Genomic DNA, 52903 nt, shown 5'->3' with positions numbered 1-52903 from the left:
GTGATCCCCCGTCCTGCCCACCCCGGCCCCGTGTCCACCGGCGATGGCGTCGCGATCGTGAAGAACCCGGATGGGTCCGTCTCGATCCGGCATATCCCGGGCGCTTCCGGGCCGACGTACCCGACGAGCCCGCGTGGCTGACCGAAGCTGACGTGACGGGGTGCGACGGGGTCACCGCCGTCGCACCCCGCCGCCATTCCGACGGAAAGGGCGAGCGTGTCGGCTCAGTACGAAAAAAACGGCTCGGCCGCATCGATTCTGGCGCCGGTGCTGTCCGCGAAAGCGGTGTTCCGCCGTTTTTGGCCCATCGCGCGCCTGGAGCGCCGTTGGCTCATCGTCGGCGGGTTGTTGCTGGTGGCGTCCGCGGCCTGCGACACGGCCGCGATCTGGATGTTCTCGGTCATCACCGACCGTGTGCTGACCGCCGGGAACCTGGCGGCATTCTGGACGCCCGCGGTGGAATGGGTGGCCCTCACGCTCATCTCCGGCGTATTGGTCTTCGGTGGCCAGTACTTGACGGCGCGGGCCGGTGAGCGCTTTCTGCTCCGGCTGCGCGGCCGGGTGTTCGCGCACGTGCAGCGGCTTTCACCGGATTTCTTCGAAAGCCGTAAGCACGGCGATCTGGTCGCCCGGTTGTCCGCCGATGTCGAGTCGGTGGAGGCACTGGTCAATTCTGGTGTGGTGCAGGCGGCGATATCCCTGCTCACCGTGGTCTTCTATGCGGCGGGAGCATTGTTGCTGCGCTGGGAACTCGCGCTGGTCTCCTTCGCGGCCGTGCCCGCATTCGTGCTCGTGGCGAAAAAGTCCTCCCGCCGGGTCAACGCGATCGCCCGGGAGGAACGTGCCAGTCACGGAGAACTCGTCGCGGTCCTCGAGGAGGGCCTCGCCAACATCACTCTTACGCAGACGTGCAACCGGCAGGGCACCGAGGAACAGCGTGTCCACGAACACGGTGCACGCTGGATGCGCGCGAAACTGACGTTGGTCCGCCTTTCCGCTTTGTACTCGCCGGTGGTCCATCTCCTGGAAACCATCTGCGTCCTTTGCGTCATCGGATTCGGCGCATGGGAGATCACCCAGCATCGGCTGACCTTGGGCGGGTTGTTCGCCTTCGCGGCCTTCCTCGGTTATCTGTATCCACCCGTGCAGGCTCTCGGTTCGCTGACGATGACCGTTGCCGCCGCGTCGACGGGTGCGGCCCGCCTCATCGAACTGCTCGACACCGAGCCGACGGTGGCCGACACCCCGCGGTCCTGGGCCTTGCGCGCCGCTCGTGGCGAACTGCGGCTGGAATCGGTGTCCTTCGGTTACCCGGGAGCGGCGCGCGCGGTGTTGCGCGACTTCTCGTTGACCGTCCACCCCGGAGAGTTGGTCGCCCTGACCGGAGCCAGTGGTGCCGGAAAGACCACGATCGCGAAACTGCTGCTGCGCTTCACCGAGCCGACGGCCGGAGTGATCCGCCTGGACGGAGTCGACATCCGGGACCTGACCTTGAGTTCGCTGCGCGCCGCGGTAACGCTGTTGCCGCAGGAAACCCTGATCTTCCACGGCACGATCGGGGAGAACATCGCCTATGGCAGGCAGAACGCCACCAGGGAACAGATCGTCGCCGCGGCCGAGGCCGCCGACGCCCACGAGTTCATCATGGGTCTTCCCGACGGCTACGACACCGTGATCGGCCAGCGTGGGCATGGCGTCTCCGGCGGACAGCGCCAGCGCATCGGGATAGCCCGCGCGATGATCGCCGACGCCCCGATCCTGGTGCTCGACGAACCGACGGCGAACCTGGACGCATCCTCGGCCCGGAGGATCGCGGAGCCGCTGCGCCGGCTGGCCGGCGGGCGTACCACGATCCTGATCACGCACGACCTCGACCTGGCGGCCCTCGCCGACCGCATCATCGTCCTCGGTGACGTGCAGGGGGCCAGGGGGCCGAAACAGGCCGTCGCCGCGCCTCGGATCGGTACCAAACGGCACAGCAGGCTCGCGTCATGAGCTCAATCGCGGTTCTGGGTGCGGGCAAGATCGGCGAGGCACTGTTGTCGGGTCTCCTGCACGGTGGGCGCAGCGTCGACGATCTGAATCCTGACGTGGCCCGTGGCGCGCTGCCCTCGCACGCGCCGGACGAACCTGAGCCGCACGAGGTCGCGGCCAGCATGCGGGCCGCGGTGGGGCGTTTGCGCGCACGGGCCGCCCACGCCTTCGGCCTGGACTGGACTGGGCAGCAAGGGGGGATCGGGTGGACGGGACCCGGGCGGGGAGCCTGGACGACTGACCTACATCTGGGGCCATGGCGCGAACCTCAACGGGAAGCGCAGGGACAATAGTGGAGGTCCGGGGCGAGTGATCCGGGTCAGTACCCGCGGCGCTGAACTCACCTACCCGTTCACCGTGCACGGATGTGCCTGACCAGCGAGTTCAGCGGGCCATTGCCGCTCCGCAATGCCACCACGATCATGAGCACGCAGATCGGCCCGGGCCTGCGGGACTATCTGTCCACTTTGGAGAACGAACTGCGCGAGTACCGGCTCGCCGGGCCGCTGCTGGTGCTGGGTCACCGCAACATCATTTCCACCGACGTCGGCGGGACGACCTTCCTCGTCGTGGACGGGGAACCGGTGCGTGACACCATCACCGTGATCAACCACCATCCGATCAACGTGCCGACCCTCCGGGTGGACGCCATCGGGTCCGGCGGCGGTGCCATCGCCTGGCTCGACCCCGGCCGCAACCTCCACATTGGACCCCGCAGCGCGCAGGCCGTGCCTGGGCCGGCGTGTTATGGCAACGGCGGGACCGAACCGACCAACACCGACGCCAACCTCGTCCTGGGCATCCTGCCCGAACGGGGTCTGCTGGGGGGGCCGCAAGCCACTGTCGCTCGAGCTGGCCCGCCAGGCGATCGAAACCCAGATCGCCAAGCCACTGGGCATGTCGGTGGAGGAGGCCGCCGCGGCGATCTACACCGTCCAAAATGCACAGACCGGTGACCTGCTCCGCAAGACCATCGTCGAGGCGGGCCACGATCCACGGAACTTCGTACTGTACGCGTTCGGCGGCGCCGGACCTGCGCACTGCGCGGGCTATGCTGCCGAGGTCGGTGTCGCCGAGGTCGTCGTGCCACTCGGCCCGGTCGCGTCGGCGTTCTCCGCTTATGGGCTGGCATCCTCGAACATCGCGCTGGCCGCGGAGCTGTCCGATCCGGTCATGATGCCGTTCGACCCGGCCCGTGCCGAGCAGAACTTCGCCGACCTGGAGAAGCAGGTCCGCGAAGGGCTCGATCGCCAGGGCGTGCGGTTCGACACGGTCGAGGTCCACCGTGAGATCGATATGCGCTACACGATGCAGCTCGCGGAAATGACCACCTCGGTGGCGAGCGGGCCACTGGACAGCACTGCCGTCGACGCCGCGGTGGAGGCGTTCGAAGACCGATACGCCGCGCTCTACGGCAAGGACACCGGCTTCCGCGAAGCCGGCATCCAGGCCATCACCTTCCGCGTCCGGGGCATCGGTGTCCTGCCGTTTTCCCCGGAGCTGCCCAAGATTCCGGCCGCCGAGTCGGCCGATCCCACGCCGGCGCGGTCCGGCAGCCGCCCGGTCTGCCTCGACGGCGCCAAGGGATATCGGGACACGCCGATCTACGACTACCGGACGCTGCGAGCCCGGCACGTGCTCACCGGTCCCGCCATCGTCGAGGTGCCCACCACGACCGTCGTCGTCCCCGACGGCACCACCGGCACGGTGGACTCGCTCGGCAACCTGATCATCCGTCGCACCTCCGTCGCCAGGAGCACCTCATGACCATGCTCATCCTCGGTTCGGAGGTCTTTTCCAGCAGGCCGGCCGACCCGGAAGAGTTGCGCCGCTCACTACTGTCCATATTGGACGTCCACAGTGTCACGCAGGAACAGGTCGACATGCTCGACCCGCTGACCTACGAAGTGATCCGGCACAGGTTGTGGTCGGTCACCGACGAAATGGGCGAGGCGCTCAAGCGGATGTCGGGCTCGCCGATCGTCACCGACGCCAACGACTTCGACTTCGCCATCTCCGACGAGCTGGGGGAGGAGGTCCAGGTCGGCCTCTACAACACGATGCTCGTCGGCGCCGTCGATCTCGCGATCTACTGGACGCTGCGCAACCGCGCGGCCAATCCCGGTATCGCCGAGGGCGACATGTTCCTCACCAACGACCCGTGGGTCGGTGGCGGGCTGCACCAGAACGACGTCATGGTGTACCAACCGGTCTTCCACGACGGGAAACTGTTCGCCTGGACCAGTGCGATCTGCCATGAACCGGACCTCGGCGGGGTCGGTCTCGGCTCGTTCTCCCCGGCCGCGCAGGACGTGTTCTCCGAGTCGCTGCCCACCCCGCCTGTCAAGGTGGTGCGCGATTTCCAGCTGCAGCGCGATGTCAGCGATCTGTGGATCCGGCGGTCACCCCGGCAACACCGGTCTCGACGTGATCGCCCGGCAAAGCCGGGTCGCCGATCTTCTGGCGTCCGGCCGGATGCCCAGCACGTTGGCTGACGTCAGCGGCAATCTGGAACCGGGAAGCAATTACGCCTCCAGTTACCTTGCGCCCGGGGAGGTGCTGCAGATGACCTGGCAGGGCGGTGGTGGCTACGGTGACCCGCTCACTCGCGACCCGGAGGCGGTCGCCCGGGATGTCCGCGAGGAGCGCGTCACCGTCGGCGGCGCCCATGCTGTTTACGGGGTCGTGCTGGAAAATGGTGTGGTCAACGAGGTCGCGACCGGCGCCGAGCGTGCCCGCTTACGCGAAGTCCGCCGGGACCGCTCGAGAGTCCTGCGCGTACCGAGCGGCCGCAAAGCCGATGTGTCCACCGCCAGGCGACTGGACGACAACGTGATCGAAGCGATGGACGGCCCGACAGCGGTGGTGGCGTGCGGCCACTGTGCGGAAATCCTCGGTGAGGCCGGAGCGCCGGACGACGATTTGGCGCTCGCGGTCTACGAGGGCCAGAGCACCGATGCGGGGCCGCAGATCATCGCCGATCCGGCGGACTACATCGATGCCGAGGTGGTCTTCCGGCAGTACTGCTGCCCGTCCTGCTGGACGCCGTTCTCGTCGGCGGTCGTTCCGGCCGATCACGTGACGGCACCGCTCGGCGGCGTGTCGAGGGCCTGACGTCCGGCGGCCTGGGCGGTCGGGTCGGCGGTGACCGGCTTGACCGCCCGGACGATCGCCGAGTGCATGCCGTCGGCCACCTCGTGGGTGGGAGTGATCTCGACGTTGGTGAAGCCGGCGGTTTCCAGGCCGGCGCGATACTCGGCGACGGAGAGGGCACCGGCGATACAGCCGACATAGCTGCCGCGTTCGGCCCGCTCCGCAGTGGTCAAGGTGTCCTCGGCGACGACGTCGGAAACGCCGATGCGGCCGCCGGGCTTGAGCACGCGGAACGTTTCGGCGAACACGGCGGGCTTGTCGACCGACAGGTTGATCACGCAGTTGGAGATCACCACGTCGATCGTGTTCGCCGGCAGCGGGATCGCTTCGATGGTGCCCTTGAGGAACTCGACGTTGCTCGCGCTCGCCTTCTCGGCATTGGCCAAGGCCAGAGCGAGCATCTCCTCGGTCATGTCCAGCCCGTACACCTTGCCGGCCGGACCCACCCGGCGAGCGGAGAGCAGCACATCGATCCCACCGCCCGAGCCGAGATCGAGCACTCGCTCACCTTCACGCAGCTCGGCGACCGCGGTCGGGTTCCCGCACCCGAGCGACGCGGCGGCCGCTTCGGCCGGCAGCGCATCGCGTTCGCCGGCGGCATAGAGGGTGGCCCCGAAGTTCTCGCCGACCTCGATCGGCTCCGGTCCGCAACACGCCGCGCCGCCTTCGCCGGCCTTGACCGCGGCGGCGGCGTAGCGCTGCCGCACGGTTTCCCGCAGTTCGGTGGACTGGTCCGTCATGGCTCACTCCTCAGCTGTCCAGCCTGCATCGATGACTGTCGATACAACCTTGCGCCTTGTATTGAAGAACGTCAAGATAGAAGCATGTCGAAACAGCTTGAGGTGCTCGACGCCGCGTGCTGCGAGGGGCTGACCTCCGCGCCGTTGGATGCGGGATCGGCCGCCGAGCTGGCCACGGTGTTCAAAGCACTGGGCGATCCGGTGCGGCTGCGGCTGCTGTCGATGATCGCGTCCCGGCAGGGCGGTGAGGTCTGCGTCTGCGAGATGACCCCCGCCTTCGAGCTGTCCCAGCCGACCATCTCCCACCATCTCAAGCTGCTACGCCAAGCGGGGCTCATCGACTGCGAACGTCGCGGGACCTGGGTCTACTACTGGGTGCTGCCGGCCGCCCTTGACCGGCTCGCCGGGTTCCTGCGCACTCCGCAGGCGACCGCGTGAGCGCCTCACTGGCCCGAAGGGCGGCCGCCGAGGCGATCGGGACCGCAGCACTGGTCGCCGTCGTCGTCGGGTCCGGCATCCAGGCCACCGAGCTGTCGCGCGACATCGGTGTGCAACTGCTGGCCAACGCGCTGGCCACCGTGCTCGGGCTCGGTGTGCTGATCGCGCTGCTCGGCCCGATCTCGGGGGCGCACTTCAACCCGGTCGTCTCGCTGGCCGCGTGGCTCACCGGCCGCCGCAGCCCCGACGGCATGCCGCTGCGCGAGGTGGCCGCCTACGTCGCCGCGCAGACCGCCGGAGCGGTCGCCGGTTCGGTCCTGGCCAACGCGATGTTCTCCCGGCCACTGGTGTCCTGGTCCACCCACGACCGCTTCGCCGGCCACCTCTGGCTGGGTGAGGTCACCGCGACGGCCGGGCTCATCCTGCTGATCTTCGGCCTGCTCCGATCCGGCCGCGGTCACCTCGCGCCGATCACGGTCGCGTCGTTCATCGGCGCGGCGTACTGGTTCACGTCGTCCACATCGTTCGCCAACCCGGCCGTGACCATCGGCCGCGCGTTCACCGACACCTTCGCCGGTATCGCCCCGAGTTCCGTCGTACCGTTTCTCGCCGCCCAGCTCGTCGGCGCCGCCCTGGGCCTGGCGTTGGTCGTCGTGGTCTTCGGTCGCCCGGCACCCGCTGAAGCCGCCGTCGTCGTTCCACACAACGACACCGCCCCCGCAGAACGCTGATCGTGAGGAAGCAACCATGTCCGAGTCGAAACCGCGTGCCTCGGTGCTGTTCGTCTGTGTGCACAACGCCGGCCGTTCGCAGATGGCTGCTGCCTTCCTCACCCACCTCGCCGGGGACCGCATCGAAGTTCGTTCCGCCGGCTCTGCCCCCGCCGACACCGTGAATCCGGCTGTCGTCGAAGCCATGAACGAGAGCGGCATCGACATCTCCGGCGAAATCCCGAAAGTGCTCACCACGGATGCGGTGCAAGCCTCCGATGTCGTGATCACGATGGGCTGCGGCGACACCTGCCCCGTCTTCCCTGGCAAGCGCTACCTCGACTGGTCTCTCGACGACCCAGCGGGCCAAGGCGTCGACGCCGTGCGCCCGATCCGCGACGAGATCGAACGGCGAGTCCGCAAACTCATCGACGAAATCGGGTGACGAGTGTGACGGCTCCGGCCTGGATCGCGACCATCGTGATGATCAGAGCGGGGATGGAGTGGTCGTAGAGGGCGCCGGTCAGTGCACCGCCGGCAAGGGTGGCGCCGCCGAGGACACCGGCGAAGATGCCGTAGGCGGTGGCTCGGCGGGGGGTGGGAACGAGGTCGGCGACGACGGCGCGCAGCGTCGATTCCTGCACTCCGACCGCGCAGCCCCACAGCAGCGCGCCGAGGATGGCGAGGCCGAGGGAGTTGGTGAACGCCAGGAGCGGGACGGCTGCCGCCAGCAGCGGCAGCGCGATGAGGATGCGCGCGCCGACCCTGTCGTAGAGCCAGCCGGTGACGAGGGCGGCGAGTGCATCGGTGGCCATCGCGGCGGCGTAGACGAGCGGCACCGCCGCTGTGGGGAGCAGGTGGCGTTCGACCAGGTGGAAGGACAACACGCCGAAGGTGGCGAAGCCGATCATCGTGGTGGCGGTGAAGCCGCTGTAGACCCAGAACGCCCGGGGAAGCCGCCGTGGCGGCTGCCCGGCTTCGGCAGGCGGGTGCGTTGCGGTGGCGATTTCGTAGGCGATCGGGTCGGGCACTCGGGCGCGCAGCCAGACGAGCAGGGCGAGCGCGGCAACACCGGGAATGGCGAGCACCGCGAGGGTCGGGGTGTAGTCGTCGTGCGTAACGGCCAGCATTCCGGCGACGGTCAGCGGACCGAGCAGTGCGCCGATCTGGTCGAGGGCTTCGTGCACGGCGAAGCCGCGGCCACGGCCGACAGCGGCGGTGGCGTGGGAGAGCAGCGTGTCCTTCGCCGGTGACCGGACGGCCTTGCCGACACGCTCGCCGATCACGAGGGCGCACGCGAGCCAGAGCAGACCGGTCGTGCCGAGAAGCGGGACGGTGACGGCGGTCAGTGCATAGCCGGTGATCGTCCACGCCCAGAACCGGTGGGTGCGGTCGGCCAGCGGGCCGGAGACCAGGCGAAGCCCGAGCGCGGCGGCCTCACCGGCGCCGGTGACGACCCCGACGACCAGCGCGGATGCGCCGAGCGAAGCCAGCAGCGGACCGGTGATCGAACGGGCGCCCTCGTATACGAAGTCCATCAGCAGGCTGACCAGGCCGAACGCCGTCACGAACCGCCACGGCGACATCCGAGAACTCATGTCACCTTCCTGATGAGCGCGACGTGACCGGAAGGACTTCATCGGCCGTTGGCCTGGTGTCCCGGGCAGCCGCGCTGTTAATCTTGACGCGCCCGTCAAACCAATATTGTGCCGTCGGCTGGCGGCACCCCGGCGGTGGGGCTCGCCGGGTGAGTGCCGTGCTCCTCTCCGTTCCGGCGCACCGTCTCCGCCCGGAAGGAGCGCGCGACATGTTCACCAACGCCGACGAGGTGCTGCGGTTCATCGCCGATGAGGACGTGCGGTTCGTGGATGTCCGGTTCTGCGACCTGCCAGGGATCATGCAGCATTTCACCGTTCCCGCCGCCGTTTTCGACGCCGACGCATTCGCTGAGGGGGTCGCGTTCGACGGGTCGTCGGTGCGTGGTTTTCAATCGATCCACGAGTCGGACATGTTGCTGCTGCCCGATCCGTACACGGCACGGCTGGACCCTTTCCGGACGCAGAAGACGTTGCTGATGAACTTCTTCGTGCACGACCCGTTCACCCGCGAAGCGTATTCCCGCGATCCGCGCAATATCGCGCATAAAGCCGAGGCCTATATCAGTGAGTCGACGATCGCCGACCGCGCCTTTTTCGGTCCGGAGGCGGAGTTCTACATCTTCGACTCGGTGCGCTTCGCCAACACCGAGAACACCGCTTTCCACGAAGTGGACTCGATCGAAGGCTGGTGGAACACCGGCGCGGCGGAGGACGGTGGCAACCGCGGCTACAAGACCCCGTACAAGGCGGGCTATTTCCCGGTTTCGCCCCGGGACCATTTCGCGGACCTGCGTGACGCGATGGTACTGAATCTGGCCGGGGTGGGGATCGAGGTCGAAAAGGCACATCACGAAGTCGGCAGCGGCGGCCAGGCCGAGATCAACTACAAGTTCAACACCCTGCTGCACGCGGCCGACGACCTCCAGCTGTTCAAGTACATCGTGAAGAACACCGCCTGGGAGACGGGCCGGACGGTGACGTTCATGCCGAAGCCGCTGTTCAACGACAACGGTTCCGGGATGCACTGTCACCAGTCGCTGTGGGACGAGAACGGCCCGCTGTTCTACGACGAGTCCGGATACGGAGGGTTGTCGGATCTGGGGCGCCACTATGTGGGCGGGATATTGCATCACGCGCCGAGCCTGCTGGCGTTCACCAATCCGACGGTCAACTCCTACCACCGGCTCGTGCCCGGCTTCGAGGCGCCGATCAACCTGGTGTACTCGCAGCGCAACCGCTCGGCGTGCGTGCGGATCCCGGTCACCGGCGCCTCGCCGAAGGCCAAGCGCATCGAGTTCCGTTGCCCCGACTCCTCCGGCAACCCGTACCTGGCGTTCTCCGCGATGTTGATGGCCGGGCTGGACGGTATCAAGAACAAGCTGGAACCCCCGTCACCGATCGACAAGGACCTGTACGAACTGCCGCCCGAAGAGGCCCGGGATGTGGCGCAGGTGCCCGCTTCGCTGGACGCGGTGATCGACCGGCTCGAGGCCGACCACGAGTTCCTGCTCGCCGGCGGCGTGTTCACCCCCGACGTCATCGAAACCTGGATCGACTTCAAGCGCGAAAACGAAATCGACCCGCTGCGACTGCGGCCGCACCCGTACGAGTTCGCCCTCTACTACGACGTGTGAGGCCGGAAAGGACGGCGTCGGATGCAGCTGGCAGGCCTCGCGACGCGGCTATCGGTGTTCGTCGGTGAGGACGATCTGTGGCACCACAAGCCGGTCCACCACGAGATCGTCGAACGGGCCCGTGACGCCGGGCTGGCCGGGGCGACCGTGCTGAGCGGTTGCGAGGGTTACGGCGCGACCTCCCGCATCCACACCACGCGGATCCTCGACCTGACCGAGGATCTGCCGGTAGTGGTGATCATCATCGATACCGAGGACAAGATCCGGGCGTTCCTGCCCGAGTTGGACGAGCTGGTCGGCGAGGGAATGGTGACCCTCGAGGACGTCGAGGTCGTCCACTACGCCGGGAGGCACCGGTGAAACTGTCAGAACGCGAGCTGCGGTTGTCGGTTTTCATCGGCGAAGGCGATCACTGGCACCACAAGCCGCTCTACACCGAGATCGTGCACCGCGCCCACAAAGCCGGGCTGGCCGGTGCGACGGTGATCCGCGGCATCGAGGGTTACGGCGCGACTTCCCGCATCCACACCACCCACCTCTTCCACGTCAGCGACAACCTGCCCCTGCTCGTCGTCATCGTGGACACCGAAACCAAGATCCGCGATTTTCTGCCCGAACTTGACGACCTTGGCATCGAAGGACTCGTCGCGCTCGACGACGTAGAGGTCGTCCGCTACACCCCGAGCACACGCAAAAGGCACCGCATCTGGCGTTAGCGCCGGCGCGGGACCGGCCGAATTGGTGGGGCACGTGTCGTTGTTCGCCCTGATCGCCGGGTGACACCATTGTCGGCGGTCAGCCCGGAACATGAAGGAGCCCTTGAATGCACGTCGCGATCGTTCTCTATCCCGGGTTCACCTCGCTGGACGTGATCGGACCGTACGAAGTCTTGGGCCGCCTTCCCGATACCGAGGTCGTTTTCGTTGCCGAGCAGCCGGGTCTCGTCCGCAACGACTTGCGGAGTCTGTCGATCAATGTCGTCGCCGGTCTTGCCGATGTGCCGGAGCCGGATGTGGTGCTCATCGGCGGTGGCCCGGGCCAGGCGGACCAGATGGCTGACGGGAACCTGCACGAATGGTTGCGCACAGTGGACCGGACCGCCGCGTGGACGGCTTCCGCCTGTACGGGGTCCTTGATCCTGGCCGCTGCTGGAGTCCTCAATGGACGCCGGGCGACGACCCACTGGGCTGCGCTCGGCAACCTCGCCGAATTCGGTGTGACGCCGGCGAACGAGCGGGTCGTCATCGACGGTCACTACGCGACCGCGGCAGGCGTCTCCGCCGGCATCGACATGGCGTTGACCCTGGCTGGTTTCCTCGCGGGCGACGATATGGCGCAGGCCGTTCAGCTCATTATCGAGTACGCACCCGAACCGCCTTATCACGCGGGATCCCTCGACGTTGCTCCGGCTAAGGCCGTTGAGATCGCGAAGGCGAAATTGTCCGGGCGATTGAGCTAGCGGTATCTCTCTCATCGTCCCGCCACAAAGGAGCGTCATGAACGTCGAAGTCCAGACCAGGCAAGGAATCGTGCGGGGTGCTCGCGGCGACAGAGTAGTCAGTTTCAAGGGGATCCCCTTTGCCGCCGCACCCATCGGCGATCTGCGCTTCGCACCACCGGCCGAGCCACCGTCCTGGCACGGAGTGCGTGACGCCACGCGATACGGGGCGATTTCCTTGCAGCATCTCGACGGGCTGGCGGCGACGATCCCCGGTTGCGAGTGGGCTTTCTATCACCCCGGCGCCGTGCAGGACGAGGATTGCCTGAACCTCAACATCTGGGTGCCGGATATGGCCAGTGATACGCCACGCGCGATTTTCGTCTGGATCCACGGTGGTTCCTTCCTGGCGGGATCCGGAACCGCACTGTGGTACGACGGAGCCAATCTCGCTGCCCGCGAAGACATCATCGTCGTCACGGTGAACTACCGCCTGGGGGCGCTGGGCGCATTATCGGTCGATCCGGAAGGGACCGCAGGGAACAACTTCCTGCGTGACCAGATCGCCGCCCTCACGTGGATCCGGGACAACATCGGCGTTTTCGGCGGTGATCCGGCCAAGGTCACCATCGGAGGCGAGTCCGCCGGTGCGATGAGTGTCGTGGCGCTGATGTGCATTCCCGAGGCACGGGGATTGTTCCGCGCCGGGATCGTGCAGAGCGGGCACGGATCACTCAACACGACAAAGGAACAGGCGCTCGACGTCGCCGTGCAGTACATCGCCGACCTCGGTGCGCCGGAAACGAATTCGCTCACCGCGCTGCGTGCACTGGACACGCAGACGCTCTTGGATGCACAGGAGCGCCTCACCGGCAAAGTCATGCTGCCCTGCCGTCCCGTGGTGGACGGCGAATTCCTGCCGGCAACACCACTCGAGATATTCCGTGCCGGCAAACAGGCTCAGATTCCCCTGCTGACCGGCACGAACGCTGATGAGAACAGCTTGTTCACGCTGGTGATGGGGGACGTGGACGCCCGGGGCGGGCTGCCGGGGGTCTTATCGGAGCTGTTCGAAGGTGCCGACCCGGTCGTCATCGAGGAGCTGGCGCGGATGTACGGCGCTCTCGCAACGAACGACGCCGATGCCTTGACCACCCTGACGACCGACCGCGACTGGCGTGGCCCGCTCGACGCACTGTGCGACGCGCATGCCGACAGCGGTTCACCGGTGTTCGTCTATGAGTTCACGTACCGGACACCGGTGCTGGACGGCGCCTTGGGGGCATGCCACGCACTCGATATCCCGTTCCCTTTCGGCAATCTCGCGACGCGAGGCGTCTCCGAGTTCGCCGGCGACGACAAGGAGTTGCGGCCGGTACGCGAAGCAACCCAGGACGCGTTCATGCGGTCATGGGGTTCGTTCATCCGGACGGGAGAACCGTCGGGCCCCGATCTGCCGTCGTGGCCGGCGTACCGTTCGGACCAGCGCACCATGATGCGGATCGGAACCGACGGCGGTCTCGTCGTCGACCCGTACCGGGAGCGGCTCGACCGCTTGAGCGAGTTGATGTCGACTGCGGAAGTCTTCAAGTTCTGACCTCACACCAGGTGGCAGGCGACGGCTCCCGGTCCGATTGCTTTCAGGATCGGCTCTTGCTCGCGGCAGATCTGCTCGGCGAGGGGGCACCGGGTGGTGAACCGGCATCCCGTTGGCAGCGTGAGAATGCTCGGGGGTTCGTCACCTTCGAGCGGAGGTGGAACCAACGGCTCGCCGATCCGCGGAATGGATGCCAGCAGAGCCCGGAGATACGGATGCCGTGGGCGGGTGAAGACTTCCTCCACCGAACCGGTCTCGACCACCCGGCCCAGGTACATCACGGCGACACGATCACACAGGCTTCGTACGACGGATAGGTCGTGCGAAATGAAGACCACCGTGAGCCCGAGCGAGGTGCGAAGGTCGGTGAGGAGGTTCAGGACGGAGCCCGTCGCGGACGCGTCCAAAGCGGACACCGCCTCGTCGGCGATCAGGATATCGGGCTCCACCGCGAGGGCGCGGGCGATGGCGACCCGCTGCCGCTGCCCGCCGGAGAGCCTTCCGGGTTTCGCATCGAGGAGCCGCTCGGACAGCTCGACCAGGTTCAGCAGTTCGCGGACCCTTTTCTCCTCGCCGGCGCGGTCGGTCAACTTGTGCACCCGCAACGGTGCCTGGAGCGCCTCGCGGACCGTCTGCCTCGGATCGAGCGAGGAGCCGGGGTCCTGAAAGACCAGCTGGATCCGCTTGCGCAACGCGGCCGGGCGCCGGGCCGGGACATCTTTACCGCCAAGGCGGATCAGGCCTGCCGACGGTGCCTGAAGTCCGACGAGCGTGCGTGCCAGTGTCGACTTGCCGCAGCCGCTTTCCCCGACCAGGCCAAGGATTTCACCCTGTTTGACGGTCAGATCGACCCCGTCGACCGCGGGCAGCCGTCGGCGGCGGCCCACCGGGAACTCGACTCGGAGATCGGCGACTTCCAGCAGTGCCGTCACGATGTGCTCTCCATGAGGTGTTCGTGAAGGCAATCGGATCGGTGCCGATGGTCTCGACCGTCCAATCCGGACAGAGGCTGTTCGCAGCCGGTGCCGGGATGGCCGCACCGGGCCTGGAACCGGCAGCCCGCCGGGAACTCACCCGGGTCGGGCGGCGTGCCGGCGATGGACCGGAAACGGCGGCTCGGCCGGCCGACATCCGGTAGTGCCGCGATCAGGGCCTGGGTGTAGGGGTGCCGTGGCGAGCCGATGAGGGCAGCGGTGGGGCCGATCTCGACGATCCGGCCGGCGTACATGACCGCGACCACATCGGCGATCTGGGACACCACGGCGATGTCGTGACTGACGAAGACAAGACCGAGCCCATCCGCTGCCTGCCGGGCCTTGAGCAGCGCGAGGATGCGGGCCTGCAAGGTGACGTCGAGAGCGGTCGTCGGCTCGTCACAGAGCAGATATCGGGGATCGGTGGCCAGCGCCAGTGCGATCGCCGCGCGCTGGCGCTGGCCACCGCTCAGCTGGTGGGGAAACGCCCGCATCCGCAGCCGTGGTTCGGGCAGGTGCATATCGGTCAGCAATTCCAGCGCCCGTTCCCGTGCTGCCGCAACGGAAATACGCCGGTGGCGGCCGACCGTTTCGGCCAGATAGGTGCCGAGCCGCATCGTCGGGTCCAGGGCCGGGTCCTGAAAGACCATGGCGACGCCGGGAGGCGTGCTTTGCCCGGCCGATACGCGTTGGTCGCCCACGGTGACCGTGCCCGAGGTCGCCGTGGTGCCGTGCGGTGGCAACCCCATCGTCGCCCGCAGTGCCATCGACTTGCCCGAGCCCGACTCGCCGACGATACCGAGCGCCTGTCCCTCGCCGACCCGGAACGACAAACCGTCGAGAATCCTTACCCCGCCCGCGGTGACGACCTCGACACTCTCGACCTCCAATCGGCTAGCGGCCATCAGGGTCTCCTTGCATCCTGGCCTTCAGGTGGTCGCCGACGGCGGTGATGCAGACGCCCAGGATCACGATCGCGGCACCGGGAAACGCGACCATCCAGGCGCCGGTGCGCAGGAAGATCTGGGCCTCCGCGATCATCGTGCCCAGCTCCGGGGTGCCCGCCTTCACGCCCAGGTTGAAGAACGAGAGCACCGCCACGCCCTGCAGCGCCATGCCGAGGTCGAAGACGAAGTACGTCGCGGTCTGCTTCAGCGCGTGCGGCAACACGTGCTGCACCAGCACTTTGGGCGCCGACTTACCGATCAAATGGTTCGCCTCCACGAAACCACTCGCCTTCACCCGCCGGACCTCGGTGCGCACCAGGCGCGCATACACGATCCAGCCGAGCGCGGTGAAGGCGACAAGGAGCGATGCCGGACCACGGCCCATCGCGGCGACGAGCGCCACCAGGAAGATGTAGACCGGCAGGCCCTGGAAGACGTCCGCGATCCACCGCACAGCCCCGTCCACCAGCCCGCCGACGTAACCGGCAAGCGTTCCGATCAGCGTGCCGACGATCATCGGCAGACCGGCGGCCGGAACGATCAGCGACAAATCGGTACGCAGCGCATACATCATCCGTGACAGGATGTCCCGCCCCAGCGCGTCCGTGCCGAGCCAATGCGACGCGCTCGGCAGCTGAATCTGATCGAGTGACTGCGCCGACGGCGAATAAGGCGCGATCCAGGGCGCGGAAATGGCGACCATTACGGCGAGGATCAGCACCGCGGCGGCTGCCTGATGGAAGCGCGCCCGTGCCACCCGGCGGCCTGGAATAAGGCCAGCGGCCTCGTCGATCATGCCCATCGGGTTCGTGGATCGAGCATCGCGACGGCCAGGTCGGAAAGCAGGTTGAACAGGATGATGCCCAGTCCGAAAAGGAGAGTGAGCCCCTGCACCACCGGGAAGTCCCGTTGGGCAGCCGCGGTGATCATCGCGGCACCGAGTCCCGGGAGCGCGAAGGTCTGTTCGACCACAACGGTCCCGAAAAGCAGCGCACCGGCCTGAAAACCCAGCAGGGTCACCGTCGGCGGCAATGCGTTGCGCAGCATGTGACGGCGGAAGAGGAACGATCCGGAGGCGCCCACCGACCGCGCCGTGACCACATGGTCGGCGGCGAGCACATCACGCAGGCTGGTGGCGGCGCTGCGGGCCATGAACGGCGCCAGCGAGATTCCGATGGTCACCGACGGCAGCACGTACGAGCGAAGGTGCCCGGCGAACCCGGGTGCCAAGCCACCGACCGGGAGCGCGCCGAGCCGCAGGCCGATCACGGTGGCCAACGTCAAGCCGACCCAAAAGGACGGAAGGTTGATCGCCACCGAAAGAATCCGGTCGAGCATCCACGCGAGCCGGCTCCGCGGTCGCCGGGCCAGCACCAGCGCGGCCGGGCCGGCGATCAGCACACCCGCGATGAGGCCACCGGACAAAAGTGAGAGGGTCACCCCCGCGCGCTCGCCGATGAGCTGGGTGACCGGGATGTCGGAGCGGTTGGACTCGCCGAGATCACCCCTCGCCAGGTGGCCGATGTAGGTCGAGAATCTCGTCGTCACCGGCTGGTCCAGACCAAGTTCGGCCCGCACCTGTGCCACCCTGGCTTCGGTCGCCCGCGGTCCGGCGAAGGCTCGTGCCGTATCTCCGGGTAGCAATCCTTCCAGTGCGAAGACAACGACCAGGAGCAACCCGAGCACAGGCAGGACTTGCAGCAGGCGCCGGCCGAGCAGCCGCCATCCGTTCATGTCAGCGGGCCCAGAGGCGGTCGGCCGGATAGGACAGATACGGCGTCACCGCAAGGCCGCCGACGGTCGAGCTGACCGCGTAAACGCGATCCGGGTTGGCGATCGGCACCCACGGCAGGTTGGCGCCGATCCAGTTCTCCGCTGTTTTCGTGGCCGCTGCCTGGTCGGCACCGGTCGCCGCCACATCGAGCTTGTCGAACGCCCGCGGCACTTCGCCGTTCTTGTCGGACTGCGCCAGATAGGCGGACAACAGTCCGAAAAGGTCGCCCACACTCGGCGAAACGCTGCTCACCTCGGAGAGGATCAAGGCGTAAGCGCCTTTCGTATAACGGTCGGCCACCACCTGCGCATCCTCAGGTTGAAGGTCAGCCGTGATGCCCGCCGCTTTGAGCATCTCCACCAGAACCTCGCCGCCGCGTGTGGTGATCTCGGACGACGAGTCGACCAGTACGGCCACGGGCGCACCGCGATACGACGACTGTCCTAGCTCCTGTTTGGCTTTGGCCAGGTCGAAGGCGTACTTGCAGTCGCAGGTCGCCGAGCCTTGTACGCCGGGCGAAAGCCCGCCCGCCGCAGGTGCCGCCAGCCCGCCGAATACCGACTTCACATAAGTGTCGCGGTCGATCGCATCCGAGATCGCTTGGCGCAAATGGAGATCGGTGCCGGGGCCCGATGTCGTGTTCACGAATACCCCGTGCACGGTGGCGCTCGGCCTCACGACATGCAGTTCTTCCGGCGGGAATTGTCTTGCGAGGTCCAGGGGCACCGACTCGATCAGGTCAGCCTGTTTGCTCTGGTACTGCAGCAGCCGCTGGTTGGGGTCGGTCACGATCTTGTAGGTCAGCTTGTCCAGGTAGGGCCGTTGCGGGTCGTAGTAGTGCGGGTTCCGGGCCAAGGTGAGGGACTGGCCGGCGGCGTAGTCCTGGATCTCGAACGGACCGGCGCCGATCGGATTCTTGAAGAACGCCTCCCGGCTCTTGCCGCCGAAGTCCTTGGGCACCACCACCGCGGTTCCGTTGGCCAGCCAGGAAAGGGTGAAGGTGCTCGGCCGGTTGAGCGTGATCACCACGGTGTGCCCGTCCGGGGTGGTGGCGCCGCTGATGGCGGAATAGAGAGAGGCGTAGCCGGCATTCCGTTGCCACAGCCCCACCGAGAAAGCCACATCCGCCGAGGTCACCGGATGGCCGTCGCTGAACTGTGCGCCGTCACGCAGGTGGAACGTGATCGTCGTGCCGGCGGCGTCCGTTTCCCAGTGATCGGCCAGACCTGGCAGCACGCCCGTGGAATCCGGGTTCGGCCGGACCAGACCTTCCATCACTTGGGGCAGCGTCTCGAACGTCTCGATCATCAGGGCCTTGTCGGGGTCCCAGGCGTCGATGTCGGTGGAGCGGAGCACGGTGATTTCCCCGCCACGGTGGGGCGTCTGCGCGGATCCCGAAGACCCGGTGCCGGAACCGCAGCCGGCCAGCGAAGCGGCTGTGAAGACCGCCAGCGCGGCGACGAGTCGGCGTGACATCCGGGTCATGAGTGCCTCGTTCCTGATCAACCATCTGATCACCGAACGTAAAAGCGCCCCACCATGACGTCTAGGTCATACAGACCACCAAATCTGCCATCAGGCGAACGTCCGGCGATACTCGGTGGGCGAGATGTCGAGTTCACGCATGAACGCGCGGCGCATCGCTTCCGGTGTCCCGTATCCGCACTGGCGCGCGATCCGGGTGACGCCGTCGCGAGTGTCGGTCAGCATGCGCTGCGCGGCCTCCAACCGGATGAGGTCCACGTAACGGCCCGGGGTCACCCCGACCTGCTCGGCGAAGGCACGAGCGAATTGGCGGGTGGACAGGCCGGCACGCTGCGCCAGTGCGGGAACCGACAGATCGGATGCCAGGTTGGCGACCGCCCAGTACTGGACTTCCCGAAGCGGATCCGAGCGGGCGATCTGCGCCGAAAGCTGCACGCTGAACTGTGCCTGGTTGCCGGGCCGGCGCAGGAAAACCACGAGGAGCCGGGCGATTTCGTGGGCCACCGCGCGACCGAAGTCCTCCTCGACCAGTGCGAGGGCGAGGTCCACGCCGGTGGTCACACCGGCCGAGGTGGAGATCGAGCCGTCCCGGACGAAGATCGAGTTCGGATCGACCGTGATCTGGGGATACATTTTGGCGAGGTAGTCGCAGGATTCCCAGTGCGTCGTCGCGCGGCGGCCATCGAGCAGTCCGGCCGCGGCCAGGACAAAGGCCCCGGTGCACACCGACACCACCCGTTTCACGTCCGGGGCACGCTCGCGTAGCCAGGTCACCATCCGGTCGTCGATGTCCGCGACACCCGGCCCGCCCGGCACGAGAAGAATGTCGGGGTCCTGGACGTCATTCAGGTCAAGATCGGGAACCAGCCGCAGCCCACCGGCGGATCGCACGGCCGCACCGCCGAGCGAAGCGGTGCGAACCACGTAGGGAGGCTTGCTCGCGCTTCCGGTGAAACGCCATGCGGTCGAGAACACGTCCAGTGGCCCTGCAACATCAAGGGGTTGTACCCCGTCGAAGAGTGTGACGAGTACCTGTTGAGTTCTCACCTCGGCGATACTAAAACCGCCCCTGCGCCCCTCTGGAAGGAACCATGTCAGGTCGTGCGCCCGCATCCTCTGGCGGACGGCGACAAAAGTGGTACTGGTTCGCTCCGAACGAGGTATCCAAACCACGGTCACCGGTAGGTAGTTTCGCGGGAATGAGATACGGGGCCAGGTATCTGTCCATGAGGGCGGTGGCCACGGCGTGACTGACCTTGCGACCGTGACCCAGTCGTATTTTCAGCCGCACATCACCGGAATGGCCATTCCCAGCCGCCGGCCGAGACGGGATGGGGCGCTGGACCTGTCGCGCAACGAAATGATCCACCCCGCGCTGGACCCATTGGTGAAGGCGGTACTGGCTGAACTCGCGCCGGCCACGGTGGTCGAGTATCCCATCTATCCGGAGCTCATCGGCGAACTGGCCGACGTGGTCGGCTGTCGTCCGGCGGAACTTGAGATTTTCCCCGGCTCCGACGACGCGATCGGAGTGATCGTCGACGCGTTCGCCACCAGAACCGGGTCCATGGTGTTGCAGGATCCCACGTATCCCACTTACCGATATCACGCCCAGCTGCGCGATATCGAAGTACTGTCCTGGCTTCCACGTCCGGGAACATTGCTGTTCGCGGCGGAAGACGCCAGGTGGGCGATGAAACGCACGCCGTCGACTGTCGTCGTCGTGACCGATCCACACGGCATGCTCGGCAGTGTGCTCGACGAAGAAGCGACCCAGGAGCTGGCCGCGACGGCGCACCGATACGGGCATCTTCTCGTTGTCGATCAATGCTATGAGGCGTTTCGCGGAAATGCCGGGGCCTGGCGCGGCTGGGACAACGTCCTCCGAATCGGGTCGTTTTCCAAAGGCGCCGGTCTCGCGGGAATGCGCCTCGGTTATGTCACGGGCGCGCCGCCGCTCGTCGACTACCTGCGCCGATGGCGGCGAGCCGCCGCGGTATCCGGTGTCACCCTTGCGGTGGCCCTCGCCCTGTGCCGGGACCACCGCGGCGAGCTCGACGCGATCCGCGACGACATCATCGATGGCCGGGAGTGGCTTGCCGGTCAGGTGGTCGACCTCGAAAAGCGGCTGGCTCCGTTGCCCAGCAACACCAACTTCCTGACGGTGGACGCAGGTGGCGCCGAAGACGCCCGGCGGCTCAAGGAACACCTGGCGGCGAGCGGGGTGCTCGTGCAGTCCCATGCCGGGTTCGCCTCGCTGCTCCGGTTCACCGCCGCACCGATATCGCTGCTGCACCGGGTCGTCGCGTCCTTGCGCGATGCGCCCGCTTGAACCCTGAGTAAAACTCGGCCCCGCTCAAGATCGGGCGTCTCACCGGCGTCATGCTGGTTTACTATTCGCTGACAGCAGGAAAACTTCGCTCGTGATGGGCCCATTTCGTCGATTACCGGACGTGCAAACCTGTCATTTCTGTTCTGTCTGACACCGAAAGCGCGGGCTTCGTGACCACCGTTCTGCTTGTGAACAGCCGGCCGATCCTCAGCGCCGGCCTCCGGTTTCTGATCGAGGCACAACATGACTTGCAGGTCGTCGGCGTCGAGGCGAGCGTCTCGTCGGCGTGTGCCGCCGTGGCGTCGATGCTGCGCCCGCCGGACGTCGTTGTGTACGAGGACCGCGACGCGGACCGGTCGACTTTCGAGAAGCTACGGCAGTTGTCGCAACGCGCGGGCTCTCCCGCCGTCCTCCTGGTCACCGATGAGTACAGCGAGGACACGGCGCTGGGCGCGCTCATTGCGGGTGCGCGCGGTTACCAGCCGGCGACGGTCCCCACCCGGCAGCTCGTCGACAGTGTCCGATCGGTCGCTTCCGGAGGTCTTGTCCTTCCGGCTCGCGCACACCAGGATCTGGTCACCCGGCTCAGACCGCAGTTCGACTCGCGTCACCGGAAGGCGCTGGCCAGGCTCACCGAGCGAGAGCGTCGTGTGCTCGCGCTGCTGGAAACGGGACTGTCGAACCATGACATCGCGCGCGAGCTTCACATCGCCGAGGCGACCGTGAAGAAGCACCTGACTCACCTCCTTCGTAAGCTCGGCGTGCAAAGCCGGTTGGAGGCGGCCCTGTACGCCACGGGCTCGCCCGGCCGCGATCGCTTTCGTGGCGCGGAAAGCCGTGCCTCCGCGTCATGATTCGGCGGCCACACGGATGTTCCGCGACGCATCGGATCCGTGATCGCCACCGGCCGCTACGCGCTCTTCGTGGCGCTGAGGGTGGCTCAGGGTTGCAGGTTTTCCAGGTCCTCCAGGAGACTCGCGTGGACCGGCTGCCACCCGAGGGTTTCGCGGGTGTGGGCGCTCGATGCGGGCTGGTCCATCACGAAGATCGGGCCGAACGGGCCGAAGTTTTCCGCCGGCACGGGCTGCACCGGCAGGTTCAGCCGGCGACCGACGACGGTGGCGATGTCGCGGACCGCGTCGCCCTCGTCGGCGACGGCGTGCCAAGCCGTTCCAGCCGGCGCCGATTCGAGGACCAGCCGGAAGAGGGCGGCCGCGTCGCGGGCGTGCACGGCAGGCCAGCGCTGGGTGCCGTCGCCCGGGTAGCCGGCCACTCCGCTGCGGCGCGCCTGCTCGGCGAGCAGGCCGGCGAATCCGCCCTTGCCTTCGTTGTGGACGGTGCGCGGCATCCGGACCGCGGTGGCACGGACGCCGCGTGACGCCAGTTCCAGCAGTGCATTGACGGACCGCGCTCGACCGCCGACGGGTCCGTCGGTCGGCAGCGGGTCGGCCTCGGTGGAGGCGCGGCCCGCGATCCACGGTGTTCCGGAGACGGTGACGATCGGCCGGTCGCTGCCGATGAGCGCCTCGCCCAAGGTGGCCATAGCGGCGCTCTCCTCGGTGATGGCTGCCGCGAGCGCATCCGGCCTGCTGAAGTCGTGTCCGAAAGCGAGGCTGATCACCCCGTCGGACTGCGTGGCCGCGGATCGCAGGACGTCGAGGTCCGAGATCGCTCCGCGCACCACCTCGGCGCCGGTGTCCTTGAGGGTCTGCTCGGAGCTGTCCGAACGGGCCAGCGCGAGAACGGTGTGGCCGTTGGCAAGCAGTTCGGCGACGACGGCGGAGCCGATGGTGCCGGTACCACCGGTGACAAAGACGTGCATGGACTCTCCTGGAAGTGATGGGACTACTGTCGCATCACCACGATAGCAGGGTGACGAGACACGTGTCGCATCACCTAGAATCGACCTATGCCGCGATGGGAACCGGGAGCGCGTGAACGACTGGTCATCGCTGCCGTCGACCTGTTCACTGAGCAGGGCTATGACGCCACGACGGTGGCGGAGATCGCCGAGCGCGCCGGGGTCACCAGAAGCACCTTCTTCCGGCACTTCTCCGACAAGCGCGAGGTCCTGGTCGCCGGGCAGGAGACGCTGAGCGGGCTGCTGGCCGAGGGGATCGCCGAGGCGCCCGAAAACGCCAGCCCGCTCGAAGCGGTCGCCGCCGGCCTCGAACGCGCGTCGAGTGCGATGGGGCCGATGAACCGCGAGCTGGGCCCCCGCCTCAAAGCAGCCGTGGCGGCCAGCGCGGAACTTCAGGAGCGGGACGCCCTCAAGAGCGTCGGCCTCGCCGCCGCCATGACAGCCGCGCTCATCGCCCGCGGTGTCCCCGACCCCACCGCGCACCTTGCTGCCGAACTGGGGGTCCTCGCCTTCAAGCGGGGCTATGCGCAATGGAGCGAAGCCGACCGTGAGGACACAAGTGGTCTGGCGCCCCATGCGCTCGCCGCCCTGGAAGACCTCCGCACGGCAACTACGACGCTGGGCTGAACATCGCCGGCACGATGTGAAGAACTTCTTCAAGCGTATTTTCGGGCTCTGACCGGCCACGATGAAGGCCCCTGACCGGCGGATACAGCCGGCCAGGGGCCTTCATCGATCAGCCGGGGGTCACCCGTCGGATTCGTTGGCCGGGATGTATGCGCCCGGCACCTGGTCGGGGGCGTAGACCTTGTCCTCACCCGGGTAGGGCTGAGTCCAGTCGTGCGCCTCGTACCAGTCGAAGTGGTTCATCTGCGCGGGGTTGGTCGAGTCGGCGCGCGCGTCAGGACCGGTCAACTGCTGCTGCGATTTCCAGTTGTCCCACTTGCCGGCGACGTCCTGCTTGTCGGCGGGCACCGTCGTCGACGGCGCGGGTGCGGCGGCCGGGTTCTGCGGCGCCGGGGTGTCCGGACCACACGCAGGCAGCGTCTTGAGGCCCGCGGTCAGCGAGGTCCGGTTGGGCAGTGCGGTGAACGGCGTGAAGTCGGGGTTCTGGGTGAACGCCCCACGCATCGGGGTGGCCGCGCTGTCCTTCTGGTTCATCGGCTGGATCCCGAGGATCTGCTCAATGGTCCGGACCATGGTGATCTGCGAGTAGTAACGGCTGTCGACGACGCCGTGCTGGGCGTACGGGCTGATGATCTGGATCGGCGCCCGGTGTCCGTCGATGTGGTCCGAACCAGCCTGCGAGTCGTCCTCGACGACGAAGATCGCCGAGTCCTTCCAGTACGGGCTGTGCGAAATCGTGTCGACGATCTGGCCGGTGGCGAGGTCGTTGTCCGCGACCTGTGCGGCCCCGTTCGGCGGGCCACCGGTGTGGTCACTGGAGAGCCAGAACATGTTCAGGTTCGCCGGACCGTTCTTCTCGAAGTCCTGCTTCCAGATCTGCGCCCGGTAGATGTCCGGGACAGACGTGTCGAACTTCGGGAACCCGTGCACCGACACGTTGTTCAGCGACGGGATCGGCGACGACGAAACCAGCGGGTACGCGGTGTTCTTCCCGGTCGCCTGCATGTCCTTGGTGTCGCAGTACAGGTTCTGCCAGCTGGCACCTGTGGGCTTGGTCAGGAACTGCTGGAACTCTCCGAAGTCACGGACGGTCTTGCCGGCCGCTTGCGCCCCGCTCCAGAGGAACCCGGACTTCTGGTGGCCGAGCGCGTCGTCCTCGGTGTCGTAGCTGCGCAGGTACTCGCCGGCCGAAGATTCGGTGTACTCCGGGTCGTCGGCCTGCATCAGCCAGTTGTGTCCCTCGGCGGAGTTCGTGCCGATGTCGTAAGTGTTGTCGTACAGCCCGAACTGCTTCGCCAGCGCGTGCTGGTTCGGCGTGACGTTCTCGCCGTACTGCGTCAGTGACGGGTCGCCGTTGCCCTGCGGAATGTCGCCGTAGACCTGGTCGTAGGTCCGGTTTTCCTTGACGATCAGGAAAACGTGCTTGATCGCGGAGGGATCGCCGAGCTTCAGCGGGACCGGCACCGGGTGCTTGTCGCCGGTGCCGTCGGTCAGCGAGACTGAGCCGCCGTGCCAGCCGTTCTGGGTGAACACCTTGCCGGTCTCGCCCTTGATCACGTCATCGCCGGGCAGCGTGAAATGCGTGAGGCTCGAAGTGGTGTCGTGGGTGCCGTGCGCGTTGCCGGTGGAGCGGCGCGCGTCGACACCGCGGGTGTTCGACACGACGACCTGGTTGCCGACGGTGGTGATCTCCGCCGGGAAGTAGTCCGTCGGGAGCAGGCCGACGTAGCTGACCGGCTCGAGTGGGTTGGTATAGCGGTAAACGGCGACCGCGTTGGCGCGGCCGAGCGTCACCAGCAGGTGCCCGTCGTCGGTGAGCGTCACCGCGTCGGGCTCGTAGCCCACGGAGGCCTCCGGCCACGGCTGGGTGGCAATGGTCTGCACCACTTTGTCGTTCGCGGTGTTGATGACCGAAACGTCGTTGCTGGCGGTGTTGGTGACGAACACGGCACCGTTCTTGGCGTACACCGCGCTCGGGTGCAGGCCGACGTCGATGCTCGCCGGGGCCGCGGCCGGGTTCGCCAGGTCGATGACGCTGACCGTGCCGGTGGTGGTGGCACCGGTGTTGGGATCCGCCGGAACCTGGGTGTTGTAGGAGTTCATCGTGGTGTCGCCGGGGCCGGCGGGGCGCCCGCCCTCGTTGCTGACGTAGAGCTTGCTGCCCACGTCGACCAGACCACGCGGGGCGTTGCCCACGGCCCAGCTCTGCTTGATCACGCCGGTCGCGGCATCGATGGCGACGACACGGTTCTGGCCGTTGACCGCGGAGTACACAGTGGACCCATCGGGCGAGAACACCGCCGCCGCCACCAATGCGTGCTTGGCGCCGTCCGCGGGGATCGACACGAACGTCGGGTTGGCGAGCGTGCCGTCGGGGTTCACGGTGAACCTGCGGTAGCCGTCGGTTTGCCCGAGCCACAGCTGTTTGCCGTCCGGCGAGTACGTCGGGCCTTCCTGTCCCACGTCGTTGCCGGGGATGCGCAGGTTCGCCGCCGCGTTGTTGCCGACGAGCTGCTGCACCTTCCAGCTCTTGAGGTCCACAATGGACAGAGCCTCGCCGCCGTCGGTGATGGCGGCCGCGAGGTGGGTGCCGTCCGGGCTGACCGTGGACGACATGATCTTGCCGTTGTTGATGACCGTGCGGTCGCCGTACGGCGCGATGTACTGGTCGTCCGAGACGACCTGGCCGTTGTCGGTGACCTGGCCGACCTGGTCGTTGCCGAACTGCTGGGTCTGGGCGAGACCGACGCCGCCGCCGACCGCGACGAGTGCGACGGCTGTGCCGCCGGCCGTCACGAGGCGTCTGCGGCGACCGCGGGGCTGGCCGAGTAGGCGGGAACCGCCCTTCTCGACACGCCTGCGCGTTACCTGCATTTGGTTCATCCCTTCGGTGTGGTGGGGAGCAACTCGACGTCGCCGTCGAACTGCCAGAGCGGGTTCGGGACGTCCCCGTCCGGGGTGCGCACTGGGAAGTAGCCGTTCACTTCCTTCGGTCCGTCGCCGTCGGCGACGTACCGCCCGTCCGGGGTGACGTCGAGCTGGTAGATGGCCGTCCCCGTGGCCGCGACGTCGGGGAGATGCCAGGACACGACGCAACGCCAGTCGTTACCCGGTCCCTGCTGGGAGATCCGCCCGTCGCCCTTGGTGCACGCGGCGGTGGCCGCCAGCTGTGCCTCGGTGACGTCGGGGCGGTTGAGTTGCGCGGTCTGCAGGCGGTAGAGGTGGGCGAACGCCGTGGCGACCGAACGTTGCACCTTGTGCTGCTCGATTCCCGAGCCCGTCGCGGGTGCCGCCGACGCGATGATCGCGACCGTGACGGCCAGGAGCGCGGCCAGCGGCAGGACCCCGATGGTAATGGCGCGGCGGATCGAGCCGTCACTGGCGAGGTTGGTGAAATCGCGCCGCAGGAAAAGCCGGTATGCCGCGGCGGCCGCCACGACGGCCCACGCCAGGCTGACGCCGACGCCGATCACCAGCGGGCCCAGCTGGACCGGACCGGTGAACAAACCGTTCCAGGCGATGAAGGCGTAGCTGGGCAACGCGAGGCGGACGGCGACGGGAAGCGGCAGCAGTTGCGCCAGCCCCAGCACGAGCGCGACGACCACCGGCAGCAGCAGCCCCATCGGTGACCGTCCAAACGCGACAGAACCGAGCAGCCCGATCGCCGCCAGCGTCAGCGTCGGTGCAAGCGTGCACAGCCAGGCGAGCAAAACCTTGCCGGCCGCGTCGCCCGGCGGCAACAGACTGCCGTCGAGTCCGACCAGCGAGTGGTTCCCGACCGCCACCAGTCCGCCGACGATGCCGGAAACCGCCAGCCCGGCCACCAGCAGGAAGATGACCGTGAGGCTGGCCAACGTCTTCGCCACGAAGATCCGGCGATACGACCGCACCGCGACCAGCAGGTGGCGCCACGTACCGAGGCGGTCCTCGGCGGCGAACACGTCACCGGCGATCAGGGAAGTCAGCAGCGGAAGCGCGTAGCTACCCGCAAAACCCAGCAACACCAGGGATCCGGCCCATCCCGTCGTGTTCATCCAGCGGCCGAACAGGGTGTCGACGGGCAGGTCGCTCTGCTGGCTCACCGCCGCGACGAAGACCGCGGGCGCCAGCCAGCAGGCGATGATCAGCAAGCGATTTCGCCACTGGGAAAGGAGTTTGACCAACTCGAAGCGATAGCCGCGCGCCACCGTGACCGGGCGGACGGCGACGGGCGGGGCATCGGTGACGGTCATCGGGTGGACTCCTGCTGCTCGGTGAGGGCGAGGAACGCGGCCTCCAGCGGTGACACCGTGGGTGCGAGTTCACGCACCGCGACTTCCGCGCGGACGAGCCGCGTCACCAGTTCGTCGAGTGCGGGCACGTGCGCCCGTACGACGAGAACATCTTGCGTGCCAACGTCATCGACGATGTGGATGCCGGGCGCGTCGAGTGCCAGCCGGCGGGCTTCTCCGGGGGCGGAGGTGCGCAGCCGGTAGTCGAGTTCCCGGTTTTCGGCCGACAATTTGCTGAGCGGGCCGGAAAAGACGACGCGTCCGGTCGCGAGGATGGTGGCCTCCGCACACAATGCCTCGATATCGTCCATCCGGTGGCTGGAAAGCACGACGGTGGTCCCGTCCGCCGCGAGCTTGGTGAGGACACCGTGTACGTGTTTTTTGCCCGCCGGGTCCAGGCCGTTGGACGGTTCGTCGAGTACCAGCAGGCGAGGGTTGGTGAGCAGCGCCGCGGCGAGCCCGAGCCGCTGCCGCATGCCGAGCGAGAACCCCCGGACCCGGTCGTCGGCGACGTCGGTGAGCCCGACCTCGGCGAGCACCTCATCGATCCCCGCGGTCCGCGCGTCACGACCGTGAAGAGTGGCCAGTGCGGCAAGGTTCTTGCGGGCGGTCAGCGACGGGTAGAGCCCGGGCCCGTCCACGAATCCGGCGACACCACCGGGTGTTCCGTCGAGTGGCGCACCCAGCACCTCCAGCCGGCCTTCGTCGGCGACGGCCAGGCCGAGTAACAGGCCGAGCAAAGTGGTCTTTCCCGCGCCGTTGGGGCCCACCAGGCCGTGGATCTGGCCCTGCGCGACATCCAGGTCAATCCCGTCGAGCGCGATGACCTCGCCGAAACACTTGGTGACGCCACGAGCCCGTATCGCCGGGGGTGTCTCCATCAACGCTCCTTACGTTCTCGCGGCTCAGCCACAGGAACGTAAGGAGAGGACATGAAGGGGCCCGCCTGGGTCGGTGAACTTTTCCCGAACGGGAGCAAACCGGTGTGGCATTAACGGTGTTCGCGGACATTTCGGACGGATGCGGATTCAGTGGCCCAGTAGATCGAGGGAGACTTGCCACAGCTTCCGGGCGGTGTCGGGGTCGAGCGCCCATTGCTTGACCGCGTGGCTGTTGCCGGCCAGTTCGGCATCGTCGGGCACGGTGTCCGCTTCGTTGCCGTCGTCGAGGTAGTGGCCACCGGTGTGGGCGAACTCCGGCGCGGTCGCGGCGACCAGGGTGGTGGCGGCGCCCTGCTGGACGCTCTTGTAACTGAAGACGCCCGCGGCTTCGAGGCGGTCGAGGTGGTCTTTCATGTCCTGGGTGAAGTCCCGTTGCAGACCGGTGGACACCCCGCCGGGGTTGACCGCGTTCGCGACGATCCCGTCGGCCGCCCAGCGCCGGGTGGCTTCCACGGCCAGCAAGCAGTTCGCGGTTTTGGACTGCCCGTAGGCGAGTTGGGGATCGTAGGCGCGCCGGGTGAAGTGGATGTCGTCGAAAACGACCGGTGAGTACATGTGCGCCCCGGAGGTCAAGGCGACGATCCGGGCTCCGTCCCGCTCGGCCGCGCCGGCGGCGAGCGCTTGATATAGACCAATAGTCAGGGCGAAGTGGCCGAGGTGATTGGTCGCGAACTGCAATTCCCACCCCTGCACGGTCCGGGCTGGCGCGGAGGCCATGATGCCGGCGTTGTTGATCAACAGATGGAGTGGCCCGTCCCAGTCGTCGACGAATCGGGTAATCGTGGCGAGGTCGGCGAGTTCGAGGTGGGCGACGTGGACGGCGCTGTTCCCCGTGGTCGCGGCGATGTCCTTGGCGACATCGGTGCCGGCGCCGATGTCGCGTACGGCGAGGGTGATCTCGGCGCCGGTACTGGCGAGAGCGCGGGCGGTCTCACGGCCGAGCCCCGAGGTGGCGCCGGTGACGACGGCACGGACGCCGGTGAGGTCGAGTCCGGTGACGACATCATCGGCGGTGCTGCCGGCGTCGAAGGCGGTGGTGATCAGCGGCATTTCCCTACACTATACAAAATAAGCATAGGTTGTATAGTGTGCTGGTGAGCGACAATGATCGGCGTACCCATGTGCTGGACGCGGCCCTGCTGGTGTTCGCTCGCTACGGCTACCGCAAGGCGTCGATGGACGATGTGGCGAAGGCCGCCGACATCTCACGGCCCGGTCTGTACTTCCACTTCCCGTCCAAGGCCGAGCTTTTCCGGGCCGCCGTGGAGCATGCGCTCGACGACAGCATCAAGGCGGCGAAAAATGCCCTCGCCGATCCCGATCGGCCGCTGCGCGAGCGGCTGATCGACGCGTTCGACCACTGGGCCGGCCGTTATGTCGGACCGATGTCCGAGGAGATCGGCATTCTGATCGACTCGAATCCCGAGCTGCTCGACGCGATGCCGGTCGAATATCCCAAGCGTTTCCTCAGGATCGTCGTCGCGGCTCTCGCCGCCGACGCGTCCGGCCACACCGGGATCCGCCCGATCGACGTGGCCAGGACGTTGCTCAGCACGGCGAACGGGATCAAGCACGATGTGCGCACTCGCAAGGAGTTCCGAGCGCGGATGACCATCGCGATCGACCTCTACTGCGCTCGATGACTCCGCCACGTGACCGGCACCGACTTGACTCCGCGGATGACGCCGTAGCTGCGTTGCGGCACGAATCCTTGGGGGGCACGGAAATCGGGGATCGCCGCGAGGAGTTCTTCGCAGATCACGCGCAGTTCCACTCGTGCTATGTGGAGTCCGAGGCAGCGGTGGGCGCCTGCTCCCCAGCCGAGGTGGGGTTTGCGGGGCCGGCCGAGCTTGAACTCGTCCCCATCGGGGAAATACTTTTCGTCGCGGTTGCCCGAGCCCCAGGTGAGCAGCATGCGATCCCCCTTGTGCAACGGCACCCCCGCCAGCTCGGTGTCGGTGACGACGGTCCGGCCGGTCGCCGCCACCGCCGATTCGTGCCGCACGCTTTCCTCGATCACCTGCGGAAGTAATCCGGGGTCCGCCACCACCCGGCGCCGCAGTGCATCGTCACAGGCCAGCTCCAGCAGAATGCTCGCCAGCTGATCGGTCGTGGTCAGGTTTCCGGCCGCCACCAACAGAAACGCGAACTTCAGCAATTCATAATCGTCGGCGAGGCGTCCGCCGATATCGCTGTTGACCACCGAGGTGAGCACATCGTTCCCGGACGCGCCGCGACGTGCCCGGATCTGGGCGAGCAGGAAATCGGTGTACTCCTGCCCTGCCTCCGAGGCCTCCTGCTCACTGCCCGCACCGGCCAGGCGATGCACCAATGACGCGAGTATCGGCCGCTCCGGCTCGGGGATGCCCAGCAGCGAAGCCACCACCAGCGGCGGGATCCGTGCACACAGATCCGGCACGAAATCCGCCTCACCACGCGGAACCAGCTCAGCGACCAGCTCGCGCGCCACCCGCCGCACATACCCGGCATGACCTGCCGCGGCACGGGGCGTGAAAAACGGCTGCAAATGCCGCCGCCACACCGCATGCTCGGTGAGATCCTGCTCGAACAACGGCGCGATCACCCGCCCCGTTTCCGGGGCCACCACCACCGCTCCGACCTCGGCAGCCGAGGAAAAGATCTCCCCGTGTTCGGCGACCGTCCGCAGTTCATCGGCCCGGGTCACCACATACATCCCGCCGTGCGCCTCGCTGTGCGCCACCGGACACTCCCGGCGGAACTCCCGCAACGTCTCGTGCACGGTGTCACCGATATGCGGATCCAAATGGTCGAAACCACGGGCGAGCTCGTGCACCGTCACTCGTACTCCTTGGCTGGCGGCGACTAAGGGCGCACAACCATTGAGTCCAGATTTCTCCGCGCGAAAGCAAGGAAATGCCCCCGTCTGGCCTATTTCGCGGCACTCTGGTGCAATTCACGCTGTCCGATCGGGCGTAACGAACGGTCAGTATTCGACCGTCGTGCGGCGTGACGGGGTTGTTGCGGCCGGGGCCAGGACCAGTAACACCGCCACGGCGGTCAGTGCCCAGAAGGCCGGATTGTGGGCAGCGCCGGAGCTGGTGGACAGTGCGGCGAGGCCATTGATCCCGGCGGCGGCGCCGAGGTTGCGCAGCAGCGTGGCTGACGACGTGGCGACACCGAGTTGCCGTGGCGGAGCCTGGTCCTGCATCAACGCCAGCGCGGCGGCGGTGACCGCACCGGTGCCGAGGCCCACCGCGGCGCCCACCGCCCACGGGAGGATGCCAAGGGCGGCACCCGAAGCGCCGATCACGAGCAGTATCGCGCCCACTGTCATCGGAATGCGGTAGCCGCGGGCGTTGAGCATGCCGCCCGTCACCGCGCTGGCCACCACCCAGCCCAGCGCGGCCACCCCGATGATCACGGCGATTCCCGTGGTGGTGGTGCCCCGCGCGGCCAGCTGCACCGGCAACACCGTCACCGTCGCGTACATCACCATGCACGCCCCCAGGGTGGCCACCGCGCCCGCACCGGACGGGGTCGCCCGCAGCGCGCTGGAAACCAGCAGCGCACCGCGGGATCGGCGAACTCCGGCGAGCAACACCACACCGAGGACGGCGGCGACGATCCCGCCGGCGACACCCAGACCGAGCCCGGAAGCCTGCAGCGCCAGCAAAATCAGGGCCGCGCCGCCGATGAGCATGCTGTACTCACCGGCAGGAAACAGCGCCCGGCCGGTGGAATTCACCGACGCCCGGCCGGGAAGTCCGAATAGGACAGTCGCAGCGACGAGGAGGCACAGCGGCACGTTGAGCAGGAACACCCACCGCCAGCCCCACGCACCGGTGATCGTGGCACCCAGCACCGGGCCGACAACCGCGGCCACTCCCCACACCGTGCTGAGCAGACCCTGTGCGGCGGCGCGGCGCTCCGGCCCGTATAACCGGCCGACGATCACGTAGCTGGACACCACCAGGGCACCCGCCGCGGCCCCGTGCAAAACCCGCGCCACCACCAGCAGCACAAAGGAGTGGGCGACACCGGCGAGCAGCGACGCGGCAAGGAATGCCCCGGCCGCGGCCACCATCAGCACCCGGCTCCCGATGCGGTCGGCGATCCAGCCGGTGACCGGGGTGGCCGCAACCTGCGCCAGCAGGAATCCCGAGACGAGCCAGGCGTAGCCGCCACGGGTGGCACCACCGACGTCATGAATCACCGTGGGCAACATGGTTCCCACCACGGTGGCGTCCATGGCCGCCATCAGCAGCCCCAGCACCGCCGCGGCCACCACCGCCTTCCGTGCGACACCACCGGATCCCGCCGTCGCCGTGGCGGCGTCCGGAGAGGTCATGCCGCACCTCCGGCCGCGCCGAGAGCCAGTACGGCACGGGGGCCGCGATGAACCCATGTCTGTCCGGAGAAATCGGCGAGCAACCGGTGCAGTTCGTCGTCGACCATCTCGTCCACGTCGCGCAACGAGCCGTCCGGAGCGAAGAGCTGCGCGCCGAACCGGCGGGTCATCTCCAACTGCACGACGGCAGCCGGGTTACCCGTCACGAAATCCACGCCGAGCGTTTCAGCCGTCGCTTGCTGGAACGCACCGGCAAGCCGGCGGTTGAGCTCCTCGATCGCGGACACCAGAGTCCGCACCCGGTCTCGTTGCCGCGAATCCAGAGCCGGGTAGAGCAGTTTCATCGCCACGTGGTCGATCTTCACGTGGCGGGCCTCGTCGAGACCGTGGGTGTGCAGCAGCCGGGTGAGGAACCGGTTACGCATCGGGTCCAACGCGTCGGTGCGGTGTTCGAACACCGTGATCACCGACTCGCCCACATACGCCGAGCAGCACAGGGCGATCAGCTTGACGTAGGGATGGTCGTCGGTCTGGAAAACCGCGAGCCGTTCGCCGAACAGTCCGGCGTCGACCCGGGGCTCCACATTGGACAGTGAACGCACGTACCGGTAGAACGTGTTGGCGTGCTGGATCTCCTCCGCGGCGAAGCAGGACAGCGCGTGGTGCAGTTCATGGCCGGTGTTGATCTCGTCGGGCCGGTCCTGCAACTCGCCGAGCACGAGCGTCATCACGGCGCTGACATGCCGTTCGATTTCCGCCAGCTGCGCCAGTTCCTTGGTGATATATGCCATCGCCTGCCGTTCGTGGCCACGCTCGCCGAAGGCCATTTCGGACAGGAACGGCAGCTCTGCGGGCGCGGTGGCCTCCGCCCAGTCGAAGGCGTTGGGATGGAAGGTGTTGACATGGGCCAATCGGGTGATCGAGGCCAGCTCGCCGCGGATCTGTGCGGCCACGTCCGATCGTTCAGCCAAGGTCACGTTCGTACTCCTTGTAGCCGTCCTCGATGCCGATGGTGATGTCGTGAATGCGTGCCCAGCCATTGGCGATGAAACTGCTGTCCCGAAGCTTTTCGATGAAGTAGTAATAGGCCCGCAGATCCTCGGTGGTGACCAGGAAGAAATCCGAGAATCCCGTGGCGAACGCTTCGGCGTCGAAATGCCTGATCGACAGCTTGTCGGAAAACGGCGCAACGATCTCGCGCTGGAAAACCTCTTCATGAGCGTTGCGTTCGGCGCGGTCCAGTTGCAGCCACGAGGGGGAGAACTCGTAGCGGATGATGATGCCGTACCTCATGCCGCGACCTTTTCCTTGGCGTAGCTCTGGGAGTTGAGGATCGTGCGGTCCGGATCGGTGATCGCGCGCCGGCCGTGCATGACCCGCGAGTTGTCGATCAACACGATGTCACCGTCCTGCCAAGCGATCTCCTCGGTGAGCTTCTCGGTCACCTCGGTGTATTCCGCGACCGCGTCGTCCGGGATGCGCGTGCCGTCGGCGAACCGGATGTCCGGTGCCTCGTAGTTGAAAGACGGACCCAGAATGCTGTTCGCCCACGCGACCCGGCTGGACCATTTGGTCGGGTGTGCGGCGTACATGGCGTACTCGTAGCGCAGGTCTCCGCCTTCGTTGATTTCCACGAACGAGGCCTGACTACCGGGGTTGGCCAGCTGATAAAGGCTCTCGACCGTCATGTCCTCCGGGGTGCGCCCGTCGTTGGCGAGGAACGCGGCCAGCCGCCGCCACAGCGCCGCCGGGACGTTGCGCGCAAACGTGATGGGCTGGGCGGTGAACAACTGCCGGGTGCTCTCCGACAACGCCTCCCACACCCGGTAGCCGTCGCAGACGGTCGTCTGCGAACCGGAACCGGCGGCCTTGACACAGTGGAACCACAGCAGATCGGGGGCGAAGGGAGTGGCACCGTTTTCCAGGTGCAGACCGATCGGGTCGTGCCCGGAATCGACTTTCTGCGCGGCCGAACCGTGGAACGTCCTTGCCGGGTCGAGTGTTGTGCGGGAGCTGTGCCGCTGCACGAGCGCGTTGAAATCCTCTACGCTCGCCGGGAAACCGCGAATGAGGAGGTGGCCGGCGTCGGCGAGCAACTCCACCAGACCGACCTGGTCGATCTCGGCCAGAGATGCCTGCCCGGTGGCGGGCGTGACGAGCAGGCCGTCACCTTCGCCGAGGCGGGTGAAGTCAATGGTCATGACGGAACCAGCTCCTTGAAAATCTGTTCACGGCGCGGCCGTCCGGTCACCGTGAAATAGCGAGCGCGGAAGGCTTTGCCGTCGGGGACGACGATGATGCGCTCTGGTCTGTCCACTTCGGATAGTTGCCGTGCGGCGAACGCGTGGGCCTGGCGGCGCAGTTCTTCCTCATCGGGTTCCGCATCGGGGTGGGTGACCAGTACCGCGACGAGATGTTCCAGCCCGTCGCCGAACACGACGGCGTCGAGCACCCCGGGACAGCCACGTAACCGGCCTTCGACCCACTCCGGCGAGACGTTGCGACCGTGGCTGGTGATGATGACGTTCTTCAAGCGGCCGAGGATGCGGACGAACCCGTCGGCATCGATCTCCGCCCGGTCCCCGGTGTGCAGCCACCCGTCGGCGTCAACGGGCCTGCTGGTGGGGTCCTCCACCGTGTAGCCCGCGAACAGGGTCGGAGATTTGACGAGCAGTTCACCGGCGGCGGAAAGTCGCACGGTGCAATGCGGCAGCGGTTTGCCGACCGTGCCGGGCCGCCAGTCATCCGGCGTGTTCCAGGCGACCACGGAACTGTTCTCCGACAACCCATAGCCCTCATGCACGCGGAGCCCGGCCGCATCCAGCCGGTGCAGTTCCTCGTCGTTGACCGGCGCGCCCCCGGCCATCAGGAACGGCCGCGTCCCACTGAGTACGCCGTCGAGGTCGCCTTCGCTCACGGCCTTGCTCAGCGCGCTGACCGCGGCCGGCGGCAGGACCGTGGCACTCGGCCGGGCCGTACTGAGCCAGCTCACCACGTCACCGGCCCGCGACCCGGCGGTGCCCAGCAACGGTGTCGAGTCCGGCATCAGCACCACCCGGCCGCCGGCGCGCATCGGGAGGTAGATCGCCGCGACCTGTTCGATGAGCAGGCTCAACGGCACCAACGACAGGTACCGGTCGAACGTGCCTTCCGGTGTCACGGAATCCAGTGACCCGACCAAAATGTCGAGCGCGTCACGGCGGATCTTCACGCCCTTGGGAACTCCGGTCGTACCGGAGGTGTGGATGATCTTGACGATGCGGTCGCCGGCCGGTTCGTCCGGAAGCCTTGGCGCAGGACCGTTTTCGGCGAGCCCCTCGATCGGGACGATCGTGCCGGCACCGGCCAGTCCCCACTCGGCGAGCTTCCGTGCACCGGCCTCGTCGGCCAGGCAAATTTCGGCCTCTCCCAACAAGGAAGCGGCCTGCTCAGCGGAAAACGCCAGTGGCACCGGCACTTCCACGAAGTGCCCCAGCAGCAACGCCAGATCCGCGGCCACCCACGCGGGAGTGTTGCCGGCGATCAGGCCGACCACCGCGCCCGGTGCTGTGCTGCGGTTCGCCAACGCGTTCCGGATGTGATCGCTCCAGGCCCGAACCTGGCCGTAGGTCACCGTTTCGGCGACCGTCCCGTCTTCGGCCAACTGCTCGACCAGTACCCGGTCCTGGTACTGGGCGGCGAAAAGGCTGTCCCGTACCGTGCGCATCAGGCCGCCCCGGTCGCTGGGGCCGCGTAACCCGTTACGGACAGCCGGGCCGTGCGATCGACCTGCCGCTCCAGTTGTGCGTCATAACCGCGGAGGTCGACGTAGCCGGTGACGGGGTTGGTGTCGTAGTAGGTACCCCATCGGTGGCGCAGGTCGACCGGCAGATCGTGTTCCTTCGCTTCGGCCATCGGCACGAACTCGATGCCGAGACGGCCCACCGTGCGGGCGATCAGCTCCGTAATCGTGCAGACGATGAACTGTGCGCCCTGACACCAGCACAATGCCGGCAACATCGTCAGCAAGCGAACTCCGCCGCCGCCGGCAGCCGCCATCGGCCCGATCTCGACGACCGTGTGCGGATCGACTTGTTCACCGAATAGTGCGGCCAAAGCCTGTTCTGGTGGCGATCCCAGGTAGTGTTCACTCAGCAGTGTGCGGCCCCCGCCGTGGGTCAGACCGGCACAGGCGGTCGGCCGTATGCCATCCGGCGTATCCTCGCACGCCGCGATGAAACAATCGGGGTCCGGTGTGATTTCGGCCTGATAATCCTTGCGATACCGTTCCCGCGCCACTGTCACACATGACCGCCACATGGCTGTTTCTCTAGGTGCCACAACAGTTTTCACGCATGCCCCTCAGTTCACAAGACCCGCCACATCAGGGTCTGCGAACAGCAGCGTACGGCGTGAAAGTTCCGCCGATGCCTGATTTCGGAAGTTCGGGCAACGGCCCTGTCTTTTTTTCTCTTGACGGTCACTTTGATGACCTTTATAACCGTTTGATGAACCGAATGGAAAAGCGCTGAAATGAAATGATTGTTGTACAGAATGGTCTCTGCGGACCTCAATGCTGGGAGAGCCGGTAGCCGACGCCGCGCAGGGTTTGGATGTAGCCGGAGCCGATCTTGCGGCGCAAGTAGCCGATGTAAACCTCGACGATGTTCTCGTCGCCGTCGTAGTGGGCATCCCATACGTGCACGAGAATCTCGTGTTTGCTCAGCGCGTCGCCGCGGCGGCGCAGCAGGAACTCCAGCACCCCGAACTCACGCGCGGTGAGCTCGATTTCCTTGCCACCCTTGAACACTCTCCGCGCTGCCGGGTCAAGCTCAAGATCACCGACGCTCAGCACGGCCGGTCGTTCGGGGGCGCCACGGCGTAGCAGGGCGCGCAGCCGGGCGAGAAGCACCACATACGAGAACGGTTTGCTGAGGTAGTCATCGGCGCCGAGGTCGAAGGCGTCCGCCTCGTCGTGTTCGCCGTCCTTCGCAGTCAGCACCAGTACCGGGGTCCAGTTTTCCCGTGCGCGAAGGCTTTTGAGCACCGCGTAACCGGACAACCCGGGCAGCATCAGGTCCAGCACGATGACGTCGTAGGTGTGTTCGCTGGCGTGCCACAGCCCATCCGGGCCGGTGTGCGCCACTTCGACGGTGAAGCCTTCGGCGGTCAATCCCTTGCGCAGGGTTTCGGCGAACGCCTGCTCGTCCTCGACGATGAGAATCCGCATTACGGGGTGTCCTTCAACGGGAGCCGGATCCGGAAATGCGCGCCCGGATATCCGGGGTCGCTCGGTTCGACGCAGTCGGCGTGCCCGCCGTGGCGGGCCGCGATTCCGGCCACGATGGCCAGTCCCAGCCCGGCCGAACCACCGGTGGTCTCCGCCGGGTGGTGCCGGGCGTCGTCGCGGCGCACGAACCGCTCGAAGATCCGCGTCCGGTCGGCGGCGGGTATCCCCGGCCCGTCGTCGCTGACCTCGACGACCGCGCTCGTGCCGTCCGTGCCGGTGCGTACCCGGATGCGGTGCCGGGCGTGCTGGCCTGCGTTGTCCACCAGGTTGCGGATCGCACGGCCGAGCTGGGCCGGGTTGCCGCTGACCTTCGCCGGAGCGGTGCGGATTTCGACCTCGAGTTGCCGCGCGGAGCGCGCCCGTTCCGCTTCGGTACGGGCGATGTCGTCCAGATCGACCTCGGTGTGCGGCGGTTTGTCGGTCGCGTCGTCGGTGCGGGCGAGCAGCAACAGGTCCCCGACAAGTTCGCGCAGGCGCGCCGTTTCCCGGGTGACCACGTCGAGCAGTTCGTCCGTGCTCATCGCGTCCGGGTGGAGCTGGCCCACTTCGAGCGCGGTGGTGATGGTGTTGAGCGGGGAACGCAGTTCGTGACTCGCGTCGGCCACGAAACGGCGTTGCGCCCCCTGGGCGGACGCCAGCCGTTCGAGCATCGAATTCAGCGTGGTGCCCAGCCGGTGGATTTCGTCGCTCCCATCGGGAAGGGCGACGCGATGGGTCAGATCATGGGTGGAGATTTCGGCGACCGCACGCCGCATCCGCTCGACCGGCTGCAACGCGGAGCTGACCGCGCGGTACACCGCGAGCGCGGAGATGGACAGCAACGGCACCGCGGCAAGGCACAACAGCAGCGACAGGCGTGCCGATGCCTCGGCCACCGGGGCGAGCGAGCGGGCCGAGATCACCGTATAGCGCCCGTCGGGGCCGTCGACGCCGATCGTCACCAGCCGGTAGTCGTCGTCGCTGCCGTTGACCGGCAGGCTGATCGTTTCGACGGTTTCCTGACCGGGTGCCGGCCGGGCGCTCGTCAGTGGTGGGTGGCCGGTGACGGCGGGGTCACTGACGAGCGGTTTGCCGTCGTGGCCGAGGATCTGGATCACCGAGGCGCTGTCCCCGGTACCGGCCACGTCGCTGCTGGTGAGGTCACCGGCACCGCGTTTGGCGAGCTCCCTGGTCACCTGCCCGGCCGCGCTGCGCGCGTCGTCGGTGGTGGCCTTGTCCAGCGACCAGCCCAGCAACACGATCACGGTGACGCCGGCCAGCACGAGGGTGGCCGCCATCGTCACGACGGCGACGAGCGTCGTCCTGGTACGCAGCCCGGGCCGCGGCAGTGGGAGGGGCACAGGCGAAGCCTAGGAAACCACTACCGATGGCGTCGCTTCGCGGCATGCAGCCGTTCCCGGCGCAGCGCGCTGACCTCGGGCAACGGCAGCGCCGGCGGGGGCGCGCCGAGCACCCAGCCGAGCAGCAGGTCGGCCAGCATCGGGTTGCGGGCCAGCACCGGGCCGTGCAGGTAGGTGGCCAGTACCCGCCCGGTGACCGCGCCGTCGGTGCCGTCTCCGTTGCCGGTGCCGCTGAGGACTTCCCCGAGTGGCCGGCTGCCCGGCCCGATCGTGGTGACGCCGAGGTGATTCTCGAACCCGGTGAGCGGTTCGGCGCCCAGTCCGGCACCGGCCCGCACGACGATTTCGCCGACTGCGCGCCGTTTTCCGGGTGCCGTCGTGAGATCGAGCAGCCCGAGTCCCTCGTGGCGCACGCCCGCGAACGTGCGGAATTCCGTGCCCAGCAGTTGCAGCCCGGCGCAGACCGCGAACACGACCGCGCCACGGGCGGCCGCACGCTGGATGCCGGGATTCGCGCGCAACCGCGAGGCAGCGAGCGTCTGCGCCTCATCCTCGCCGCCGCCGAGCAGGTAGAGATCAAGGGACGCCGGAACGGGCTCGTCGTAGCCGATTTCGAGCACCGTCGCGGGCACGTCACGCCAGCGCAGCCGTTGCCGCAGCACCGTCGCGTTCCCGGAATCGCTGTAGGTGCCCAGAATATCGGGCAGCACCAGGCCGATCCGTACCGTCGAGTCAGTCATCGCCGAGCCGGAGCCGGACGGCGCGGAAGGCCGTGTAGTTGGCCACGAGTTCGACGGGTTCCGGGCCGAGGCCGGCGATCGCGGCGATCGGATCAGGCGAAATCACGTGCGGGACTTCCGCGTAGGTGAGGCGCACTGCGAGGTCGGTGGCCCGCTCGCCGGCGGCGACGACCTTCCGCCCGCGCAGCTGCTCGAACGGCACATCCCACAACCACGACGTGTCGCGCCCGTCCGCTTCGCGGCTGTTCACCGCGATCACGACCGGGCAACGCTCATCCAGCAGCGGCAGGGTTTCGCGCCAGCCGGCGGGGTTCTTCGCCAGCAGCACCCGCACGGCGCGCCCGTCCACCCACGCCCGCCGGTAGCGCCCTGCCACGTCGTCGATCGAGCGCAGCCTGCTGATCGCGACCTCCGGTGACACACCGAGGCGCGCCACGGCGGCGACCGCCATCGCCGCGTTGGCCGCGTTCGCCCGGCCGGGCAGCCGGAGGCCCAGCGGGAACCGGCCGATGCCGGCCCCCTCCAGCGTGTCGCCGTCGAGGCACCACTCCGGAGCCGGGCGGGTGAGCCCGCATGCGCAATGCCAGTCCGGCCCGTCATGGCGCACGGCCTGGCCGCACCGGGCGCAGGCCACCGCGTCGGCGGACCAGTTCTGCCCGGCCGCGACCCACGCCGGCTTCGCCGAGGCCAGTCCCACGGAGGTCACCAGCGGGTCGTCACAGTTGGCGATCACCGCGGTGTCGGGCAACCGGGACACGGCCGCACGCAGCGCGCGTTCGATGGAGCGCACCTCGCCGATCCGGTCGAGCTGATCGCGGCTGAGGTTGAGCACCACCAGGCACGCGGGACGCACCTGCTCAGCGACCGCGGGCACGTAGTGTTCGTCCACTTCGAGCACCGCCAGCGGGGCGTCGGGACGCGCGGTCAGTGCCGCCAGCACCCCGTCCGGCATGTTCGCGCCGTCGCTGTTGGCGGCGACCGTGCCCAGTGTCTCGAGGATCCGGCTGAGCATGAGCGCGGTCGTCGTCTTGCCGTTGGTGCCGGTCACCAGCACCACGGTGCGGTCGCGGCCGAGCCTGCGCAGCGCGCCCGGGTCCAGCACCTGTGCCACCCGGCCGCCGATGACGCCGCCCTCACCGGTCCCGAAGCGGCGGGAAACCGTGGCGGCGAAGCGGCCGGCGCCGACCGCGAGTCGTGTTCGCACGGGAATGTGGTGCGGTACCGGCGCGGGCCGTTCACCGAGGCGGGCCGGTGAACCGATGCTCACACATATCTCCTTGCGTCCGGTCCTGGTGGGTCGGCGCCACCTTCGCCCACGGACGCTGTGAGGAGCCTGAGAACGGAAAGACATAAGGGGCATGAGTGATTACCGCCTCATATCGGACACGGGCAGACAGCGGTCCCGTGCTTATCGTAATCCTGCTTTGCTGAATACACGCTGAAAAGGTTTTCCCTTTGCGGCCAAAGAAAACCTGCGATCGGGTGATGGCTACATTGACCGGGTGCACGCCTCCGCAATCCGGATCGACAACCTCCCGGTCGTGCTCGGGGCCACCGTCGTGGCGTTCGCCTGTGTGGTCGTGGTGCCGTTGGCGTGGGACCGATGGCGCCGTCGCGCCCTGGGCCGGACCGCCACCACGGTGCTCGCCGTACTCAGCGTCGTAGCCGCATGCGGGCTGGCGGTCAACGCCGCGGGCAGCTTCTACCCCACTCTAGGGTCATTGCTGGGGACCTCGCCCAACCCGGAAGAGGGAACTGTGGCGGACGCGGGCCCGGACGGACGCGATCTCGGGCGGACGCTGGCCACGGTCGGGGAGCGGGCCGCCGGTGGCCACGGTTCACTGCTGCATCTGACCGTGACCGGCCACCGCACCGGCCTCACCCGTGATGTCGACGTCTACCTGCCCGCCGGGTATACGGCACCGGAATGGGCCGGATTCCGATTCCCGGTGGTGGAGTGGATCCCGCATTTCCCGGGGGAGCCGAGGCAGGTGGCGACCCTGTACGGGCTGCCGGAGGAGCTCGACCGCGCAATCGCCGATCATCGGCTGCCCCCGGTCGTCGTGATCGTGCCGGACCCCAACGGGGAACCGAGGCTGACGCACGATTCGGAATGCGTCGATGCCGTCGGCGGAACGGCGAACGACACCTACCTGTCGGCGGATCTGCGGAGCTGGGCACTGAGCACGCTGCGGGTGCGCAGCGACCGGGAAGGCTGGGCGATCGCCGGCTGGTCATCGGGCGGCTACTGCGCGTTGAACCTGACCGCCCGGCATCCGCAGTGGTTCTCCGTCGCGGTCAGCATGAGCGGCTACGACGCCACCCCCAACGACCTGGAAACCGGCGACCTCTTCCATGGCCGTAACGACATCCGGGACGCCAACGACGTCTCGTCCGTGTTGCGTGCACACCCGTCGCCGGTCCGGCTGCTCGCCAGCGCCGACGGCTCGGCGCCGGACGAGCGCGCCGCGCTGGACCGGTTGCGTGCCGCGGCGGCCCCGCCGGTTCAGCTCACCACCACGGTGCTGTCCCCGGCCGGGCACAACCTCAACGCGGTCCGTGCGGAGCTGCCCGCGATACTGGACTGGCTCGGCACCCAGCTGGGCAACCCCATACGGATGGGAAGCGGACTTCCGGGCCAGACCGTGGCCGGAGGGATCGTGGCGTGGCCGTTGCCCGACCCCGGCATCCGGGGGAGCCTGCACGGCACGGACACCGCGTTCTAGCCGCGGTTCGCGGAGGTGAGGGGTATGCCGGAGAGGGCCATGAGGTGGTATCGCAGGGCCGGCGGCGTCGTCGCGACCGTCGTCGAGCTGGGCGCGGTGATGTCGGTCGTCCTGCTGATCTGGGGCGGGCACCGAGGCCTCTACCAGTGGACGACGGGGCTGTTCGGGCTCCTCAACATCCCGGCCGACGCGAACATCCTCATCGCGCTGGTGCTGGCGATCCTGGGCGCGGCCCTGCGGCGGCGCAAGCGCGCGGCGCTGAACACGCTGGTCCTGTTCCAGGTCGGTGGTCTGCTGATGACCATCGCGTTCCAGACGGCGCTGCTGGTCAACCCGGCACTGATCACCCTGGGCCGGCGCGAGGCCCGGCACTTGCCGGGCACGTTGTGGGCGCTGACCGGGGCCGAGCTGCTGTCGGTCGCGTTGATCGTGGTGCTGCTCGTCCTGCGCCCGGCCTTTCCCGCACGCTTGGCCCCGGGGGCGTGGCGGCACGCGCTCGTGACCGGTTTGGTCGGGATAGCGGCGGTCATCCTGGGCGGCTGGGGCTTGCTGGTGGCGTTCCCCGGCACCCTGACCGGGCTCGGTGACACCTTCCTGTGGGCGGCGAACCACGCGACCGGTGAACTGCTGCAGCTGCGGCGGCTCGGCGTGCGCGAGGGGCCGACCTGGGTCGATCTGCTGCTGGATCTGGGCGGCGCCACGGTGGCGGTGGTGACGTTGTGGGTCTTCTTCCGCGGGGTGCGCACCCGTCGTCACCGCAGTGACGACGAGGAGCTGCGGGTGCGGTCGCTGCTGGCGACCTACGGCGAGAACGATTCGCTCGGATATTTCGCGACGCGGCGGGACAAGAGCGTGGTCTTCGCACCGGACGGGCGCGCGGCGGTGACCTACCGGGTGCTGGGGGGCACAAGCGTCGCGAGCGCGGACCCGATCGGGGACCCGGATGCGTGGCCGCAGGCGATCGAGGTGTGGCTGGCCGAGGCACGCACCTACGGGTGGCTGCCGGGTGTGCTGGGCGCCAGTGAACGCGGCGCGCGGGAGTATGCGAGGGCGGGTTTGAAGGCGCTCGAACTCGGGGACGAAGCGGTGCTCGACGTCCGCGACTTCAGCCTGTCCGGTCCCGAACGCCGTTCGGTCCGGCAGGCGGTCCGGCGCATCGAGCGTGCCGGATACACCACCAAAGTGCGGCGGTACAACGAGATCTCACCGTCCGAAATGGACGATCTGCTCGTGCGGGCGCAGCAGTGGCGGGGTGACGAGACCGAACGTGGCTTCTCGATGGCGCTGTCGCGGCTCGGCGACCCCAGCGACGGGCGCTGCGTCATGGTCGAGGCATACGACGCCGCGGGACAGCTGCGCGGGTTGCTGTCCTTCGTCCCGTGGGGGCGGCGGGGGCTGTCGCTGGATCTCATGCGCCGCGACCGGGACGCCGAAAACGGGCTCAACGAGTACCTCGTGACGCAGCTCGTCGAGCAGGCGGGGCGGTTCGGCACGCAACGGATCTCGTTGAACTTCGCCATGTTCCGCGCGGTGTTCGCCGAGGGTGAGCGGATCGGGGCCGGCCCGGTGCTGCGGGCATGGCGCACGGTGCTCGGGCTGGCGTCACGGTTCTTCCAGCTGGAGTCGCTCTACCGGTCGAACGCGAAGTACGGACCCGACTGGGAACCGCGGTTCCTGTGCTACACCTCGGCCCGGCGGCTGGCCCGGATCGGTCTGGTCGCCGGTGCGCTGGAGGGGTTCCTGCCCTCGAGCTGGCGGGCGACGCGCCGGGGCTTCGCGGCCGGCCGGGTGAGTCCGGAGTTTCTCGCGCGGGTCGCGGAGATCGACGAGATCAGGGTCGAACCGCCGCCGGTGCGGCGGCCCGAGCAGGTGCGGGTCCGGATCTCGAAACTGGACCGGCTGCGCAAGGCCGGTGTCGATCCGTATCCGGCGGGGTTCGCGCGGGACACGGTGCTCGCGGACGTGGTGACCCGGTTCGCCGGCCTGCCCGCGGATGCGCGTACCGGGCACCACGTGCGTGTCGCGGGCCGGGTGGTGGCGTTGCGGGACCTGGGCGGGCTGTGTTTCGCCCGGCTGCGGGATTTCAGCGGGGAACTTCAGCTCATGCTGGGCGCGGACGAGCTGTGGCGTTCCGGTGTCGATCTCGGGGACCACGTCGGGGTGTGTGGCGAGGTGGTGACGTCCCGGCGTGGTGAGCTGTCGGTGCTGGTGGCCGAGTGGACGATCACCGCGAAGTGCCTGCATCCGTTGCCGGACAAGCGAAAGGGCCTCGCCGACGCGGAGGCCCGGGTGCGCAGGCGGTACCTCGATCCGGAGCTGCCCGAGCTGTTGCGGTTGCGCGGCACGGTGGTGCGGGCGGTGCGGGAACGCTTGCACGACAACGATTTCCTCGAAGTCGAGACGCCGATGTTGCAGGCGGTGCACGGTGGCGCCAACGCGCGCCCGTTCGTGACGCATCTCAACGCCTATGACATGCGGATGTATCTGCGGATCGCCCCGGAGCTGTACCTGAAACGGCTGTGTGTGGCCGGGGTCGAGCGGGTTTTCGAGCTCAACCGGAACTTCCGCAACGAGGGCGTCGACGCGACGCACAATCCGGAATTCACCATGCTGGAGGCCTATCAGGCCTACGCGGACTATGACTCGATGCGGGTGCTGGCGCGGGATCTGGTGCAGCGGGCCGCAATCGCCGCCTACGGTGCGCCGGTGGTCCGGCGGCATGACGGCGAGCACGACATCTCGGGCGAGTGGCCGGTGATCCCGGTGTACGACGCGGTGTCCGCCGCCCTCGGTGCGTCCATCACGCCTTCGACCTCGGTGGCCGAGTTGCGTTCTTCGTGTGCCGCCGCCGGTGTGCCGTTCGCGCAGGAGGCCGGTCACGGGGATCTCGTGCTGGCGGCCTTCGATCATCTGGTGGAACCGGCGACCGTGGCCCCGACGTTCTATGTGGACTATCCGACGGAGGTTTCCCCGCTGACCCGGGAACACCGGGCCGATCCACGGCTGGCCGAACGGTGGGACCTGATCGCGTTCGGCGCGGAAATCGGGACGGCGTATACGGAACTGACGGACCCGCTGGAACAGCGCCGCCGGCTGGAAGCCCAGTCGCTGCGCGCCGCGAGCGGTGATGTCGAAGCGATGGAACTGGACGAGGATTTCCTGCAGGCGCTCGAGCACGGCATGCCCCCGACCGGTGGCCTCGGCCTTGGCATCGACCGGCTGCTGATGTTGCTGACCGGCGCCACGATCCGCCAGACCGTGCCGTTCCCGTTCACCCGGCCGAAGACGCCGGCTCACCGTCCAGAACCTGGGTGAGCGGTGGGGGATCGGCTTCGATGGCCGATGCCGCACGACGAGGTGGTCCGGCGTGCGGCATCGGGTGATCAGACGACCCGAACCTCAGGAAGCCGGCTTGCCGGTCGCGTGGGCGTCGGCGAAATCCCAGACCACCGGAAGGAACTCCTCCGGGGTCTCGACCTGCGGCAGGTGGCCGGTGCCTTCGAGCAACCGGAATTCCGCACCGGGGATGGCGGCCGCGTAGGCGCGCCCGTAATCGGCGTCCACGACCTCGTCACCGGCGCCCCAGGCCACCAGAGTCGGGTAGTTGATCTTGGCCAGCCGGTCCGTCACGGTCGGGTCGGCCATGGCATGCGGGCCCGAATAGACCGCCATCGCGACCTGGTTGGCGGCGGCCACCGCGCGCTGCTCCTCGGTCAGCGCGTTCGGGTCGAACTTGAATTTCGACGGGTCGTAGAACGACAGCTTCGCCAGTTCCGGGGGTGTCAGGCTGGCGGCGTCGGCGATCGGGTGGCCGGGCACCGCGATGCCGACCGCGTTGACGAGTGTGACGCTGGTGATCCGGTCGCTGCCCAGTACGGCCAGCTCGGCGGCGATCCAGCCGCCGATCGAGTTCCCCACGACGGCGACATCGCTCAGGTCGAGCTGCTCGAGCAGCTGAGCGTAGATCTTGGCCAGTGTCTGCACGTCGGTCAGCCAGTCCGGCCGCGCGGTGCCGCCGAAGCCGGGGTGCAGCGGGGTGAACACCCGCGCGGGCCGCTGCTCCGCGAGCAGCGCGGCGAAACCGGTGACGGTCTGCGGACCGCCGCCGCCGTGCAGGAGCAGGAAGGGGTGCCCCTTCTCGCCCTGGACATCGACGGTCACCTCGACGGTGCCCTCGTCGACGGTGAGTGTGTGAGTGCTGCTGGTCATGCGATGCCCCATTCGTAAGAGTTGACTCTCACGAGAGTAGCACCGGTCAGGCGGCCCGTCGACGGCGGATGATCAGCACCACGACCGCGATGACGATGGCCACCCCGAGCAGCAACAACAGCAGCGATGGCACGGCAACGGAATGCGCCGTGCCTTCGACCGCGGGCAACGGCGCGACGGAGCCGGACGCGTCGGTGAGCAACGGCGTCAGCGTGACCGACCCCGCCAGCTCCACCGCGGGTACCGCACCGTGCACCGGCACCGAAACCTTCCAGGTGGCACCGGGCAGCAGCTGCGGCGAGTCGGCGACCGGCCCGGCGTCGGCGTGCCAGCTGCCGAACGGGCCGGAAACCGATGCGGCCTGCCGGGCGGCGACAATCGCGTTGCCGGAGTTGCGGATCGTGTAGGTGAGAGTGGCGTCGCCGGTGCCGAACGGCGAACCCGCATACCGCACGCCGAGATCTTCCACCGACAGCCCGGGTTTGAGCTCACCGCCGACACGCAGCTGAATCCGGATGCCGACTCGCCGTTCCACGTCACCTTGCATCAGCGACGTGACGATGCCGCCCATCCGGTCGCCTGCCGTCGCCGTGTCCGGCACGCTGACGGTGAACGGTACCTGTGTGGACTGTCCTGCTTGGACAGTCACCCTGTCCTGTGCGGGATGGACCCAGGCGCCGACCCCGGTCGAAGGCGCGCCTTTCGCGACGAGATCCAGCCGGCCCTGCTCGGTGGTGAACGCGTCTGCGCTGTACACGGTCAGTTCCAGCGGTGTCGTGCCGTGGTTGGTGACGGTCAGGCCGTCCTCGAGCTGACTACCCGGATCGACCGTATACCGGTAGTTGTCGCGGTCGGCGCCGAACTCGTTGGCGGCCGTGCCGACCGTCCAAGGGACATCCTCTTGAGCCTGCGCGACGGTTCCGGTCCCGGCGAACGCGGCGATGGCAAGCAGGACAAGAACAACAGCGCGCATCGGGCAGCATCCTTGAACAGTCTACTGTGCCGTTCGTTACTAATCCGACCACAGTCACGGCTATCCGGCTTGCGTGGCAACGGTTACGTGCTGCTCGGGGTCGGCCTGCTTTTGGTCGGATTAGTAAATGGACAGTCGGGGTGGGCGCCCGCCGCCGGGAGCCCACCCCGATCAGGGAACTCAGTTCAGCGCGGTGACGGACGCCCGCCCGCCGTCCTTGCCCGGCTGCACGACCCAGTGCGGGTCACCGGGGAAGGGCCCGTGACCGTGACCGTGCTCGCGGTACGGGTGGATCACCACCTTGTCCACAGTGGACCCGACCGGCTTGGCCGGGCCGGCTCCGCCGTCCGGACCGCACCAGGAAACCTTGCCAAGCTCGACCGCGGCGTTCGGCGCGGCGCAGGTGCCGCTGCGGATGTCCTGCACGACGAGCTTGTCGTCACGTACCTGGACCTTCACGTAGGTGCGCACGTGTTCCTGGTTCTCCACCGAGTTCGCCCAGTGGTTGTCCGGGTTGAGCGGGTCCGGGCCGTAGTTCGGGTCCTGGCTCGGATCCGGGGCGGTCAGGTCGTAGTACTTCGAACCGGACGCGGAGTTCGCCGTTACGTAGATGACCCCGCCGGGGCCCTGCTCGACGTGGGTGGCACCAGGCTGCTCGTCCGGGTTCGCCTTCTGCCCGTTCTTGATCTCGTAGCTGCGCGAGTAGCTGTGGTCGTGGCCCTGCAGGACCAGGTCGACACCCAGGTTCGAGAACGCGGTCGGGAAGTCCTGCCGCCGCTTCTGGTTGTCGCTGTCGTTGGCGTGGTCGGCGGGCGAGTAGATCGAGTGGTGATACACGAGCACCGTGTACTTCGCCTTCGCACCATGGTTTTTGACCACATCGGTGACGTACCCGATGTGCGCGTCGTCGGCACCGTTGGCGTAGGCGTTGCTGTTCAGGTCGATGAACAGCACGTCCTTGTAGATGAACCAGTAGTCACCACCGGAGCGGGTGGTCGGGTCACCGTTGTAGAACGGCGTGGACCGGTCGGTGTTGGGGGTCCAGAAGTGCTGCTCGTAGGCCTTGCCGCCGACGTCGTGGTTGCCGATGGTGGCCGCCCACGGGTACTGGCGCAGCTTTTCGGGCGCCAGGAACGCGTTCCACTGCGCCTCGGTGTTCGCCGTCTCGACCTGGTCCCCACCGGAGACCAGCAGTTCGGCGTCGGGGTTGGCGGCGAGGCTCACGTTCACGGTGTCCAGCCAGCCGGCCCCGTCCTTCGCCACGTCGCCGGACGAGCCGATCTGCGGGTCGCCGTAGAACAGGAAATCGAAGTCGCCCTTGAAGTCCTGCGTCTTGAACGTGTACGTCGGGGACCAGCTGTCGCCGGAACCGATGCGGTAGGAGTAGCCGGTGTTCTGCTTGAGGCCGTCGATCGTGACGTGCCCGTTGTAGCCGCCGTTGACCGTGTTCGCCGCAACGGTCGCCGGGAACGTCTGCGCGTTGCGCGGGAACTGACCGTGCACGAGCTTCGAGGTCGGCGCCACCTGCACGACCTGCGGCGCGCCGGTCGAGGCGTACCAGCTCACCACGCGCTGGTTTTCCTTGGCGCCGACACCGAGAACGATGCCGGACAGTGTCGCGGGCTCGTCCGCGCCCGCCAGCAGGCTGCCGCCGAATGTCACGGCGAGGCCCAGGAACGCCGCGATGGCACCGCGAGCGATGGATCTCGGATGTTTCATCTGGTTTGTGTCCGTTTCCGGTCAGAGGGGCGAGAAGACCGATGTGAGCGTTATTGCCGTCGATGTTGAGCAGGTGAACATCGGTGAACCGGCGAATGGCGTGGTCTGAAAGAACTTGCGGTGTCAGGACGCGAAAATTCGCTCGACGAACCAGGTCAGCCCCATCACCGAGACGCCGGCCGCGATCACTCCGCTTGACCATCGTGGTGCGACGGGGGAACTGCGGCGCACCAGCATCAGCAGCGGGAAGACCACGGCGATGATCGCCAGCTGGACGACCTCGACCCCGATGTTGAACACCAGCAGCGACCACAGCAACGGCCACGAAAACGCCGTGTCGATCCCCAGCGCGGACGCGAAACCGAGCCCGTGCGCGAGGCCGAAACAGAAGACCACGGCGAGGCGGATCCAGCCGGCGCGGTCGAGGCTGAAATGCCCGCCGGTGTCCAGGTCCGCCGTTTTTCGCCGCCACAGCTGCCAAAGCGGCCAGGCCGCGACGATCGCGATCGACAGCGCGATGAGGGGTTCGACGATTTCGGCCGGCACGTGGACGAGTCCGAGTGCGGCGAGGATGAACGTCACCGAGTGGGCGAGCGTGAACGTCGTCGCCGCCAGCACGATTTCGCGCAGGCGGCGGGAACCCGCGATGAGCGCCAGCAGGAAGAGAATGTGGTCGAGCCCGGTCAGCAGATGTTCCGCGCCGAGGCGGAAGAACTCCCAGAACCGCTGGGTCCAGGCCTGCTGTGTGGAAAACGACGGTTGTTGCGCGTCGAGCGCGGCGCTGCCGGACGTCAGGTCGAGCTCGTAGGTGACAATGGTCTTGGTGTCACGCACATACTGTTCGGAATCGGGGAACAGTCCACTGTGGACTTCGTGTGAATCCGCGGCGGGGCACCGGTAATCGAGCACCATCCGCGCGTACGGCACGCCTTCGCGTTGTCCGATGCCGAAACCGCCGTCCTGTGCCGGGCGGCAGGTCTGATCCGGGACCGTGACGCGGAACCGGTCTGTCACGTACTTCATCACCGTCGAGGCGTGTGCGTCCAGCGCGGCCGCCTGTGCCGCCGGGTCGTGTGTCTCGAACGCCGCGGTGCCTTGGCGGAAAAGGGGATCGTCCTTTTCGGAGTCCGCGGTGGACACGACGAGCAGGTCGTACTCGAGCCCGAGCGTCGCGCGCACGTGCCCCGGCCCGGGTGAGGTGACGTCGGCGTACACCGTCGACGAGAAGCCGTGTGCCGGCGCGGGTGTCGCGCCGAGGACGACGGCCAGTGCCGCGCCGGCGATGATGACGACGGCGCGCGCACACCGTCTGGGGAGAGCGGGCATGAACGCAGACTGCTGGGCGTCGGCGAACGGCGGGCAGATCCCAGGCGAACAACGGGCAACCGGACTTCGACGGTGACAAGCCGCAGACCGGACGGAGCCGTTCATCGGGTAGGAAGAAGACGAACCGCCCTGTCTGGAGGATGATCCGCTTGCGACTTCTGGTGGCCGGCGCCCTGGCCGCGATCGCCGTGCTCGGCGGCGGATGCTCGTCCGCCGACGATTGGTCTGCCCCGCATACGAAGCCCAGTGCGATCGGCACTCTCGGTCCTGGGTTCGTCACGGCGTCACCCACGCCGGAGGCGACGGTCACCCCCGGTCCTGGTTCGTGGGACGGGGTCCGGCCCTCGCCGGGTTACCGCGTCGTGCTGCTCACCGCGGGCGACGATCCGCAAACCACGGCGCTCGTGCGCGCGGTCACGGACTGGGCGGGGAGCGAAGAGGTCAGCCTCAAGACTGTCAAGGCCACCAAACCGGATGAACTGGTGCCGAGCGTCAGTCAGGCCATCGGGCTGGCGCCGGATCTCGTCATCAGCGCGGGTCACGATCTCATCGATCCGCTGGCGCTGGTCACGGCGAACCACCTGGACCGGCAGTTCCTGGTGATCGGCGCGGAACTGGCCGAGCCGACGGCGAATGTCACCGCGGCCGACTGGACGGGCGCGTCGTTCCGCGGGGAGGGACTGGGCATGTCATCGACCTACGACCCGGCTTCGTTCACGCCCGAACGCTGTGCCGCCGCGGTGCGGGCCGGTGTCGCGAGTGTGCTGAACGGGCTCACGGGGATCGTGGTCTGGGTCCGCTGACCGCAGGGGGAGCATGTGTTGCCCCCGAGTTGTGGCCGTCGAACGTGTGTTCTATGGTGGGGGGAGGGTTGGAGTCGCAGGGGAGACGAAATGGCATACAAGATCATGCACCGTTCACGCGCACAGGAGGTCCGGTTCCCGACGCAGGCGGCCGCGGAGCGCTACGCCGAGCAACAGGCCGGCGGTTTGCGCAACTGGACCGTCGTCGAGGCGGGACAGCCGCAGCCGGCGCCCGAGGCGCAAGATCGGGAGTCCCGCTAGAGTTCTCACTCCGCACCCGGCGCAGGGGTCGGGTTGACAACTTTGGTCACTCCGACCATCACCGCGGCTGACTTGGTAACCCGAGGCGCGGTATCGGCGAGCGATCCGGCCGCCCCGCGGCCCGAGCCACAGCCGGCCCGTCTTACGGGACGACCGTCACCGGCCAGAGGGCGGCTCTTACCAGTCTCTGTGCGACCGAGCCGACGAGGCGGCGGCCGGCGCTTTCGGATGCGCCCACGACCACCAGGTCGGCCTTCCGGTCGATCGCGGCGCGTTTCAACTCCGCATACGCATCGCCGCGCCGGACCTCGAGCGTGACGTTGATGTTCGCCTCCTTGGCCAGGCCCGCCACCCGGCCACGCAGCTCCTCCACCACGTCCTGGTACGTCTCCTCCTGCGCCCCCGCCAGCAGGGTCGGCGTCATCCCCGTCCACGCCGAAGGCGCCCGCACGTACACCATGACCAGCCGCGATCCCTGCCGCCGCGCCAAACCCGCCGCGTAGGCCCCCGCCCGCGCCGAGCTCGCCGTGTCATCGACACCGGCCAGGATCACGTGCGGGCCGTCCGTGCCCCGTTCGAACGGACCTCGCCGCCAAGCGGGCCCATACTCTTCGACAGACACGGCATCATCGGCGCTCACCACCCCATTATCC

At 67.7% G+C, this 52903-nt stretch carries 49 protein-coding genes and 2 pseudogenes; 22 read left to right on the top strand and 29 right to left on the bottom strand.

Features of this window, described 5'->3' with window-relative positions:
- Positions 1 to 216 precede the first annotated feature (216 nt).
- The 6 genes and pseudogenes from GKO32_RS29015 to GKO32_RS39355 all read left to right on the top strand — a co-directional run bounded on the left by GKO32_RS29015 (position 217) and on the right by GKO32_RS39355 (position 5148).
- A complete protein-coding gene (locus GKO32_RS29015) occupies positions 217 to 1995 on the top strand; it encodes an ABC transporter ATP-binding protein (protein ID WP_154760088.1) in 1779 nt (592 codons plus the stop codon).
- Positions 1992 to 2081 (top strand): annotated as a pseudogene (locus tag GKO32_RS29010) (pyrroline-5-carboxylate reductase); the annotation flags it as partial. The gene GKO32_RS29015 and the pseudogene GKO32_RS29010, both read left to right, overlap by 4 nt.
- Before the next feature lie 318 nt (positions 2082 to 2399).
- A pseudogene (locus GKO32_RS39365) lies at positions 2400 to 3117 on the top strand (hydantoinase/oxoprolinase family protein); the annotation flags it as partial.
- A gap of 90 nt (positions 3118 to 3207) precedes the next feature.
- Positions 3208 to 3801, top strand: a complete 594-nt coding sequence (locus tag GKO32_RS40645) for a hydantoinase/oxoprolinase family protein (protein ID WP_376766006.1) — start codon at positions 3208 to 3210, stop codon at positions 3799 to 3801.
- The gene (locus GKO32_RS39360) at positions 3798 to 4529 is read left to right on the top strand and encodes a hydantoinase B/oxoprolinase family protein (protein WP_246244848.1); all 732 of its coding nucleotides are present in this window, start codon (positions 3798 to 3800) and stop codon (positions 4527 to 4529) included. The genes GKO32_RS40645 and GKO32_RS39360 overlap by 4 nt, the downstream gene beginning before the upstream one ends.
- Positions 4411 to 5148 carry a hypothetical protein gene (locus tag GKO32_RS39355; protein ID WP_246244846.1) on the top strand — a complete coding sequence of 246 codons (738 nt, stop codon included), beginning with the start codon at positions 4411 to 4413 and terminating at the stop codon, positions 5146 to 5148. The genes GKO32_RS39360 and GKO32_RS39355 overlap by 119 nt, the downstream gene beginning before the upstream one ends.
- Here GKO32_RS39355 and arsM read toward each other — a convergent pair.
- On the bottom strand, positions 5109 to 5927 hold the full coding sequence (gene arsM / locus GKO32_RS28995; protein ID WP_154760087.1) for an arsenite methyltransferase: 819 nt from the start codon (positions 5925 to 5927) through the stop codon (positions 5109 to 5111). The genes GKO32_RS39355 and arsM overlap by 40 nt on opposite strands.
- Before the next feature lie 84 nt (positions 5928 to 6011).
- On the opposite strand from arsM, the gene GKO32_RS28990 reads away from it, so the two are divergent.
- From GKO32_RS28990 to GKO32_RS28980, 3 genes are read left to right on the top strand one after another with little or no spacing between them, the layout of a single operon-like run.
- Positions 6012 to 6365 (top strand): ArsR/SmtB family transcription factor, encoded by a 354-nt coding sequence (locus GKO32_RS28990; protein ID WP_154760086.1) that lies wholly within the window; start codon positions 6012 to 6014, stop codon positions 6363 to 6365.
- Complete coding sequence (locus GKO32_RS28985; RefSeq protein WP_312868712.1) at positions 6362 to 7096, top strand: aquaporin; 735 nt, start codon at positions 6362 to 6364, stop codon at positions 7094 to 7096. Before GKO32_RS28990 ends, GKO32_RS28985 begins: the two co-directional genes overlap by 4 nt.
- Before the next feature lie 16 nt (positions 7097 to 7112).
- Complete coding sequence (locus tag GKO32_RS28980; RefSeq protein WP_154760085.1) at positions 7113 to 7520, top strand: arsenate reductase ArsC; 408 nt, start codon at positions 7113 to 7115, stop codon at positions 7518 to 7520.
- Here GKO32_RS28980 and GKO32_RS28975 read toward each other — a convergent pair.
- Complete coding sequence (locus GKO32_RS28975; RefSeq protein WP_154760084.1) at positions 7501 to 8673, bottom strand: MFS transporter; 1173 nt, start codon at positions 8671 to 8673, stop codon at positions 7501 to 7503. The genes GKO32_RS28980 and GKO32_RS28975 overlap by 20 nt on opposite strands.
- Positions 8674 to 8882: 209 nt before the next feature.
- Between GKO32_RS28975 and glnA the strand changes: the two genes are divergently transcribed.
- From glnA to GKO32_RS28950, 5 genes are all read left to right on the top strand, one after another.
- On the top strand, positions 8883 to 10307 hold the full coding sequence (glnA, locus tag GKO32_RS28970; protein ID WP_154760098.1) for a type I glutamate--ammonia ligase: 1425 nt from the start codon (positions 8883 to 8885) through the stop codon (positions 10305 to 10307).
- Between the two features lie 21 nt (positions 10308 to 10328).
- Entirely contained in the window at positions 10329 to 10667 is a 339-nt protein-coding gene (locus GKO32_RS28965) for a DUF190 domain-containing protein (protein WP_208024577.1), read from the top strand.
- The gene (locus GKO32_RS28960; protein WP_312868711.1) at positions 10664 to 11023 is read left to right on the top strand and encodes a DUF190 domain-containing protein; all 360 of its coding nucleotides are present in this window, start codon (positions 10664 to 10666) and stop codon (positions 11021 to 11023) included. The genes GKO32_RS28965 and GKO32_RS28960 overlap by 4 nt, the downstream gene beginning before the upstream one ends.
- 107 nt (positions 11024 to 11130) lie before the next feature.
- Entirely contained in the window at positions 11131 to 11766 is a 636-nt protein-coding gene (locus tag GKO32_RS28955) for a DJ-1/PfpI family protein (protein ID WP_154760083.1), read from the top strand.
- A 37-nt stretch (positions 11767 to 11803) separates the two neighbouring features.
- Entirely contained in the window at positions 11804 to 13342 is a 1539-nt protein-coding gene (locus GKO32_RS28950) for a carboxylesterase/lipase family protein (protein WP_154760082.1), read from the top strand.
- Between the two features lie 2 nt (positions 13343 to 13344).
- Here GKO32_RS28950 and GKO32_RS28945 read toward each other — a convergent pair whose 3' ends face one another.
- The 6 genes from GKO32_RS28945 to GKO32_RS28920 form a co-directional block, all read right to left on the bottom strand.
- The gene (locus tag GKO32_RS28945) at positions 13345 to 14274 is read right to left on the bottom strand and encodes an ABC transporter ATP-binding protein (protein ID WP_312868710.1); all 930 of its coding nucleotides are present in this window, start codon (positions 14272 to 14274) and stop codon (positions 13345 to 13347) included.
- Complete coding sequence (locus GKO32_RS28940) at positions 14271 to 15221, bottom strand: ABC transporter ATP-binding protein (RefSeq protein ID WP_154760081.1); 951 nt, start codon at positions 15219 to 15221, stop codon at positions 14271 to 14273. Before GKO32_RS28940 ends, GKO32_RS28945 begins: the two co-directional genes overlap by 4 nt.
- A complete protein-coding gene (locus GKO32_RS28935) occupies positions 15211 to 16059 on the bottom strand; it encodes an ABC transporter permease (protein WP_166459769.1) in 849 nt (282 codons plus the stop codon). Before GKO32_RS28935 ends, GKO32_RS28940 begins: the two co-directional genes overlap by 11 nt.
- Positions 16056 to 16997, bottom strand: coding sequence for an ABC transporter permease (locus GKO32_RS28930; protein WP_154760079.1), 942 nt, complete (start codon positions 16995 to 16997; stop codon positions 16056 to 16058). Before GKO32_RS28930 ends, GKO32_RS28935 begins: the two co-directional genes overlap by 4 nt.
- A 1-nt stretch (position 16998) precedes the next feature.
- A complete protein-coding gene (locus GKO32_RS28925; RefSeq protein WP_154760078.1) occupies positions 16999 to 18522 on the bottom strand; it encodes an ABC transporter substrate-binding protein in 1524 nt (507 codons plus the stop codon).
- A gap of 90 nt (positions 18523 to 18612) precedes the next feature.
- Positions 18613 to 19569, bottom strand: a complete 957-nt coding sequence (locus tag GKO32_RS28920) for a GlxA family transcriptional regulator (protein ID WP_312868708.1) — start codon at positions 19567 to 19569, stop codon at positions 18613 to 18615.
- Positions 19570 to 19768: 199 nt separating this feature from the next.
- Here GKO32_RS28920 and GKO32_RS28915 point away from each other — a divergent pair, with 199 nt between their 5' ends.
- Positions 19769 to 20854 carry an aminotransferase class I/II-fold pyridoxal phosphate-dependent enzyme gene (locus tag GKO32_RS28915; protein ID WP_154760077.1) on the top strand — a complete coding sequence of 362 codons (1086 nt, stop codon included), beginning with the start codon at positions 19769 to 19771 and terminating at the stop codon, positions 20852 to 20854.
- Positions 20855 to 21024: 170 nt separating this feature from the next.
- Positions 21025 to 21708: a LuxR C-terminal-related transcriptional regulator gene (locus GKO32_RS28910; protein WP_154760076.1), complete on the top strand. Its 684-nt coding sequence runs from the start codon at positions 21025 to 21027 to the stop codon at positions 21706 to 21708.
- A gap of 86 nt (positions 21709 to 21794) precedes the next feature.
- Here the strand turns inward: GKO32_RS28910 and GKO32_RS28905 are convergent, their stop codons facing one another.
- Positions 21795 to 22676, bottom strand: coding sequence for an SDR family oxidoreductase (locus tag GKO32_RS28905; protein WP_154760075.1), 882 nt, complete (start codon positions 22674 to 22676; stop codon positions 21795 to 21797).
- An 87-nt stretch (positions 22677 to 22763) separates the two neighbouring features.
- Here GKO32_RS28905 and GKO32_RS28900 point away from each other — a divergent pair, with 87 nt between their 5' ends.
- Positions 22764 to 23342: a TetR/AcrR family transcriptional regulator gene (locus GKO32_RS28900; protein ID WP_154760074.1), complete on the top strand. Its 579-nt coding sequence runs from the start codon at positions 22764 to 22766 to the stop codon at positions 23340 to 23342.
- A gap of 120 nt (positions 23343 to 23462) precedes the next feature.
- Here GKO32_RS28900 and GKO32_RS28895 read toward each other — a convergent pair whose 3' ends face one another.
- From GKO32_RS28895 to GKO32_RS28880, 4 genes are all read right to left on the bottom strand, one after another.
- Entirely contained in the window at positions 23463 to 26216 is a 2754-nt protein-coding gene (locus GKO32_RS28895) for a bifunctional YncE family protein/alkaline phosphatase family protein (protein WP_154760093.1), read from the bottom strand.
- Positions 26217 to 26221: 5 nt separating this feature from the next.
- Positions 26222 to 27574 (bottom strand): ABC transporter permease, encoded by a 1353-nt coding sequence (locus GKO32_RS28890; RefSeq protein ID WP_154760073.1) that lies wholly within the window; start codon positions 27572 to 27574, stop codon positions 26222 to 26224.
- Positions 27571 to 28494 carry an ABC transporter ATP-binding protein gene (locus GKO32_RS28885; protein WP_154760072.1) on the bottom strand — a complete coding sequence of 308 codons (924 nt, stop codon included), beginning with the start codon at positions 28492 to 28494 and terminating at the stop codon, positions 27571 to 27573. The genes GKO32_RS28890 and GKO32_RS28885 overlap by 4 nt, the downstream gene beginning before the upstream one ends.
- A gap of 147 nt (positions 28495 to 28641) precedes the next feature.
- Positions 28642 to 29604, bottom strand: coding sequence for an SDR family NAD(P)-dependent oxidoreductase (locus tag GKO32_RS28880; RefSeq protein WP_154760071.1), 963 nt, complete (start codon positions 29602 to 29604; stop codon positions 28642 to 28644).
- A gap of 44 nt (positions 29605 to 29648) precedes the next feature.
- Here GKO32_RS28880 and GKO32_RS28875 point away from each other — a divergent pair, with 44 nt between their 5' ends.
- Positions 29649 to 30197, top strand: a complete 549-nt coding sequence (locus GKO32_RS28875; RefSeq protein ID WP_312868707.1) for a TetR/AcrR family transcriptional regulator — start codon at positions 29649 to 29651, stop codon at positions 30195 to 30197.
- Here GKO32_RS28875 and GKO32_RS28870 read toward each other — a convergent pair.
- The 11 genes from GKO32_RS28870 to GKO32_RS28820 form a co-directional block, all read right to left on the bottom strand.
- Positions 30182 to 31375, bottom strand: a complete 1194-nt coding sequence (locus GKO32_RS28870) for a cytochrome P450 (protein ID WP_312868706.1) — start codon at positions 31373 to 31375, stop codon at positions 30182 to 30184. The two genes, GKO32_RS28875 and GKO32_RS28870, sit on opposite strands and share 16 nt — an antisense overlap.
- Before the next feature lie 144 nt (positions 31376 to 31519).
- Positions 31520 to 32884: an MFS transporter gene (locus GKO32_RS28865; RefSeq protein WP_166459768.1), complete on the bottom strand. Its 1365-nt coding sequence runs from the start codon at positions 32882 to 32884 to the stop codon at positions 31520 to 31522.
- Positions 32881 to 33861, bottom strand: a complete 981-nt coding sequence (locus GKO32_RS28860; RefSeq protein WP_154760069.1) for a hypothetical protein — start codon at positions 33859 to 33861, stop codon at positions 32881 to 32883. Before GKO32_RS28860 ends, GKO32_RS28865 begins: the two co-directional genes overlap by 4 nt.
- The gene (locus GKO32_RS28855) at positions 33848 to 34177 is read right to left on the bottom strand and encodes a darcynin family protein (RefSeq protein WP_154760068.1); all 330 of its coding nucleotides are present in this window, start codon (positions 34175 to 34177) and stop codon (positions 33848 to 33850) included. The genes GKO32_RS28860 and GKO32_RS28855 overlap by 14 nt, the downstream gene beginning before the upstream one ends.
- A complete protein-coding gene (locus GKO32_RS28850; RefSeq protein WP_154760067.1) occupies positions 34174 to 35085 on the bottom strand; it encodes a TauD/TfdA family dioxygenase in 912 nt (303 codons plus the stop codon). Before GKO32_RS28850 ends, GKO32_RS28855 begins: the two co-directional genes overlap by 4 nt.
- The gene (locus GKO32_RS28845) at positions 35082 to 36590 is read right to left on the bottom strand and encodes an AMP-binding protein (protein WP_154760066.1); all 1509 of its coding nucleotides are present in this window, start codon (positions 36588 to 36590) and stop codon (positions 35082 to 35084) included. The genes GKO32_RS28850 and GKO32_RS28845 overlap by 4 nt, the downstream gene beginning before the upstream one ends.
- The gene (locus tag GKO32_RS28840; protein ID WP_154760065.1) at positions 36590 to 37183 is read right to left on the bottom strand and encodes a thermostable hemolysin; all 594 of its coding nucleotides are present in this window, start codon (positions 37181 to 37183) and stop codon (positions 36590 to 36592) included. The genes GKO32_RS28845 and GKO32_RS28840 overlap by 1 nt, the downstream gene beginning before the upstream one ends.
- A gap of 250 nt (positions 37184 to 37433) precedes the next feature.
- Positions 37434 to 38093: a response regulator transcription factor gene (locus GKO32_RS28835; protein ID WP_154760064.1), complete on the bottom strand. Its 660-nt coding sequence runs from the start codon at positions 38091 to 38093 to the stop codon at positions 37434 to 37436.
- Positions 38093 to 39493, bottom strand: coding sequence for a sensor histidine kinase (locus tag GKO32_RS28830; RefSeq protein ID WP_312868705.1), 1401 nt, complete (start codon positions 39491 to 39493; stop codon positions 38093 to 38095). The genes GKO32_RS28835 and GKO32_RS28830 overlap by 1 nt, the downstream gene beginning before the upstream one ends.
- A gap of 20 nt (positions 39494 to 39513) precedes the next feature.
- Positions 39514 to 40233, bottom strand: coding sequence for a type 1 glutamine amidotransferase (locus GKO32_RS28825; protein ID WP_154760063.1), 720 nt, complete (start codon positions 40231 to 40233; stop codon positions 39514 to 39516).
- Complete coding sequence (locus GKO32_RS28820; protein WP_312868704.1) at positions 40226 to 41500, bottom strand: Mur ligase family protein; 1275 nt, start codon at positions 41498 to 41500, stop codon at positions 40226 to 40228. Before GKO32_RS28820 ends, GKO32_RS28825 begins: the two co-directional genes overlap by 8 nt.
- A gap of 235 nt (positions 41501 to 41735) precedes the next feature.
- Here GKO32_RS28820 and GKO32_RS28815 point away from each other — a divergent pair, with 235 nt between their 5' ends.
- Together GKO32_RS28815 and lysX are read left to right on the top strand one after the other, a co-directional pair.
- Positions 41736 to 42959: an alpha/beta hydrolase gene (locus GKO32_RS28815; RefSeq protein WP_312868703.1), complete on the top strand. Its 1224-nt coding sequence runs from the start codon at positions 41736 to 41738 to the stop codon at positions 42957 to 42959.
- Between the two features lie 24 nt (positions 42960 to 42983).
- Positions 42984 to 46274, top strand: a complete 3291-nt coding sequence (gene lysX, locus GKO32_RS28810) for a bifunctional lysylphosphatidylglycerol synthetase/lysine--tRNA ligase LysX (RefSeq protein WP_154760060.1) — start codon at positions 42984 to 42986, stop codon at positions 46272 to 46274.
- 84 nt (positions 46275 to 46358) lie between these two features.
- Here lysX and GKO32_RS28805 read toward each other — a convergent pair whose 3' ends face one another.
- The 4 genes from GKO32_RS28805 to GKO32_RS28790 form a co-directional block, all read right to left on the bottom strand.
- Positions 46359 to 47168, bottom strand: coding sequence for an alpha/beta fold hydrolase (locus GKO32_RS28805; RefSeq protein ID WP_154760059.1), 810 nt, complete (start codon positions 47166 to 47168; stop codon positions 46359 to 46361).
- Positions 47169 to 47214: 46 nt separating this feature from the next.
- Complete coding sequence (locus GKO32_RS28800) at positions 47215 to 48141, bottom strand: WxL protein peptidoglycan domain-containing protein (RefSeq protein WP_154760058.1); 927 nt, start codon at positions 48139 to 48141, stop codon at positions 47215 to 47217.
- Positions 48142 to 48321: 180 nt separating this feature from the next.
- Positions 48322 to 49860 carry a purple acid phosphatase family protein gene (locus GKO32_RS28795; RefSeq protein ID WP_154760057.1) on the bottom strand — a complete coding sequence of 513 codons (1539 nt, stop codon included), beginning with the start codon at positions 49858 to 49860 and terminating at the stop codon, positions 48322 to 48324.
- Between the two features lie 123 nt (positions 49861 to 49983).
- Positions 49984 to 51186: a HupE/UreJ family protein gene (locus GKO32_RS28790; protein WP_154760056.1), complete on the bottom strand. Its 1203-nt coding sequence runs from the start codon at positions 51184 to 51186 to the stop codon at positions 49984 to 49986.
- A gap of 149 nt (positions 51187 to 51335) precedes the next feature.
- Between GKO32_RS28790 and GKO32_RS28785 the strand changes: the two genes are divergently transcribed.
- The gene (locus GKO32_RS28785) at positions 51336 to 51989 is read left to right on the top strand and encodes a type 1 periplasmic-binding domain-containing protein (RefSeq protein WP_246244844.1); all 654 of its coding nucleotides are present in this window, start codon (positions 51336 to 51338) and stop codon (positions 51987 to 51989) included.
- A 90-nt stretch (positions 51990 to 52079) separates the two neighbouring features.
- Positions 52080 to 52250: a hypothetical protein gene (locus GKO32_RS38205; protein ID WP_166459766.1), complete on the top strand. Its 171-nt coding sequence runs from the start codon at positions 52080 to 52082 to the stop codon at positions 52248 to 52250.
- A 142-nt stretch (positions 52251 to 52392) separates the two neighbouring features.
- Here the strand turns inward: GKO32_RS38205 and GKO32_RS28780 are convergent.
- On the bottom strand, positions 52393 to 52903 hold a 511-nt coding region (locus GKO32_RS28780), incomplete at its 5' end, for a universal stress protein (protein ID WP_246244842.1).

This window comes from Amycolatopsis pithecellobii, assembly GCF_009707865.1.
GTDB classification, from domain to species: domain Bacteria; phylum Actinomycetota; class Actinomycetes; order Mycobacteriales; family Pseudonocardiaceae; genus Amycolatopsis_E; species Amycolatopsis_E pithecellobii.
Note: the sequence above shows the minus strand (reverse complement) of the source record. Positions and strands in the feature narration are given on the sequence as shown.

Bases quoted from the DNA above. Each gene is read 5' to 3' on its own strand.
- GKO32_RS40645 (WP_376766006.1), top strand. From the start codon at position 3,208: ATGATGCCGTTCGACCCGGCCCGTGCCGAGCAGAACTTCGCCGACCTG.
- GKO32_RS39360 (WP_246244848.1), top strand. From the start codon at position 3,798: ATGACCATGCTCATCCTCGGTTCGGAGGTCTTTTCCAGCAGGCCGGCC.
- GKO32_RS39355 (WP_246244846.1), top strand. From the start codon at position 4,411: ATGTCAGCGATCTGTGGATCCGGCGGTCACCCCGGCAACACCGGTCTC.
- arsM (WP_154760087.1), bottom strand. From the start codon at position 5,927: ATGACGGACCAGTCCACCGAACTGCGGGAAACCGTGCGGCAGCGCTAC.
- GKO32_RS28990 (WP_154760086.1), top strand. From the start codon at position 6,012: ATGTCGAAACAGCTTGAGGTGCTCGACGCCGCGTGCTGCGAGGGGCTG.
- GKO32_RS28980 (WP_154760085.1), top strand. From the start codon at position 7,113: ATGTCCGAGTCGAAACCGCGTGCCTCGGTGCTGTTCGTCTGTGTGCAC.
- GKO32_RS28975 (WP_154760084.1), bottom strand. From the start codon at position 8,673: ATGAGTTCTCGGATGTCGCCGTGGCGGTTCGTGACGGCGTTCGGCCTG.
- glnA (WP_154760098.1), top strand. From the start codon at position 8,883: ATGTTCACCAACGCCGACGAGGTGCTGCGGTTCATCGCCGATGAGGAC.
- GKO32_RS28965 (WP_208024577.1), top strand. From the start codon at position 10,329: ATGCAGCTGGCAGGCCTCGCGACGCGGCTATCGGTGTTCGTCGGTGAG.
- GKO32_RS28955 (WP_154760083.1), top strand. From the start codon at position 11,131: ATGCACGTCGCGATCGTTCTCTATCCCGGGTTCACCTCGCTGGACGTG.
- GKO32_RS28950 (WP_154760082.1), top strand. From the start codon at position 11,804: ATGAACGTCGAAGTCCAGACCAGGCAAGGAATCGTGCGGGGTGCTCGC.
- GKO32_RS28940 (WP_154760081.1), bottom strand. From the start codon at position 15,221: ATGGCCGCTAGCCGATTGGAGGTCGAGAGTGTCGAGGTCGTCACCGCG.
- GKO32_RS28935 (WP_166459769.1), bottom strand. From the start codon at position 16,059: ATGATCGACGAGGCCGCTGGCCTTATTCCAGGCCGCCGGGTGGCACGG.
- GKO32_RS28930 (WP_154760079.1), bottom strand. From the start codon at position 16,997: ATGAACGGATGGCGGCTGCTCGGCCGGCGCCTGCTGCAAGTCCTGCCT.
- GKO32_RS28925 (WP_154760078.1), bottom strand. From the start codon at position 18,522: ATGACCCGGATGTCACGCCGACTCGTCGCCGCGCTGGCGGTCTTCACA.
- GKO32_RS28905 (WP_154760075.1), bottom strand. From the start codon at position 22,676: ATGCACGTCTTTGTCACCGGTGGTACCGGCACCATCGGCTCCGCCGTC.
- GKO32_RS28900 (WP_154760074.1), top strand. From the start codon at position 22,764: ATGCCGCGATGGGAACCGGGAGCGCGTGAACGACTGGTCATCGCTGCC.
- GKO32_RS28895 (WP_154760093.1), bottom strand. From the start codon at position 26,216: ATGCAGGTAACGCGCAGGCGTGTCGAGAAGGGCGGTTCCCGCCTACTC.
- GKO32_RS28890 (WP_154760073.1), bottom strand. From the start codon at position 27,574: ATGACCGTCACCGATGCCCCGCCCGTCGCCGTCCGCCCGGTCACGGTG.
- GKO32_RS28885 (WP_154760072.1), bottom strand. From the start codon at position 28,494: ATGGAGACACCCCCGGCGATACGGGCTCGTGGCGTCACCAAGTGTTTC.
- GKO32_RS28880 (WP_154760071.1), bottom strand. From the start codon at position 29,604: ATGCCGCTGATCACCACCGCCTTCGACGCCGGCAGCACCGCCGATGAT.
- GKO32_RS28865 (WP_166459768.1), bottom strand. From the start codon at position 32,884: ATGACCTCTCCGGACGCCGCCACGGCGACGGCGGGATCCGGTGGTGTC.
- GKO32_RS28855 (WP_154760068.1), bottom strand. From the start codon at position 34,177: ATGAGGTACGGCATCATCATCCGCTACGAGTTCTCCCCCTCGTGGCTG.
- GKO32_RS28850 (WP_154760067.1), bottom strand. From the start codon at position 35,085: ATGACCATTGACTTCACCCGCCTCGGCGAAGGTGACGGCCTGCTCGTC.
- GKO32_RS28845 (WP_154760066.1), bottom strand. From the start codon at position 36,590: ATGCGCACGGTACGGGACAGCCTTTTCGCCGCCCAGTACCAGGACCGG.
- GKO32_RS28840 (WP_154760065.1), bottom strand. From the start codon at position 37,183: ATGTGGCGGTCATGTGTGACAGTGGCGCGGGAACGGTATCGCAAGGAT.
- GKO32_RS28835 (WP_154760064.1), bottom strand. From the start codon at position 38,093: ATGCGGATTCTCATCGTCGAGGACGAGCAGGCGTTCGCCGAAACCCTG.
- GKO32_RS28825 (WP_154760063.1), bottom strand. From the start codon at position 40,233: ATGACTGACTCGACGGTACGGATCGGCCTGGTGCTGCCCGATATTCTG.
- lysX (WP_154760060.1), top strand. From the start codon at position 42,984: ATGCCGGAGAGGGCCATGAGGTGGTATCGCAGGGCCGGCGGCGTCGTC.
- GKO32_RS28805 (WP_154760059.1), bottom strand. From the start codon at position 47,168: ATGACCAGCAGCACTCACACACTCACCGTCGACGAGGGCACCGTCGAG.
- GKO32_RS28800 (WP_154760058.1), bottom strand. From the start codon at position 48,141: ATGCGCGCTGTTGTTCTTGTCCTGCTTGCCATCGCCGCGTTCGCCGGG.
- GKO32_RS28795 (WP_154760057.1), bottom strand. From the start codon at position 49,860: ATGAAACATCCGAGATCCATCGCTCGCGGTGCCATCGCGGCGTTCCTG.
- GKO32_RS28790 (WP_154760056.1), bottom strand. From the start codon at position 51,186: ATGCCCGCTCTCCCCAGACGGTGTGCGCGCGCCGTCGTCATCATCGCC.
- GKO32_RS38205 (WP_166459766.1), top strand. From the start codon at position 52,080: ATGGCATACAAGATCATGCACCGTTCACGCGCACAGGAGGTCCGGTTC.